This is a genomic window from Nonomuraea sp. NPDC005692 (assembly GCF_040631115.1).
GTDB lineage: Bacteria > Actinomycetota > Actinomycetes > Streptosporangiales > Streptosporangiaceae > Nonomuraea.
Genome location: NZ_JBEXYU010000032.1, coordinates 1 through 57,548 on the forward strand (window position 1 = coordinate 1; position 57,548 = coordinate 57,548).

Annotated in this window: 47 protein-coding genes (1 of these 47 running past the window's edge); 14 read left to right on the top strand and 33 right to left on the bottom strand. The window is 72.8% G+C overall.

What is annotated here, in order from left to right; genetic code table 11:
* Nucleotides 1–345: 345 nt before the first annotated feature.
* From ABZ459_RS41870 to ABZ459_RS41880, 3 genes are all read right to left on the bottom strand, one after another.
* Nucleotides 346–2,352, bottom strand: coding sequence for a M14 family zinc carboxypeptidase (locus tag ABZ459_RS41870; protein ID WP_357983213.1), 2,007 nt, complete (start codon nt 2,350–2,352; stop codon nt 346–348).
* A 102-nt stretch (nt 2,353–2,454) separates the two neighbouring features.
* Nucleotides 2,455–3,384 carry an alpha/beta hydrolase gene (locus ABZ459_RS41875; protein WP_357983216.1) on the bottom strand — a complete coding sequence of 310 codons (930 nt, stop codon included), beginning with the start codon at nt 3,382–3,384 and terminating at the stop codon, nt 2,455–2,457.
* Nucleotides 3,385–3,471: 87 nt separating this feature from the next.
* Complete coding sequence (locus ABZ459_RS41880) at nt 3,472–4,896, bottom strand: helix-turn-helix domain-containing protein (protein ID WP_357983219.1); 1,425 nt, start codon at nt 4,894–4,896, stop codon at nt 3,472–3,474.
* A gap of 89 nt (nt 4,897–4,985) precedes the next feature.
* Here ABZ459_RS41880 and ABZ459_RS41885 point away from each other — a divergent pair, with 89 nt between their 5' ends.
* The 5 genes from ABZ459_RS41885 to ABZ459_RS41905 all read left to right on the top strand — a co-directional run bounded on the left by ABZ459_RS41885 (nt 4,986) and on the right by ABZ459_RS41905 (nt 11,434).
* Nucleotides 4,986–6,062 (top strand): DUF917 domain-containing protein, encoded by a 1,077-nt coding sequence (locus tag ABZ459_RS41885; protein WP_357983222.1) that lies wholly within the window; start codon nt 4,986–4,988, stop codon nt 6,060–6,062.
* Nucleotides 6,059–7,375, top strand: coding sequence for a hydantoinase/oxoprolinase N-terminal domain-containing protein (locus tag ABZ459_RS41890; RefSeq protein WP_357983225.1), 1,317 nt, complete (start codon nt 6,059–6,061; stop codon nt 7,373–7,375). The genes ABZ459_RS41885 and ABZ459_RS41890 overlap by 4 nt, the downstream gene beginning before the upstream one ends.
* A 91-nt stretch (nt 7,376–7,466) precedes the next feature.
* Entirely contained in the window at nt 7,467–8,786 is a 1,320-nt protein-coding gene (locus ABZ459_RS41895) for a cytosine permease (RefSeq protein WP_357983228.1), read from the top strand.
* A gap of 73 nt (nt 8,787–8,859) precedes the next feature.
* On the top strand, nt 8,860–10,377 hold the full coding sequence (locus tag ABZ459_RS41900; protein WP_357983231.1) for a hydantoinase/oxoprolinase family protein: 1,518 nt from the start codon (nt 8,860–8,862) through the stop codon (nt 10,375–10,377).
* Complete coding sequence (locus ABZ459_RS41905) at nt 10,370–11,434, top strand: DUF917 domain-containing protein (protein ID WP_352329660.1); 1,065 nt, start codon at nt 10,370–10,372, stop codon at nt 11,432–11,434. The genes ABZ459_RS41900 and ABZ459_RS41905 overlap by 8 nt, the downstream gene beginning before the upstream one ends.
* On the opposite strand, the gene ABZ459_RS41910 is transcribed toward ABZ459_RS41905, so the two are convergent.
* From ABZ459_RS41910 to ABZ459_RS41930, 5 genes are all read right to left on the bottom strand, one after another.
* Nucleotides 11,404–11,691: a YchJ family metal-binding protein gene (locus ABZ459_RS41910; protein ID WP_352329658.1), complete on the bottom strand. Its 288-nt coding sequence runs from the start codon at nt 11,689–11,691 to the stop codon at nt 11,404–11,406. The genes ABZ459_RS41905 and ABZ459_RS41910 overlap by 31 nt on opposite strands.
* Before the next feature lie 217 nt (nt 11,692–11,908).
* Nucleotides 11,909–12,751, bottom strand: coding sequence for an NAD-dependent protein deacetylase (locus tag ABZ459_RS41915; RefSeq protein WP_357983234.1), 843 nt, complete (start codon nt 12,749–12,751; stop codon nt 11,909–11,911).
* Nucleotides 12,752–12,793: 42 nt separating this feature from the next.
* Nucleotides 12,794–13,174, bottom strand: coding sequence for a VOC family protein (locus tag ABZ459_RS41920; protein WP_357983237.1), 381 nt, complete (start codon nt 13,172–13,174; stop codon nt 12,794–12,796).
* On the bottom strand, nt 13,171–15,036 hold the full coding sequence (locus ABZ459_RS41925) for an ABC transporter ATP-binding protein (RefSeq protein WP_357983240.1): 1,866 nt from the start codon (nt 15,034–15,036) through the stop codon (nt 13,171–13,173). Before ABZ459_RS41925 ends, ABZ459_RS41920 begins: the two co-directional genes overlap by 4 nt.
* Nucleotides 15,033–16,802 carry an ABC transporter ATP-binding protein gene (locus tag ABZ459_RS41930; protein ID WP_357983243.1) on the bottom strand — a complete coding sequence of 590 codons (1,770 nt, stop codon included), beginning with the start codon at nt 16,800–16,802 and terminating at the stop codon, nt 15,033–15,035. The genes ABZ459_RS41925 and ABZ459_RS41930 overlap by 4 nt, the downstream gene beginning before the upstream one ends.
* 228 nt (nt 16,803–17,030) lie before the next feature.
* Between ABZ459_RS41930 and ABZ459_RS41935 the strand changes: the two genes are divergently transcribed.
* From ABZ459_RS41935 to ABZ459_RS41950, 4 genes are all read left to right on the top strand, one after another.
* Entirely contained in the window at nt 17,031–23,096 is a 6,066-nt protein-coding gene (locus ABZ459_RS41935) for a phospholipase A2 (RefSeq protein ID WP_357983246.1), read from the top strand.
* 152 nt (nt 23,097–23,248) lie between these two features.
* Nucleotides 23,249–26,233: a BTAD domain-containing putative transcriptional regulator gene (locus ABZ459_RS41940; RefSeq protein WP_357983249.1), complete on the top strand. Its 2,985-nt coding sequence runs from the start codon at nt 23,249–23,251 to the stop codon at nt 26,231–26,233.
* A gap of 71 nt (nt 26,234–26,304) precedes the next feature.
* Entirely contained in the window at nt 26,305–26,676 is a 372-nt protein-coding gene (locus tag ABZ459_RS41945) for a hypothetical protein (RefSeq protein WP_357983252.1), read from the top strand.
* A gap of 90 nt (nt 26,677–26,766) precedes the next feature.
* Entirely contained in the window at nt 26,767–29,076 is a 2,310-nt protein-coding gene (locus ABZ459_RS41950; protein WP_357983255.1) for an excinuclease ABC subunit UvrA, read from the top strand.
* Nucleotides 29,077–29,124: 48 nt separating this feature from the next.
* Here ABZ459_RS41950 and ABZ459_RS41955 read toward each other — a convergent pair whose 3' ends face one another.
* Both ABZ459_RS41955 and ABZ459_RS41960 read right to left on the bottom strand, forming a co-directional pair.
* Entirely contained in the window at nt 29,125–30,000 is an 876-nt protein-coding gene (locus ABZ459_RS41955) for a hypothetical protein (protein ID WP_357983258.1), read from the bottom strand.
* A gap of 41 nt (nt 30,001–30,041) precedes the next feature.
* Entirely contained in the window at nt 30,042–30,935 is an 894-nt protein-coding gene (locus tag ABZ459_RS41960; RefSeq protein ID WP_357983261.1) for an LD-carboxypeptidase, read from the bottom strand.
* A 101-nt stretch (nt 30,936–31,036) separates the two neighbouring features.
* Between ABZ459_RS41960 and ABZ459_RS41965 the strand changes: the two genes are divergently transcribed.
* A complete protein-coding gene (locus ABZ459_RS41965) occupies nt 31,037–31,921 on the top strand; it encodes a sulfotransferase (RefSeq protein WP_357983264.1) in 885 nt (294 codons plus the stop codon).
* On the opposite strand, the gene ABZ459_RS41970 is transcribed toward ABZ459_RS41965, so the two are convergent.
* From ABZ459_RS41970 to ABZ459_RS41990, 5 genes are all read right to left on the bottom strand, one after another.
* The gene (locus tag ABZ459_RS41970) at nt 31,893–33,782 is read right to left on the bottom strand and encodes an ABC transporter ATP-binding protein (protein ID WP_357983267.1); all 1,890 of its coding nucleotides are present in this window, start codon (nt 33,780–33,782) and stop codon (nt 31,893–31,895) included. The two genes, ABZ459_RS41965 and ABZ459_RS41970, sit on opposite strands and share 29 nt — an antisense overlap.
* A 102-nt stretch (nt 33,783–33,884) precedes the next feature.
* Nucleotides 33,885–34,712 (bottom strand): enoyl-CoA hydratase/isomerase family protein, encoded by an 828-nt coding sequence (locus ABZ459_RS41975; protein ID WP_352363543.1) that lies wholly within the window; start codon nt 34,710–34,712, stop codon nt 33,885–33,887.
* A 145-nt stretch (nt 34,713–34,857) separates the two neighbouring features.
* The gene (locus tag ABZ459_RS41980; protein ID WP_125642298.1) at nt 34,858–35,073 is read right to left on the bottom strand and encodes a helix-turn-helix domain-containing protein; all 216 of its coding nucleotides are present in this window, start codon (nt 35,071–35,073) and stop codon (nt 34,858–34,860) included.
* 113 nt (nt 35,074–35,186) lie between these two features.
* Nucleotides 35,187–36,785 carry an ABC-F family ATP-binding cassette domain-containing protein gene (locus ABZ459_RS41985; protein ID WP_357983270.1) on the bottom strand — a complete coding sequence of 533 codons (1,599 nt, stop codon included), beginning with the start codon at nt 36,783–36,785 and terminating at the stop codon, nt 35,187–35,189.
* A 157-nt stretch (nt 36,786–36,942) separates the two neighbouring features.
* Nucleotides 36,943–37,521: a helix-turn-helix domain-containing protein gene (locus ABZ459_RS41990; protein WP_357983273.1), complete on the bottom strand. Its 579-nt coding sequence runs from the start codon at nt 37,519–37,521 to the stop codon at nt 36,943–36,945.
* Nucleotides 37,522–37,607: 86 nt separating this feature from the next.
* On the opposite strand from ABZ459_RS41990, the gene ABZ459_RS41995 reads away from it, so the two are divergent.
* The gene (locus ABZ459_RS41995) at nt 37,608–38,432 is read left to right on the top strand and encodes an NAD(P)H-binding protein (RefSeq protein ID WP_357983276.1); all 825 of its coding nucleotides are present in this window, start codon (nt 37,608–37,610) and stop codon (nt 38,430–38,432) included.
* A gap of 23 nt (nt 38,433–38,455) precedes the next feature.
* Here ABZ459_RS41995 and ABZ459_RS42000 read toward each other — a convergent pair whose 3' ends face one another.
* Nucleotides 38,456–39,109: an acVLRF1 family peptidyl-tRNA hydrolase gene (locus tag ABZ459_RS42000; RefSeq protein WP_357983279.1), complete on the bottom strand. Its 654-nt coding sequence runs from the start codon at nt 39,107–39,109 to the stop codon at nt 38,456–38,458.
* 119 nt (nt 39,110–39,228) lie between these two features.
* Here ABZ459_RS42000 and ABZ459_RS42005 point away from each other — a divergent pair, with 119 nt between their 5' ends.
* Nucleotides 39,229–40,254 (top strand): EAL domain-containing protein, encoded by a 1,026-nt coding sequence (locus ABZ459_RS42005; RefSeq protein ID WP_357983286.1) that lies wholly within the window; start codon nt 39,229–39,231, stop codon nt 40,252–40,254.
* Between the two features lie 22 nt (nt 40,255–40,276).
* Here the strand turns inward: ABZ459_RS42005 and ABZ459_RS42010 are convergent, their stop codons facing one another.
* The 6 genes from ABZ459_RS42010 to ABZ459_RS42035 all read right to left on the bottom strand — a co-directional run bounded on the left by ABZ459_RS42010 (nt 40,277) and on the right by ABZ459_RS42035 (nt 44,865).
* Nucleotides 40,277–40,882, bottom strand: a complete 606-nt coding sequence (locus tag ABZ459_RS42010) for a response regulator transcription factor (protein ID WP_357983289.1) — start codon at nt 40,880–40,882, stop codon at nt 40,277–40,279.
* Nucleotides 40,879–42,012, bottom strand: coding sequence for a sensor histidine kinase (locus tag ABZ459_RS42015; RefSeq protein ID WP_357983292.1), 1,134 nt, complete (start codon nt 42,010–42,012; stop codon nt 40,879–40,881). Before ABZ459_RS42015 ends, ABZ459_RS42010 begins: the two co-directional genes overlap by 4 nt.
* On the bottom strand, nt 42,009–42,743 hold the full coding sequence (locus tag ABZ459_RS42020) for an ABC transporter permease (RefSeq protein ID WP_357983296.1): 735 nt from the start codon (nt 42,741–42,743) through the stop codon (nt 42,009–42,011). The genes ABZ459_RS42015 and ABZ459_RS42020 overlap by 4 nt, the downstream gene beginning before the upstream one ends.
* On the bottom strand, nt 42,743–43,627 hold the full coding sequence (locus ABZ459_RS42025; RefSeq protein WP_357983299.1) for an ABC transporter ATP-binding protein: 885 nt from the start codon (nt 43,625–43,627) through the stop codon (nt 42,743–42,745). The genes ABZ459_RS42020 and ABZ459_RS42025 overlap by 1 nt, the downstream gene beginning before the upstream one ends.
* Nucleotides 43,628–43,697: 70 nt before the next feature.
* Nucleotides 43,698–44,543, bottom strand: coding sequence for an ATP phosphoribosyltransferase (gene hisG, locus ABZ459_RS42030; RefSeq protein ID WP_357983491.1), 846 nt, complete (start codon nt 44,541–44,543; stop codon nt 43,698–43,700).
* A 58-nt stretch (nt 44,544–44,601) separates the two neighbouring features.
* A complete protein-coding gene (locus ABZ459_RS42035) occupies nt 44,602–44,865 on the bottom strand; it encodes a phosphoribosyl-ATP diphosphatase (protein ID WP_189652386.1) in 264 nt (87 codons plus the stop codon).
* 150 nt (nt 44,866–45,015) lie between these two features.
* On the opposite strand from ABZ459_RS42035, the gene ABZ459_RS42040 reads away from it, so the two are divergent.
* Nucleotides 45,016–46,038, top strand: coding sequence for an aminotransferase class V-fold PLP-dependent enzyme (locus tag ABZ459_RS42040; RefSeq protein WP_357983302.1), 1,023 nt, complete (start codon nt 45,016–45,018; stop codon nt 46,036–46,038).
* An 83-nt stretch (nt 46,039–46,121) separates the two neighbouring features.
* On the opposite strand, the gene ABZ459_RS42045 is transcribed toward ABZ459_RS42040, so the two are convergent.
* From ABZ459_RS42045 to ABZ459_RS42095, 11 genes are all read right to left on the bottom strand, one after another.
* Nucleotides 46,122–48,086, bottom strand: coding sequence for a DEAD/DEAH box helicase (locus ABZ459_RS42045; protein ID WP_357983305.1), 1,965 nt, complete (start codon nt 48,084–48,086; stop codon nt 46,122–46,124).
* Nucleotides 48,087–48,394: 308 nt separating this feature from the next.
* Complete coding sequence (locus ABZ459_RS42050; protein WP_352325530.1) at nt 48,395–48,754, bottom strand: metal-sulfur cluster assembly factor; 360 nt, start codon at nt 48,752–48,754, stop codon at nt 48,395–48,397.
* Nucleotides 48,751–49,188 (bottom strand): Fe-S cluster assembly sulfur transfer protein SufU, encoded by a 438-nt coding sequence (gene sufU / locus ABZ459_RS42055; protein WP_352325531.1) that lies wholly within the window; start codon nt 49,186–49,188, stop codon nt 48,751–48,753. Before sufU ends, ABZ459_RS42050 begins: the two co-directional genes overlap by 4 nt.
* Nucleotides 49,189–49,190: 2 nt before the next feature.
* Nucleotides 49,191–50,447 (bottom strand): cysteine desulfurase, encoded by a 1,257-nt coding sequence (locus ABZ459_RS42060; protein WP_357983309.1) that lies wholly within the window; start codon nt 50,445–50,447, stop codon nt 49,191–49,193.
* Nucleotides 50,444–51,190 (bottom strand): Fe-S cluster assembly ATPase SufC, encoded by a 747-nt coding sequence (gene sufC / locus ABZ459_RS42065; RefSeq protein WP_352325533.1) that lies wholly within the window; start codon nt 51,188–51,190, stop codon nt 50,444–50,446. Before sufC ends, ABZ459_RS42060 begins: the two co-directional genes overlap by 4 nt.
* Before the next feature lie 2 nt (nt 51,191–51,192).
* Entirely contained in the window at nt 51,193–51,510 is a 318-nt protein-coding gene (locus tag ABZ459_RS42070) for a non-heme iron oxygenase ferredoxin subunit (protein WP_352325535.1), read from the bottom strand.
* Entirely contained in the window at nt 51,507–52,628 is a 1,122-nt protein-coding gene (sufD, locus tag ABZ459_RS42075) for a Fe-S cluster assembly protein SufD (RefSeq protein ID WP_357983312.1), read from the bottom strand. Before sufD ends, ABZ459_RS42070 begins: the two co-directional genes overlap by 4 nt.
* The gene (gene sufB / locus ABZ459_RS42080; protein ID WP_357983315.1) at nt 52,628–54,040 is read right to left on the bottom strand and encodes a Fe-S cluster assembly protein SufB; all 1,413 of its coding nucleotides are present in this window, start codon (nt 54,038–54,040) and stop codon (nt 52,628–52,630) included. Before sufB ends, sufD begins: the two co-directional genes overlap by 1 nt.
* A complete protein-coding gene (locus tag ABZ459_RS42085; protein ID WP_352328768.1) occupies nt 54,037–54,735 on the bottom strand; it encodes a metalloregulator ArsR/SmtB family transcription factor in 699 nt (232 codons plus the stop codon). Before ABZ459_RS42085 ends, sufB begins: the two co-directional genes overlap by 4 nt.
* A gap of 91 nt (nt 54,736–54,826) precedes the next feature.
* Entirely contained in the window at nt 54,827–56,062 is a 1,236-nt protein-coding gene (locus tag ABZ459_RS42090; protein WP_357983318.1) for a multidrug effflux MFS transporter, read from the bottom strand.
* A 93-nt stretch (nt 56,063–56,155) separates the two neighbouring features.
* Nucleotides 56,156–56,932, bottom strand: coding sequence for a VOC family protein (locus tag ABZ459_RS42095; protein ID WP_357983321.1), 777 nt, complete (start codon nt 56,930–56,932; stop codon nt 56,156–56,158).
* A gap of 156 nt (nt 56,933–57,088) precedes the next feature.
* Here ABZ459_RS42095 and ABZ459_RS42100 point away from each other — a divergent pair, with 156 nt between their 5' ends.
* Nucleotides 57,089–57,548 carry the 5' portion of an ABC transporter ATP-binding protein gene (locus ABZ459_RS42100; RefSeq protein WP_357983324.1) on the top strand. It continues 449 nt past the right edge of the window, so 460 of the gene's 909 nt are visible here — the first part of the coding sequence; the start codon lies at nt 57,089–57,091; the stop codon falls past the right edge of the window.

Consider the following 57,548-nt stretch of genomic DNA (forward strand, 5'->3'; position numbering starts at 1 on the left):
TCGATCATCAGGGGGGCATGCGCTCGCTTGACTCAGACAAGACATGAAGGTCGTAGCCGGGCACAAACGCCATCGGTCGCTACGTGGAGCGCAATGGGGGCGGACCCGAATGGGTCACTCACCCGCCGATAGGTACAACACTAACCCAAGAAACGGACAAACGCAAACCAAACACCCTAAAACGGGCAAAGATCTACCCCTGTACCGTAAACCCCGGGCAAGCAACCCCAACATGGGCAAAAGCCCAGGTCACTGGCGCGGGGTGTCCGTATGTAAACCCCGGGCAACGCGCGGGCATTCCCGGCCCCCGCGAACGCCATGACCTGGGCACGAACCGCGCGGCGGTCACGGCCTCCGGTAGTCGGCCGCCACCCCCACCAGCGAGATCAGGCCCGCGGCGAACTCCATCGCCTCGGCGTGCCCCTCCTCGAACGGCGGCTGGAAGCCCACGCCCTCCCACGTCCGGGCCGTCGGGTTCCACAGGTCGGCGCCGACCTCGAAGTCCCAGCCGTAGATGCCGTGGTCGTACCAGAGCTCGTCGGCGGAGTTGCCGGCCGCCGAGTAGAGCACGTCGGTCACCGGCCCGGTCTGCTGCGGCCAGATGACCGTGCCGCGCTCGGCGGCGATGGCCTGCTCGATCGTGCGGGCCGAGCGCATGAAGTACGCCTCCTCCTGGGCGCTCGGCCTGGGCAGCGCCACCCGGCCGTCGAGCTTGTACGCCCCGGGCGGCCACATGAAGTACCCGCCGTAGCTGTGCACGTTCATGGCGAACCGGATGTTGCGGTACGTCTCGGCCAGCCACATCACGTTGCGGCTCTCCGGCTCCGAATGTTCGGCCGGGCCGGCGTACGTGCCGCTCTGGCAGTTGGCCGAGGCGCCGAAGTAGCCGTCCGACAGGGAGCCGACGGCGTAGTTGCGGTTGACGTCCACGCCCCAGGTGTTGCGCTGCGCCGGGTCGGACTGCGCGGCCGGGCAGTGGTTGGTCATGTTCTTCCGCTGGCCGTTGAAGTCGTAGAAGCTGTAGTTCGCGCCGTCGGGGTTGACGGTGGGGACGATGAAGATGTCGGTGCGCTGCAGCAGCCTGCGGGTGGCGGGGTCGCGGGCGTAGTTGCGCAGCAGCCGCTCGGCGGCCTCTACGGTGACCAGCGGCGCCACCCATTCCCTGGCGTGCTCCTGGGCGTAGGCCAGCACGCCGGTGCGCGAGCCGTCGCGGTGGACGCCGACGCGCAGCGCCAGCACCCGCATGGGCCTGCGGGAGACGTCGGCGGGCGCCTTGAGCGAGTCGGTGAGCCGGGTGGCGGGGGCCGCGGCCATGACGCCGGCGCCGGGGTCGGTGCGGTAGGCGGCGGCCTTGAGCCCGGTGCCCGCCGTGGCGTTGATCGCGGCGACGACCTGGGCGGCGGTGCTGACCGGCGTGCCGGAGCCGTCGGTGGCCAGGCTCACCGTCACCTGCCTGCCGGCCACGCTCACCTGGATCGGCCGGTCCGGCGCGCCGGGGGCGGCCAACTCGACGGACAGGTCGTTGCCGCCCTCGGAGCCGTAGGCGTCGGAGGTGACCACGATCGCGGCGCCGGGCGGCGTGCCGATCAGCGCCTGGGCGCGGCGGCGGTAGCCGTTGGTGAGATTGGGCAGCGGGATGACGTCGGTGAGGGCCGGGTACCGCCGGTGCAGCGCCTGGATGCGCTCGTTGAGCTGGGCGGGCGGCATGTACTGGGTGACGAAGTCCTTCTGGTAGCCCGGCGCCCGGTGGTCGGGGCGCTCCCCGTCGGGCCATTCCCGGACGCGGGCCTCGGCCTTGCCGCCGGTCGCCGAGGTGACCGTGACGCGCTGCGGCTCGGCCGTCACCGGGGCGGGCGTGCTGAACTGGTGGCCCAGGTAGGCGCCGGCGTCCACGTACGGGACCATCGCGACCTGGCCGGTGGCGCCGCGGCGGCCCGTCCAGGTGGCGGTGAGTTCGGCCGTCTCGCCCGCGCTGCTGCTGGCCTCGACCGACAGGAAGTACCCGTCGCGGGACTTGTACCAGACGGCCCGTTCGATGACGATCTGGTCCTGCGCGGCGGTGGCGGACGGCGCCTGCCGCGCGGCGGGCGGCGTGCCGGACGCCAGGCCCACGCCGATCGCCCTCAGCTCGGCGAGCTTGCCGGCCGTGAGCACGGCGTCCACCTGGACGCTGCCGTCGGCCTGCGGACGGACCCGCTCGGTCAGGTCGGCGCCGGAGGCGACCAGCCGCTCCATCGCGGCCCTGTCGGGCACGGAGAGCGTGACCAGCGACGCCGGCTCGGGATCGGCCGGCCCCGCCACCGCCGGCAGCGACGACGGCCCGGAGGCGAGGAACGTCGAGACGACGATCATCAAGATGACTGCGGACGCCCTCAAGCCACGCATCGGCTCCTCCAGGATCACCGGTATCCCGATCATTGAAAGCCGACTTGACCCAACCGGCAAGACCCAGTTTCACCTTTCTGTGGAGGCGGCGACGTCCCGAATCGCCGCGACGACGAGATCGGGCTGCCGATGGTGCACGTAGTGCTCGGAGGTGCCGGCCACCACCACCCGGCCGCGCGTGGACCGGGCGGCCACGCGTCGGGCCTGGTCGAGGGCGCTGCGCGGCCCGCCGGACGGGATGACGACCACGACCGGCGGCCCGCCCGGCCCCTCCGCCGTCCCGGCGACCTCCCGCGCGCTGTCCAGCGAGGCCCACGCCTCGGCCCTGGCGGCGGCCATGCTGCCCGGCCCGTAGACGACGGGGGCGGCGGCGCGCGCCGCGGGGGTGGCGTCGCCGGGCACCAGGAGGTCCCCGGCCAGCCGGAGCAGGCCGATCCTGGCCAGCGCCTGGTTGGCGGTGAGCTGGGCGGCCATCAGCGGCCGGGACACCCGCATGGCCGCCACGGCCCCCTCGTCGGTGGCGTCGATCAGCACCAGGCCCGCCGTCACGTCCGGGTACCGGGCGGCGAACAGGCGGACGATCTGGCCGCCGTAGGAGTGCCCGGCCAGGACGTACGGGCCGGGCTCGCCCGCGGCGGCCAGCAGCGCGCGCAGTTCCCCGGCCGCCCGGCCCGCCGTGCGCGGCCCCGGGCCCTCCTCGCTCCAGGCGTAGCCGGCCCGGTCGTAGGAGCACACGCGCAGCCCGGCCGACAGCCGCCGCTGGACCACCTCCCAGCTCGCGCTGGACTCGACCAGGCCCGCCTCCAGCACCACCACCGGGCCGCCGGACCCCGTGCAGCGCAGATGCAGGCGGTGGCCGCCGACGTTCACCAGGCGGCCCGGGGGCGGGTAGCGGGTGGCGTCGCCGCGCCGGGCGGCGGTCTCGTAGCCGAGCCCCGCGCAGGCGGCCACCAGCAGCAGCCCCGCGCACCAGGCGGCCGTCCGCCGCGCTCTTCTCATGCCACCGAATCTAGGGAGCCGGCCGCCGGGTTTCCTCGTCCTGGCGGGCGAACGCGGGCTGGGAGCGGGGTCCCGGAGTGCCGTCCTTCAGCGGGAGGAGGCCGCGCGGCAGGCCAGCTGGAGGGCCAGGCGTTGCCGCGGGTCGGCGAGGTCGGCCTGGAGCAGGGTCTCGATGCGGCGCACGTTCCTGCTGACGGCGTTGCGGTGCAGGTGCAGTTCCTCGGCGGCGCGGGCGGGCGAGCCGTTGTGGTCGAGGTAGGCGCGCAGGATGGCCAGGAGGTGGGCGGCCCGCTCGCCGCCGAGGTCGAGGATCGGTTGCAGCAGCTCCCTGACGGCGTGCTGGGCGGCGTCGGAGGCGTACCACTCCTCCAGCATCCGGTCGAGGCCGGCCAGGTCGTAGGTGGCCAGCGGCAGGGTGCTGCGGCGCAGGGCCGTACGCGCCTCGGAGGCGGAGGTGCGCAGGCCGAGCAGGCCCTGGTGGGCGGTGCTGACCCCGCAACGCAGCTCGGCGCCCGCCGGGCGGACCCGGTCGAGCAGGCGGGCGGCGTCGCGCACCGCCTCGCGCAGGCCCGCCCTGCCCTGGTCGCGCCGCTGGCTGCGGACCACGATGAGCGCGTCGCCGGCGAGCGCGGCGTTCCAGGCGGCGCCGCCCAGCTCGCGGGCCGCGCGCACGGCCCGCGAGGCGGCGGTCTCCAGCAGGGCGTAGCGTTCCTGGCCGCCGTCGGCCGGGCCGTCCGCGGCGGCGTCCGGGGTTTTGGCGGGGTCCTTCGCGGGTTCCAGGCGCAGGACGACGTGCCAGTCGTCGATCGGCAGGCCGAGGGCCCTGGCGCGGGGGGCCAGCTCCTGCGCCTGGTTCTCGGGGGCGACCAGCAGCTCGGTGAGCAGCTGGGCGCGGGAGCGTCCGGGCAGCTCGTCGGACGGGCCCGCGGCGGCGGCCAGGGCGGCGAGCCTGAGCACGATCCCGGCGGCCCGGTCGAAGTGCGTGCCGGCGGGCCCGCCCGTCCGGGCGGTGAACGTGCCGCCCTCGGCCCGGACGGGACGGCCGAGAGCGGCACCGGCCGCCTCCGCGATGCGCTCGGGGACGCCGCCCGCCCCCGCCACGGCCTCGGCGGCGCGCGCCGTACGGACCAGGGCCTCGGCGGCGTCGCCCGCGACGGCCCGGTCGATGGCCACCACCAGCTCCGCCAGGTCGCCGTCGGCCGCCAGCAGCGCGACCCCGCCCCGCTCGGCCAGCGCGGCGGCGCTCCGGTCGACCGCGGCCTCCAGGGCCTCCAGGGCCGCCGCGGACTCCGCGGTGAGCACGAGCGCCACGGCGCCGGCCGCGGCCGCGTCGCGCAGCGCGACGTCGAGCCGGTAGCCGGCCGCCTGCCGCGCGGCCGCGCCCGTCAGGACCAGCACCGACCCCGGCGGCTGGCCCGCGATCCGGCCCAGGTCCTCCACCAGGCGCACGCCGGAGGCCGCCGCCGGCACGCCCGGCCCGGCCAGCGGACGCAGCTCTTCCAGCAGGAACATGCCATCAGTGTGCCATCGGCACACGAAGCCCGGCAAAAAGGTGCGGCGGGAACATCCGGCTTGACCTGCGGCTTCGTAACCTCGTCAGCATGGACCTCGACACCGGGCTGCTGCCCGCCTTCGCCCGCGGCTGCGCCGTGCTCGGCTCGGGCGGCGGCGGTCCCGTGACCATCGCCCGCGCCGCGGCGCTGCAGGCGCTGGAGGACCACGGGCCGGTACGCGTCGTGCAGCCCGCCGAGCTGGACCCCGAGCTGCTGGTCATGCCCGTGGGCACCGCGGGCTCCTCGGCCGTGATGTCCGAACGCGTCGGCGGCACCGACGAGCCCGTCTACCTGCGTGACAAGATCGAGGAGCTGTACGGCGCGCCCGTCGGCGCGGTGCTGGCCAGCGAGATCGGCGGCGCCAACGGCTGCCTGGCGGTGGCCTGGGCGGCCCGCGTCGGCCTGCCGCTGGTGGACGCCGACGGGATGAGCCGCGCCTTCCCCCGCATGGACCAGACGGTGATGCAGCTGCGCGGCATCGCGCCCACCCCGGCCGTGCTGTGCGACGAGCGCGGCCGGACCGTCGTCGTCGACCGGGTGACCGGCGGCTGGCTGGAACGGCTGGTACGGGCCTCGCTTGAGGCGTTCGGCGGCCAGGTCGCGACCAGCGAGTACATCATGCGCGGCGACCAGGTGGCCGCCTCCACCGCGCTCGGGTCGGTCAGCCGGGCCGTGCGCCTGGGGACGCGGCTGCCCGACCCGCTGGTCACCGGCAAGGTCGCGGAGACGTCCGGGTCGATCCTGGTCGAAGGGCTCGGGTACGACCAGGGGCGGCTGGTCCGCGTCCAGGCGGGCAGCGAGTTCCTGGCCGTCGTCGAGGACGGCGTGCCGCTGGCCGTGGTGCCCGACGTGATCGCGATGCTGGACACGCGTACGGGCGAGGTCGTCCAGGCCGAGCAGGTCCGGTACGGGCTGCGGGTCAGCGTGGTGCGCGTCCCCTGCGACCCGGTCTGGCACACCCCCGAGGGGCTGCGGCTGGCCGGGCCCGCCGCGTTCGGTCTCACCGGACTTCCCACCCCTCCCCCACCGGCCGTGCCCCCCGTCCCCGCGACGCCGGAAACCCCGGCGGGCACGGCCCTCAGCCCCTCCCCCACCGGGTCCACCGGGCGGGAGGCGGGGGCGTGAGGGCCGGGGTGGACGTCGGGCCGACCAACACCGACGCGGCCGTCGTCGCCGACGACGGCCGGGTGCTGGCCACCGTCAAGATCGCGTCGATCCCCGGCGACCCGGTGGCCGGCGTGCGCGCCGCGCTGGAACGCCTGCCGATGGACGGCGAGCCGGTCCAGGTCGCCGTCGGCCTGCGTGGCGCCGCCACCGCCGTGACCAGGCGGTCCGGGCTGCGCAAGGTGGCCGTGCTGCGCATCGCGGGCGTGTCGGCGACCGCGGTGCGCCCGCTGTCCGGCTGGCCGCCCGACCTGCGCGCCGCGGTGAACGCCGGCACCGCCGTCGTGGACGGCGGCGGCGGCCTCGACCGCGAGGACCGCACGCCCCTCGACCGCGACGCCGTGGCCCGCTTCGCCGCGGGAGTGGCCGGCACCGCGCAGGCCGTCGCCGTCGCGGGCCTGTTCTCGCCCCTGGACGGCGAGCAGGAGCGCGAGGCCGCCGAGATCGTCCGGGCGGAGCTGGGCGAGGACGTGCCGATCGCGCTGTCGGCCGACCTCGGCTCGCTCGGCCTGCTGGAACGCGAGAACGCGACCGTGCTGGACGCCGCCCTGTCGGGGTTCGCGGGCGCGGTCTCCGGCGGGCTGGCCACCGCGCTGGCGGGCCTGTGCCCGGGGGCGGCGGTGTTCGTGACCCGCGGCGACGGCACGCTGATGAGCCTGGAGCACCTGGCCCGCCATCCCGGGCTCAGCCTGGGCAGCGGCCCGGCGAGCGTGCTGCGCGGCGCCGGCGCGCTGACCGGGCTCGGTGACGCGGTGGTCGCCGACGTGGGCGCGACCCGCGTCCGTGTCGGCGTGCTGGCCGGCGGCTATCCGGAGGAGGCCGTGGGCGGCGCGGACATCGGCGGCGTGCCCGTCGGGCTGCGCATCCCCGGGCTGATCAGGGTGCCGCGGCCGGTCGACCCGACGGAGCTGGCCGAGGCCGTGGACCGGCTGCAGCCGGGTGCCGGGCTGCTGCCGCTCGTGGTCGTGGGCGGCGGTGAGCACGCCGTGCCGGAGGGGCTGCATCCCGAGCACGGGCCGGCGGCCGGCGCCATCGGCGCGGCGGTCAGCCCGGTCGGCGGCCAGTACGAGCGCATCGTCCGCCTGCCCGACCGCTCGGCGCTGCCGGCCGCGCTCGAACCCGTCGCCGAGGAGGCCAGGGCGGCGGCCGTCCGCGCCGGGGCCGATCCGCGGCGGGTGCGGGTCATCGGCGTGGAGGAGATCCCGCTCGCCTACCTGCCCGGCCCGTTCGTCCGGCTGCGCGCCCGCGCCGCCGGACCGCCCTCACTCCTGTGACCAGCCCTGAGACCAGCCCTGTGACCAGCCGCTCGTGAGCCCCCCGCTCGTGAGCCCCCGCCACGACCCCCCGACGCGAAGGAAGACCACCATGACCGACTCCGACTACCCCCTGGAGCGGGTGCCGCAGGCCGCCCGCTACTCCTGGTTCAACGTGGCCGTGCAGCGGTTCGGCCAGCTCTCCGACCTGACGCAGTTCCTGCTGGGCGCCACGCTCGGCGCCGGGCTGTCGTTCTGGGGGGCGTTCTGGGCGTTCACGCTCGGCTCGGTGATCCTGGAGGTGGTGTGCATCTTCGTCGGCATCGCCGGGATGCGCGAGGGCCTGTCCACCTCCATGCTGGCCCGCTGGACCGGTTTCGGCCGGTACGGCTCCACGATCATCGGCGTGATCATCGCCCTGAGCCTGTTCGGCTGGTTCGGCGTGCAGACCGCGGTCTTCGCCTCGGGCCTGCACTCGATCATGTCCTGGCTGCCGCTCTGGGGGTGGGCCATGATCGCGGGCATCGGCGTGACGCTGCTGGTCATCCGAGGGTTCAAGGCGATGGGGATGACGGCGTTCATCACCGTGCCGGCGTTCCTCGGCCTGGCCGGCTGGGCGATGTGGGTGGAAATTTCGCGACATGACCTGGGGTCGCTGGTGGCGTCGCCGCCGTTCGGTGAGCCGATCAGCATCGCGACCGGCGCCACCATCGTGGCCGGCTCCTACATCATCGGCGCGGTGACCACGCCCGACATGACCAGGTTCAACCGCAACACCGGCGACGTCGTCAAGCAGACCCTCGTCGGCATCTCCCTCGGCGAGTACGTGCTCGGCCTGGCCGGCGTGCTGCTGGCCTACGCGGTCAAGTCCTCGGACGTGATCGCGATCATCACGGCCTCCTCCGGCGTGATCGGCGTCATCGTCCTCATCTCGGCCACCGTGAAGATCAACAACTGGAACCTGTACTCCGCCGCGCTCGGCCTGCTCAACGCCGTGGAGTCGACGGTCGGGGTGCGGCTGAACCGGGTCGCGGTCACCGTCGGCATCGGCGTGCTGGGCAGCGTGCTGGCCGCCGCCGGGATCCTGGAGCGCTTCACCGACTTCCTGCTGATCCTCGGCGTCATCACGCCCCCCGTGGCCGGGATCATGGTCGCCGAGTACTTCGTGGTGCGCCGCTGGCGCCCGGTGCTGGACGCCTCGCGCGCCACCGGCACGCTGCCCGAGACCGAGCCGACGTGGGTGCCCGCCACGCTGGTCATCTGGGCCGCCGCCGCGCTGGTCGGCTGGCTCAGCGACCACTACCAGTGGATCGGCATCCCGGCCCTGAACTCCCTGATCCTCGCGGGCCTGGGCTACGTCGTCGCGGGCCGGCTCGGCCTGGTCCGCGGCACCCGCGAGGTCCCCGTCGAGCGGCCCGCGCTCACCGTCTGAGAGTCGCGGGCCGCGCTCACCGTCCGAGAGTCGCGCGGCCCGCGCCCACCGTCCGAGAAGAGAGTCCTCCTTCATGCGTATCGGCATCGACGTGGGCGGCACCAACACCGACGCCGCCCTCATCGGCGACGACGGCCAGGTGCTGGCCACCGTCAAGTCCCCCACCACCGCGGACGTCACGGGCGGCGTCGCCGCGGCCCTGGCCGGCCTGGGCGCCACCCGGGTGTCCGCGGTGATGATCGGCACCACCCACTTCGTCAACGCCCTGGTCGAGGCCGCCCGGCTGGAGCCGGTCGCGGCCGTCCGGCTCGGCCTGCCCGCCACGGCCGCCCTGCCGCCGCTGGTGGACTGGCCCGACCGCCTGCGCCGGGCGGTCGAGGGCGCGGTCTACCTGTGCCACGGCGGCTGCGAGTACGACGGCGCCTCCATCTCCCCCCTCGACCCGGACGAGCTGCGCGGCGTCGCCGCCGACATCAGGCGGCGCGGCCTGCGCACGGTCGCGATCTCCTCGGTGTTCTCCCCGGTCAGCGACGCCCACGAGCGCGAGGCCGCGCGGATCCTGGCCGCCGAGCTGGGCCCCGAGGTGCACCTGTCGCTGTCCTGCGAGATCGGCCGGGTCGGCCTGCTGGCCAGGGAGAACGCCACGATCGTGAACGCCGCCCTGCGCCCGCTGGCCGGCCGGACCGTGGCCGCCTTCGGCGAGGCGCTGCGGGTGGCCGGGATCGACGCGCCGCTGTTCCTGTCCCAGAACGACGGCACCCTCATGGACGTGGAGCAGGCGCGCCGCTACCCGGTGGCCACGTTCGCGTCGGGGCCGACGAACTCGATGCGCGGCGCGGCGTACCTGTCGGGGCTGACCGACTGCGCGGTGGTGGACATCGGCGGCACCACGTCCGACGTGGGCATCCTGGTCGGCGGGTTCCCGCGGGAGGCCGCCGGGGAGGCGCTGGTCGCCGAGGTGCGCACCAACTTCCGCATCCCCGACGTGCTGTCGATCGGCATCGGCGGCGGCTCGCTGGTCGCCGAGGACGGCACCACCGGCCCGCGCAGCGTCGGCTACCGGCTGACCGAGGAGGCGCTGGTGTTCGGCGGCGGCACGCTGACCGCCACCGACCTGGCCGTGGCCGCCGGGCTGGCCGACATCGGCGACCGCGACAGGGTCGCCCACGTCGACCCGCAGCGCCCGCTCAAGCTCATCGCCGAGCGCGTCTCAGAGGCGGTCGACCGCATGCGCACCTCGTCCGCGCCGCTGCCCGTCGTGCTGGTCGGCGGCGGCAGCGTGCTCATCCAGGAGCTGCCGGGCTTCGACGACGTGCGCCGCCCGGCGCACTTCGAGGTGGCCAACGCGGTCGGCGCGGCCATCGCCCAGGTCGGCGGCGAGGTGGACCGGGTCTTCTCCGGCCCGCGCGAGCGCATCCTGGAGGAGGCCAAGAGCGAGGCGATCATCCGCGCCGAGCGCGGCGGCGCCCGCGCGGGCAGCGTGCGGATCGTGGACGTGGAGGAGCTGCCGCTCGCCTACCTGCCCGGCGACGCCACCCGGATCAGGGTGAAGGCCGTCGGCGACCTGGACCTGGAGAAGATCGATGCGTGAGATCGGAATCGACCGGCTGGACGACATGGCGCGCGGCGCCGGGATCCTCGGCACCGGCGGCGGCGGCGACCCGTACGTGGGCAAGCTGCTGGCCCGCGAGGCCATCCGCAGGCACGGTCCCGTGCCGCTGGTGGCCATCGACGAGGTGCCCGCGGACGCGACCGTCGTGGCGGTCTCGGGCATGGGGGCGCCGACCGTGCTGCTGGAGAAGCTGCCGGCGGGCACCGAGGAGCTGACCGCGCTGCGCGCCCTGGAGGCGGTGCTCGGCCGTCCGGCCACGCACATCGTGCCCATCGAGGTCGGCGGCGTGAACTCGATGATCCCGATCGCCGCCGCCGCCCAGGCGGGCCTGCCGATCGTGGACGGCGACGCGATGGGCCGCGCCTTCCCCGAGGCGCAGATGGTGCTGCCGACGCTGATCGGCGTGCCGAACACGCCCATGGCGCTGGCCGACGACAAGGGCAACACGCTGGTGCTGGAGACGGTGTCCAACGTGTGGGCCGAGCGCCTGGCCAGGGCGGCGTGCGTGCAGATGGGCTGCCAGGTCTCCTGCGCCGACACCGTCATGCGCGGCGACCAGCTGCGCGACGGTCTGGTGCCGGCCACGCTGACGCTGGCCGAGGACCTGGGCCGGGCCGTGCGGCTGGCCCGCGCCGGGCACGCCGACCCGGTGGCGGCGGCCCTGGACGTGCTGGGCGGCCTGAAGCTGTTCACCGGCAAGGTCGTGGACGTCGAGCGCCGCACCACCGGCGGCTTCGCCCGCGGCCAGGCCCGCCTGGAGGGCACCGGCACGCTGGAGCTCAGCTTCCAGAACGAGCACCTGCTGGCCCGCCGGGACGGCGAGATCGTGGCCACCACGCCCGACCTGATCTGCGTGCTGGACACCGACTCGGGCGAGCCGGTCACCACCGAGGCCATGCGCTACGGCCTGCGCGTCACGGTCATCGCCGTGCCCTGCGACCCGCGCTGGACCTCGCCGGGCGGGCTGGAGCTGGCCGGGCCGCGGTACTTCGGGTACGACTGCGACTACCGGCCGCTCGCCACGACCCCGGCGTAGACCCAGCGGCCGTCGAGCCGGACGAACCTGCTGTGCTCGTCGAGCACCCCCGGCACCCGCCGGTTGACGAAGTGGGCGCGGAACCGCACCGTGCCCTCGGTGTGGACGGGGCTGCCGCCGGTGCTCTCCAGCACCTCCAGCTCCGTCCACGCGACCTTCCTGTCGAGGTCGAGGCGGGCCGGGCGGTCGGCGGGATGCCAGGTGGCCATGAGATAGGCCTCGTCACCCACGGCGAACGCGCTGAACCTGGACCGCATGAGCGACTCCGCGGTGGGGGCCGACCCCTCACCGCGGTGGTATCTCCCGCAGCAGTCCGCATAGGACGCGGGCAGACCACAGGGGCATGGACGAGGAGGCATGCCCCCCATTGTGCCGCCCCCGCGCCACCCCCGTGCCAGCCCCGTGCCGCCCCCGCGTGCCCTCCCATGCCCCCCCTGGGCCGCTCTTGCGGCCCGGCCGGGTGCGGGTGTGGGGTCAGAGGCGGGCGGCCAGCTCGGTCAGGGTCGCCCCGAGCGGGGCGTCGAGCAGGAGCGCCGCGTCGGCGTCGGCGCCGGTCGGGCCCTGGTTGACGATGGCGACGGGCAGCCCGAGCTCGGCCGCCCTGGTGACGAAGCGCAGCCCCGACCTGATCGCCAGCGACGACCCCAGCACGAGCAGCGAACGCGCCCCGCCCACGAGCGCGAAGCACTCCGCCACCCGATCCCTCGGCACGTTCTCGCCGAAGAAGATCACGTCGGGCTTGAGCAGGCCGCCGCAGGAGACGCAGTCGACCACCTGGAACCCGGCGACCTGGGCGTCGGTGAGGGCCGCGTCGCCGTCGGGGTTGACGTGGCCCTCGGCGGCCCAGCGCGGGTTGGCCGCGCTGAGGCGGCGCTCCAGCTCGGCACGCGGGGTGCGTTCGCGGCACGACAGGCACACGACGCGGTCGAGGCCGCCGTGCAGCTCGATCACCCGGCGCGCGCCGGCGGCCTGGTGGAGCCCGTCGACGTTCTGGGTGACGATGCCGGCCAGCAGGCCGCGCCGCTCCAGCTCGGCCACCGCGCGATGGCCGGCGTTGGGGGCGGCCCGGCCGATCTGCCGCCAGCCGACGTGGCTGCGCGCCCAGTAGCGCCGGCGCGCCTCGGCGCTGCCGGTGAAACGCTGGTACGTCATCGGCTCGGCGCGCCGGGACCGCCCGGTCGGGCCCCGGTAGTCGGGAATGCCGGACTCGGTGGACAGTCCGGCCCCGCTGAGCACCACGACACCGCCACCGGCCACCAGCTCGGCCAGCGACGCGATGGCGGGCGCCGCCACGGGTGCCGCTGCGGATGCCGTCACGGGTGCTGTCGCAGTCTCTTGCACACCATCCATGATGCCCGGTCAGAGGTAGTTGCTGAGCTCGACCAGGTTCCCGTCCGGGTCGCGCAGGTAGACGCTCCTGATGGGGCCGAGCGCTCCGGTCCGCTCCACCGGGCCCTCCTCGATCCCGACGCCGTGGCGGGCCAGCTCGTCCATGACCGTCTCGATGGGGTCAGCGGTGATCAGGCACAGGTCGGCGCTGCCCGGCGCGGGCCGGGCCGCCTTCGGCTCGAACTCGCGGCCCGCCTCGTGCAGATTGATCTTGCTCTGCCCGAACGCCAGCGCCCGCCGCCCCTCGCCGAACGTCACCGCCTCCATCCCCAGCACCGTGGTGTAGAAGCGCACCGCGGCCTCAACATCGGCGACGGTCAGCACCAGGTGGTCCAGGCGGTCGATCCTCATGTGCTCCCTCGTTCCTCGATCGGCTCTCCGTTCCATAGTCTCCGCATCTCTGGACACGTGCGCAGCAGCTCCCCCAGCGGCCCGCGTCCCGCGACCCGGCCCCGGTCGAGGACGACCACCTGGTCGGCGCGTTCGAGCGCGGCCCGCCTGGAGGAGACCACCAGCAGCGTGGCGGGGCCGTGCCGGGCGATGCGCTCCCACAACAGGTTCTCGGTCCCGACGTCGAGGGCGGACGACACGTCGTCCACCACGAGCAGGTCCGGGGCGCGGACCAGGGCGCGGGCGGCGGTGGCGCGCTGCACCTGACCGCCGGACAGGCGCACACCCCGGGGACCGACGACGGTCTCCAGGCCGTCCGGCATGGCGGCCAGGTCGTCCTCGAAGGCGGCCAGCTCCAGGGCGCGGGCCAGGTCGGCGTCGCCCGCGGGCAGGCCGAGGAGCAGGTTCTCGCGCAGGGTCTCCGAGAACAGGCGCGGGATCTGGCTCGCGTACGCCGCCCGTCGGGGCACCAGGAACGCGCCGGGGTCGGGCACCGGGCGGCCGTTCCAGGAGATCGTCCCGGCGTCCAGAGGCAGCAGGCCGAGCAGGGCGCGCACCAGCGTGGTCTTGCCCGCGCCGACGGCCCCGGTGACGACGGTGAACGTGCCGCGCCGAAGCGTCAGGTCCACGTCCTGCACCCCGCGCCCACCGGGATGCCGCACACTCAACCCCCGCACCTCCAACACCTCCAGCGTCGGCGCGGCCGGCCCCTCGCCGCTCGGGGGCGGCTCCGCCGGAGGTGCGGGCGGGGTGGCACGGAGGTGGAGGGGGTGGTTGTGGGTGAGGTCGGTGGTGTTCTGGTGGGGGGCGAGGAGGGCGGTCAGGCGCTCGGCCGAGACGTCCGCCCTGGGCAGGCGGTACAGGACGGAGGCGATGGTGCGCGGCAGCGCGGTCAGCCAGCCGACGTAGCTGGTGAACAGCGCGAGGTCGCCCACGGTGAACTCGCCGCGCCGCATCGCCCCGGCGGCCAGCAGCAGCACGACGCCGACGCCCAGCTCGACCGTGGTGCCCGTGGCGGCCTCCAGCAGGTCGGTGGCCAGGCGGCTGCGTACGGCGGCGTCCCGGCGGCGGGCGTTGAGTGTGCGCAGGCGTTCGAGTGCCGCCCGTTCGGCCCCGGCCGTCTTGATCGCGAGCACGCCGCCGAACAGTTCGCCGACGAAGGCGGTCACGCCCGCGCCCAGCTCCCTGGCCCGCTGGTGCCGCCGCCTGATCACCCGTCCCATGAGCCTGCTCAGCACGCCGATCGCGAGCATCGGCACGACCAGCGTCACGGTGACGACGGGATCGATCGAGACCATGACCGCCAGCGCCGCCCCGCCGAACAGCACGCCCCCGGCCAGGGGCACCGACTCGTCGGCGAGCTCGACCAGCTCGGCCACGTCGTCGCGCAGCCGGGCCAGCGACTCGCCCGGGGAGCGCGGCAACCGGGCGGCGACCGGGCCGCGCGCGGTCAGCACCGAGCCCAGCACGTTGGCGCGCAGCAGCGTGGCCGCCGCGTCCCACCAGTAGGAGCCGTAGGACCAGGCGAACACCAGGACGATCCCGCGCACCAGCTCGACGCCCGCGAACGCCGCGCACAACCACAACGACTGCCGCAGCGTCGCCGGGCTGTGCCCGCTGATCTGGTCGAAGAGCTGCCGCAGCACGAGGCCGCCGCCGAGCGGGAGCACGTGGACCGGCAGCCACAGCAGGATCTGCAGCACGTACAGGCGCACGTCGAAGCCGATCAGGCGGCCCGTCACGCCCAGGGCCCGGCGCACGCTCACCGGCTCGTCCCGGCGGCGGCCGGGAGCCGGCCGAACCTGAGCCCGGCGCGCGCTCACCGGCTCACCCCCGCGGCGTCCAGGAGCCGGCCGAACCTGCTGCCGGGGTCGGCGGCCAGATCGGCGCGGCGTCCGTACTCGACGAGCTTGCCGCGTTCCAGCACGGCGATCTTGTCCACGTGCGCCAGGGAGGAGAGCCGGTGCGCGATGAGCACGCCGGTCCGCCCGTCCAGCAGCCGCCGTACGCCGTCCTCGACGTGCCGTTCGGTGGCCGGGTCGAGCCTGCTGGACGCCTCGTCCAGGATGACCAGGCCGGGGTCGGCCAGGAAGGCCCGAGCGAAGGCGAGCAGCTGGGCCTCCCCCGCGGACAGGCCGCCCGGCTCGCCGTCGAGCCCGCCGGGCAGCGCGGCGATCCAGCCCCCGAGCCCCACCCCGGCCAGCACCTCCAGCAAGCGGGCGTCGTCGTGGCGGGGGTCGGTCAGGGCGCCGAACAGCGTGAGGTTGTCGCGGACGCTGCCGGCGAACAGCCGTACGTCCTGGGTGACCACGCCGATCCGGCGGCGCAGCGACTCGGGGTCGGACTCGCGCAGGTCGAGGCCGCCGATCTCGACCGTGCCGCCGGTCGGGTCGTACAGGCGCAGCAGCAGCTTGGCGAGGGTGGTCTTGCCGCTGCCGGTGCGTCCCACCAGGCCCAGGCGTTCGCCGGGGGCCAGGGTGAGGGTGATGCCCGACAGCGCGGTCTCGCCGTCGTCGGGGTAGGCGAAGCTCACGTCGTCCAGCCGCAGGCCGAGCGCGCCGGCGGCGGGCAGCGGCCGGGGCGCGGCGTGGACGGGCAGCGCGGGCCGCTCGGCCAGCAGGGAGCCGATGCGGGCGAACCCGGCCAGCGCCCCCTGGAACTGCCTGAGCTGGTCGATCAGCCGCTCGAACGGCGTGCGGATCATCAGGGTGTACTGGAAGAGCAGCACGGCGGTGCCGACCGTGAGCGCCCCGGCGTCCAGCAGCCAGGCGGCCAGGGCGAGCATCAGCGTGGTCCCGGCCGCGAACGCCACGTTCGTGGCCGCGAGCAGGCCGCCGGCGATGCGCGAGCCGTGCCACTCGGCGCGGAACCAGGCCCCGGCGACCTGGTGGAAGCGGCCGAGCGCGTGCCCGCCCGCGCCGTTGGCCCGCAGGTCCTCGGCCCCGGCCAGCCGCTCTTCGAGGTGGCCGTAGAGCGCGGCGCTCGCCTCCCGCGACCGGGTCGCCGACGGCACGGCGAGCCGCTGTGCGCCGGTCATGGCGAGCCCGATCAGCAGGCAGTACGCCAGCAGCGCCGCGCCCAGCCGCCAGTCGACGGTGAACACGACGGCGAGCACACCGGCCAGCAACAACAGCCCGGCCACGACGTCGAGGACGAAGGCCACGACGAAGTCGGCCACGGCCGCCACGTCGCCGTCGACGCGTTCGATCAGCTCGCCGGGCGAGTGGCGGGCGTGGAAGGCCAGGTCGAGGCCGAGCACGTGCCCGGCCAGGTGTTCGCGCAGGCGGTTGGTGCCGTCCCAGGCCAGGCGGCCGGCGAGCCAGGCGGCGGCCATGCGGGCGGCCTGACCGGCGGCGGCCAGGCCGAGGTAGCCGAGCGCGATCAGGACCAGGTGGCGCAGCCCGGCGCCGGCGACGGCGTCGTCGACGAAGCGGCGGGTGACGTGCGGCGCGGCCAGCGGCAGCGCCGTGGCCGCGGCGGTGGCGGCGCCCAGCGCGAGCGCGGCGCGCGGGGTGGGCCGCAGGTGGCGCAGGGCCTGCCGGCCGGGTCTATCTACATGCGGATGCGTCCTGGTGAGCGGAGATCTCAAGAAGCGTCATGCCCTCTGAATAGGTGGGTGTCCTGTGCTGGGAGGTCATGAACGCTGTCCTCATCGATCCGCTCCTTTGTCCGGCGACCGGTGCCGCCGGGAAGTACAACAGCCGCCCGCGCCGCGCCGCAACAGGTTTTGGCCGCCTACGGGATCTATACGCCGCCTATACAGCCGCTGCTCACGCTGAGCACCGAACGGCCTTACACCCCCCGCGGAGGTTGGACGGTGTTGAAGAAACCCAGGCGGCTGACTCCCTTACCGCCGCTCGTCGTCCTGTTGCTGACGTCCACGGCCCTCGTGCCGCTGCCCGCGCGGGCCGCCCCGCCCGCGCCCGCCAAGGCCCGGGCGGCGGTCGTCTGCCCGGACGAGATGCCCACCGAGATCTCCGCCCGGCTGGCCGCCGCGGTCTGCGGCAAGCGCGTCAGGGCGGTCTCGCTGACCACCGAGACCGACGAGTTCTTCGTCGACCCGGCCGGCACGGTCACCCAGGAGCACCGCTACCGCCCGGTCCGGGTCAGGCGGGGCGAGGCGTGGGTGCCCGCCGACCCGACGCTGGCGGCGAGCCAGGACGGCACGGTCGCGCCGAAGGCCGCCGCGGTCTCCTACAGCTTCTCCGGCGGCGGCGACGGCCCCCTGGTCACCGCCACCGAGCGGGGCACCCGGCTCACCCTCGGCACGCCGCTCGGCGCCCTGCCCGAGCCGGTGCTGGACGGCGCCACCGCCACCTACCCCGACGTGCTGCCGGGCGTGGACCTGGTGCTGACCGCCGACGTGGACGGCTTCGCCGAGAAGCTCGTCGTCAAGACCCGGCAGGCCGCGGCGAACCCGGCGCTGAAGGAGCTGAGGTTCGCCACGTCGGTGAAGAAGGGCGAGGCCAGGACCGACAAGCACGGCAACGTCTCGATCCTCGACGCCGAGGGCGAGCCGGTGTTCGGCTCGGCGGCGCCGGAGATGTGGGACGCCGCCGCCGAGTCGGCCATGACCCGCAACCCGGCCACCCCGGCGCTGGCCGCCCAGCCGGGCCGGCGGGCCAGGATGGGCGTGCGGCTGTCGGGCCGCGAGCTGCGCGTCACCACCGACACCGCGCTGCTGGCCGACCCCGCCACGGTCTACCCGGTGACGATCGACCCGAGCTTCACCTCGGCCAAGTCCGGCTGGACGTACGTGGACTCGGCCTATCCCTCCAGCGCGTACTGGAACTCGACGAACGACGCGACGGCCGGCACCAGCAACGGCGGCGGCTACAAGCGGCGCTCGTTCTTCAACATGGGCCTGTCGGGCCTGGCCGGCAAGCACATCACGGCGGCCACGTTCAACATCAAGGAGACGTGGGCCTGGTCCTGCTCGGCGCGGAACGTCGAGCTGCACAGGACCGCGGCCGTCGGTTCGGGCACGACGTGGAACAACCAGCCCGCCTCGAACCTGAACATCGGCGCCAAGAACGTCGCCTACGGCTGGTCGTCGGCCGGTCAGGGCGGCGCGTCGAGCTGCCCGGCGGCCTGGGTCGGCTGGGACGTCACCAGCGCGGTGCAGAGCGTGGTGAGCGCGAACGGCACGTCGGTCACCTTCATGGTCAAGGCCGGCAGCGAGACCGACAACTACTACTGGAAGCGCTTCGCCAACAACCCCAACATCGCGATCACCTACAACACGCTGCCGGGCACGCCGTCGGCCCTGGCCGTCGCGCCCTGCTCGGTGTGCGCCAGTCCGGCCGTGGTGGGCGCGGCGCAGCCGACGCTGTCGGCCAAGGTGAGCGACGCCGACGGGCAGGCGCAGCGGGCCGACTTCGAGATCTGGACGGCCGACCACGCGACCAAGGTGACCGGCGGCTCGGCCGCGAACGTGGCGAACGGCGCCACCGCCTCCTGGAAGGCCGGCACGGCCCTGGCGAGCACGTCGTACGCCTGGCGGGTGCGCTCGCACGACGGCACCGACTACGGTCCCTGGTCGGCGTGGTTCGCCTTCACGGTGGACGCCGCCCCGCCGCCCGCCCCCGAGGTGTCCTCCGGCGACTACCCGGAGGACGCGTGGGCCAAGGGCGCCGGTCAGGCCGGCCAGTTCACCATCACCCCGGCCTCGGCCGACGCGTCCTCGGTGCTGTGGTCGTTCGACGGCGGCGCCCAGCAGTCCGCCGCCAGCTCAGGCGCGCCGCACACGGTGAGCTGGACGCCGCCCGCCGACGGCCCGCACACCCTCAAGGCGTGGGTCAAGGACAAGGCGGGCAACCTGTCGCCGGCGGCGACGTACGCGTTCAACGTGGGCGGCTCGGCGGTCACCTCGCCCAAGGACGGGCAGTCCACCGCCCGCCGGACGGTCCTGTCGGCCACGGGCAGCGCGGGGCTGAGCGCGGTCGCCTTCTCCTACCGGCGCGGCGAGGCCGACTCCTGGCACCAGGTACCGGCGGCCGACGTGCGCAGGAAGTCCGACGGGTCGGCGGTCGCCTGGCCGGTGGCGATGAGCGCGGGCGCCTCGCCCGAGCTGGTCTGGGACACCACGCACACGCTGGCCGAGGACGGCTCGATCGAGATCAGGGCCGAGTTCGTCACCTCCTCGGGCACGGCCGCCTCCCAGCCGGTGGACCTGGTCGTGGACCGGGACGGCGAGGGCGCCTCCACCCAGCCGGTCGGCCCCGGCTCGGTCAACACGCTGACCGGCGACTTCAGGATGGCCGCCACGGACGCCAACGTGTACGGCATCGGCCTGATGCGCTCGTTCTCCTCGCGTGACCCGCGCAAGGGCTCGGCGCTGCCGGGCGTGGCGGCGATCTTCGGCACCGAGTGGACGCCGACCGGGCTCGCCCAGTCGGGTCAGGGCACGTTCGCCCAGCTCCGGGCCACCTCCTCCACCTCGGTCGAGCTGAGCGGCGAGGGCTCGGCGGTGGCCTTCACCAAGAACGCCGACGGCTCGTACGAGCCGCAGCAGGACGCGGCGGGCCTGAAGCTGACCTTCGACGCCGCGGCCGACCGCTACACGTTGTCGGACACGAATTCCGCCGAGCGCACGGTGTTCGCCAAGGTGGACGCCGCCGCGCCGATCTACCTGGTGCGGGCGGTCTACCCGGCCAGCGGCAAGGGCAGCACGGCGTTCGTGTGGCAGTCGGTGACCGGCTCGGACGGCAAGGCGCTGGCCCGGCCGATCAAGATCATCGCGCCGTCGTACACGCAGGCCGACTGCGACGTGGACACGCTGGCGAGCCTGCCGCAGGGCTGCCGCCTGATCAGGCTGGACTACGCGACGACCACGACCGCGGGCGCGCAGCTCGGCGACGTGGCCGGGCAGGTCAAGGCGATCAGCCTGTGGGAGGGCGGCGCGAGCGCGCCGCTGGGCCTGTCGGAGTACCGCTACGACGACCTGGGCCGCCTGCGCGAGCAGTGGAACCCGGCCACCCCCGGCATCAGGACGCGCTACGACTACGACCTAGGCGGCCGGGTGAACCGCTACACCCCGCCCGGCGAGCTGCCGTGGACGTTCGGCTACGGCAAGGCGGGCAACGCCGACACCGCCGCCGACGGCATGCTGCTCGCCGTCTCCCGCCCGACGCTGCGGCCCGGCACGCCGAGCGAGACGAACGGCACCGCGGTCACGTCGGTGGTCTACGACGTGCCGATCAGCGGGACGGGGGCGCCGTACGGGATGAGCGAGACGGCCACGACCGCCTGGGGGCAGAACGACTCCCCGGTGGACGCGACCGCGATCTTCCCGGCCGACCAGGTGCCGGCCAACCACACCGGGCGCGGCGGCCTGGCCGCCTCCGACTACGGCCGCGCCACGATCACCTACCTGAACGCCTCCGGGCAGACGGTCAACCGGGTGGAGCCCGGCGGCGCGGTCTCCACCAGCCAGTACGACGCCCAGGGCAACACGGTGTCGTCGCTGTCGGCCGGCAACAGGGCGCTCGCCCTCGGTCAGACGCCGGACGCCGGCGCCGAGCTGACCCGGCTCGGCCTGCTCAACGCCTCGCCCGCCGACCGGGCACGGCTGCTGGCCGAGGAGTCCGCCTACAGCTCCGACGGGCAGCGGATGGTCTCCGAGCTGGGCCCGCTGCACCTGGTCACGCTGAACGGCGCCCAGGTCGCGGCCAGGAAGCACACGGTCAACACCTTCGACGAGGGCCGGCCGGCCGACGCCAAGGTGTCGAACCTGGCCACGACGGTCGCGGTGGGCGCGTACGTGCCCGGCGCGGCCTCCGACGCCGACGTGCGGACGAGCCGGACGTACTACGACTGGAACACCGGCAAGAGCGTCAAGACGGTGGAGGACCCCGGCGGCCTGGCGATCACCAGGACCACGACGTACGACTCCGACGGGCGGGTGGTCGCCACCACGATGCCGAAGTCGTCGGGCGACGACGCGGGCACCACGACCAGCGAGTACTACACCGCCGACGGCACCGGCGCTTGCGGCGGCAAGGCAGAGTGGGCCGGGCAGCTGTGCCGGACGAAGTCGAGGACGGGCGTCGGCGACAGCGGCACCCGTCCCGCCGAGCTGGTCACCAAGGTGTACGCCTACGAGCCCGGCGGCCGCGTGTCGTCGGTGACCGAGACGGCCAACGGGGTGACCAGGACCACGACGACCACCTACAATCCGGCGGGCGACATCGTGAGGACCGTCGTGTCCGGCGGGGCCGGGACGGCGGTGCCCGAGGTGAGCACCACCTACGACGCGGCCGGACGGGCGGTCGGGACCACGGCCTCCAACGGCACCTCGATCACCCGCGAGTACGACGCGCTGGGCCGCCAGACGTCCTACACCGACGCCGACGGCGGCGTGACCAGGGTCGAGTACGACGCCCTCGACCGCATCACCAGGAAGACCGACGGCGCGCCCTCGACGGTCACCTACGCCTACGACGACGTGCGCGGCGCGCTGTCCACCATGACCGACTCGGTGGCCGGGACGTTCACCGCCACGTACACCGTCGACGGCTCGATCAGCCACGAGAACCTGCCGGGCGGCCTGTCCTACGACCTCGCCCGGGACCCGTCCGGCGCGCCGGTCTCGCGGGTCTACCGGACCGCGGCGGGGGTGCGGCTGCTGGACGACTCGGTGACCTGGTCGATCCACGGCCAGCAGGTGAGCCACAACGGGCTGTCCGCCCAGAAGATCGGATACGACAAACTGGGCAGGATCGCCTCGGTGGACGACACCGTGAGCGGCCTCTGCTCGCGCCGGGCCTACGGCTACGACGCCAACTCCAACAGGACCGGGCTGACCACGAGCGCCTGCGACGGCTCGGGGGCGGTCACCGAGAACCACGCCTACGACGGCGGCGACCGGCTGGCCGACGCCGGCTACGAGTACGACGCCTACGGCCGCACCACGGCCACGCCGGCCGGGCTGAAGGCGGAGTACTACACCACCGACCTGGTCCGGCGGATGACGTCAGGGGCGGTGCGGCAGTCGTACACGCTGGACCCGGAGCTGCGCCGCAACACCACCACGCTGGAGCAGCTGTCCGGCGGCACGTGGAGCGCGGCCGGCCGGCGGGTCGAGCACTTCGACGCCGACGACGACACACCCGCCTGGGTCGTGGAGGGCGGCGCGGTCACCAGGAACGTGCACTCCATCTCCGGCGGCCTGGCCGCGGTCACCTCGGCGACCGGGGACGTACGGCTCCAGCTGACGAACCTGCACGACGACATCAACGTGGTCCACGCCGACGGCGTGCCGCTGGCGCTGGACTTCGACGAGTTCGGCAACCCGCGCGCCGGCCAGCCCGCGATGCGCTACGGCTGGCACGGCGCGGCCGAGCGGGCCGCCGACACCCCCGACGGCACGATCCTCATGGGCGTGCGGCTCTACCAGCCCAAACTCGGGCGGTTCTTGCAGACCGACCCGGTGGAGGGCGGCAGCGCCAACGCCTACGACTACGCCAACCAGTCACCGACCTCCAACGCCGACCTGGACGGCAAGAAGTGGTACTGGTGCACCAACTTCTGGCACTTCGCCTTCAACCACTGCGGCGTCAGCTACGCCTACTACCACGGGAGCTGGCGTTACGTGCAGTGGAAGAAGACGCCGGCCGGCTGGTGGGTGCGCGGCGTGTACTACGACTACTGCACCAAGTCACCCGACAAGCCGCTCGGCTACGACTTCCGCCAGGCGTGCATGATGCACGACTACGGGTACGCCCTGCGAAATATGGGGTATGTCCATAGCAAGTACCAGGTGGACTACATCTTCTACTACGTCCTGTACTGGGGCGTCTGCTCCCACTACTTCTTCAAGGGGACATGTCGCCGCATCGCGTACGCGTACTTCCTTTCGGTGGTCGCCTTCGGCCACCCGTGACCTAGGATGAGCCACCGGCGGGAGCTACCACGAAAGGCTCCCGCCGGTGCCCTTTTCTCCCGGTCGGCGCAGGGTTGACGGGAGTCGGACGTTGATGCACATTGAAGCAGCTTTGATCTTCCTTGTGCACCAACGTCCTTGCCGGGAGCGCGATGGAGTTCGCCGTACTTGGGCCGCTTCACGTCTCGGGTGACCAAGGGCCGCTGCCGCTCGGCGTCGGCAAGCAGCGCACCCTGCTGGCCGAGCTCCTGTGCCGGGCCGGCCGCCCGGTCTCCCCCGCCACGCTCGTCGAGGCCCTGTGGGAGCAGCGCCCGCCGCGCACCGCCGCCGACAACCTCCGCCTGTACGTGCACCAGCTCCGCCGCACGCTCGGCCAGGACCGCATCACCCGCACCGACGCCGGTTTCGTCCTTGCCGTACACCCCGGCGAGCTGGACGCCGAACGCTTCGAGACCCTGGCCGGCCGGGGCGGCGACGCGCTGTCCGGCGGCGACCACGAACAGGCCGCCGCGCTGCTGCGGCAGGCGCTGGAGTTGTGGCGCGGGCCCGCCTACGCGGGGCTGAACCTCACCGCCGGGCTCCGCGACCACGCCCGCCGCCTGGAGGAGGAGCACCTGGCGGCCCTGGAGCACCGGATCGAGGCGGACCTGGCCCGCGGCCTGCACGCCGTGCTCATCGCGGAGCTGACCGAGCTGGTCGCCGAGCACCCGCTGCGCGAACGCCCGCGCCGCCAGCTCATGCTCGCCCTGGCCAGGTCAGGACGGCAGGCCGAGGCGCTGGCCAGCTACCGCGAGGCCCGCCGGGTGTTCGCCGCCGAGCTGGGCCTCGACCCCGGCGCCGAGCTCAACCGCCTGCACCAGGCCATCCTCACCGGCACCCTCGACCCGGCCCCCGGCGGCGCCGCCGGGCCCGCGGCGCGCTCCCCCGCCCAGCTCCCGACCGACATCGCCGACTTCACCGGACGCGGCGAGCAACTCGCCCAGCTCACCTCCCTGCTCGGCGACGAACCGCCGCAGGGCCCCGGCCAGGTGCGGGTGTGCGTGATCGCGGGCATGGGCGGCGTCGGCAAGACCACGCTGGCCGTGCACGCCGCGCACCGCATCGCCCGCCACTACCCCGACGGCCAGCTCCACACGAACCTGCACGGCGCCGAGGCCAGCCCCGCCGACCCCGGCCAGGTGCTGGCCGCCTTCCTCACCGCGCTCGGCGTGCCGCGCTCCACGCTGCCCGAGAGCGTGGACGAGCGGGCCGCGCTGTTCCGCAGCAGCCTGGCCGAGCGGCGCATGCTGATCGTGCTCGACAACGCCGCCTCCGAGCAGCAGGTGCGCCCGCTGCTGCCCGGCACGTCCGGCTGCGCCGTCATCATCACCAGCAGGGCCAGGCTGAGCGGCCTGTCCGGCGCGGCCCTGATCGAGCTGTCGGTGCTGCACCTGCGGCAGGGCGTGCGCCTGCTGGCCAGGATCGCCGGCTCGGGGCGGGTGGAGGCCGAGCCGGAGGCGGCGGCGGAGATCGTCCGGCTCTCCGACGGGATCCCGCTGGCCGTGCGGGTGGCCGGGGCCCGGCTGGTGGCCCGGCCGCACTGGCCGCTGACCCGGCTGGCCGGGCAGCTCAAGGACGAGCGGCGGCGGCTCGACCAGTTCGCGACCGGCGACCTGGCGGTCCGGGCGAGCCTGGCGCTCAGCTACGTGGGGCTGGAACCGGCCGCGCGGCGGGCCTTCCGGCTGCTCGGCACGCTGGAGGTGCCCGACTTCGCCGGATGGGTGGCGGGCGCGCTGCTGGACCTGCCCGTACCGGTGGGCGAGGAGCTGGTGGAGTCGCTGGTGGACACCCAGCTCGTGCTGATCAGCGGCGTCGATCCGGCCGGGCAGCCGCGCTATCGCTTCCACGACCTGGTCCGCCTGTACGCCCGCGAGCGCGCCGAGCTGGAGGACCGGCCCGAGGCGGTCGCGGCGGCGCTCGGCCGGGCCTTCGGCGGCTGGCTCGCGCTGGCCGAGCAGGCGACCGAACGCGTCCAGGGCAGCTCCTCGGCCATCATCCACGGCTCGGCCCCGCGCTGGAACTCGCCCGACGGCACGCCGTGGGAGATCCGGCAGGACCCGATGGCCTGGTTCGACACCGAGCGCACCGCGCTGGTCGCGGCCATCCGGCAGGCGTGCGCGCTCGGCCTGGCCGAGGTCGCCTGGGACACCGCCTGCTGCGCCGAGCGCTACTTCGACGTCAGCGGCCTGTTCGACGACTGGCGGGCGCTGCACGAGCGGGTGCTGGCCGCCTGCCTGGCCGCCGGCGACCGGCTGGGCGAGGCGGTGATCAGGCGCGGCCTCATGCACGCCACCACCTGGACCGAGAGCGGCGGCGCCATGGCCGCCCAGTACGACGGCGCCGAACGCCTGATCGCCATGTTCACCGAGCTGGACGAGCGGCGCGGCCTGTCCGACGCGTACGTGCTGCGCGCCTGGGGCGAGGCGGCCAGGGGCGACATGGCGCAGGGCCTGCGCTCGGGCCGCATCGCGCTGGAGCTGGCCGAACGCAGCGGCCACCAGGGCGGCGAGGCCAGGGCGCACGTGTGCATGGCCGTCGCCTACGGCACCAGGGACATCAGGATGGCCATCGTCCACCTGCTGCGCGGCCTCGACCTGGCCGCCAAGCTCGGCAACCCCCGCTTCGAGGCCACGACCCTGCAGTTCCTCGGCCTCGCCCACGCCCACGCCAAGGAGTTCGAGGCCGGGTTGGAGTACATGGTGCGGGCGCTGGCCATCTACCGGCAGATCCGCGACCCGCTGCTGGAGGCCATGGGCCTGGTCGCGCTGGCCAAGCTGTACGCCGGCCACCACGACCCGCGGGCCAGGGCGATCGCCGAGGCGGCCGAGCTGCTGAGCCGCTCCCACCGGCTGGCCCACCACCAGGCCGACGCGCTGTGGGTGCTGGGCGGGGTGGACCTGGCCGAGGGCCGGGTGGAGGAGGCCGTCGCGCACCTGGAGGAGTCGGTGCGGCTGTGGCGCGCGCGGGGCTGGCAGGAGTTCCTGGCGGGGGCGCTGGACAGCCTGGCCGAGGCGTACACGGCGGCGGGCGACCCGGCGGCGGCGGCCGCGGCCCGGCTGGAGGCTCAGTCGCTTGCCGGTTCTCCTCAGGCGGGTTGAGTATCCGAACGCTCGTGTCCCCGTCCGCGCCGCGGGCATGCTGGCCGTCAGAACCCGATGTGAGGAGTGAGATGCCGCGTTCCGCCCTGCTGTGGGCCGTGATCCTGATCGCCGGAGGCGTCGCCGCCGTGGCCGTGTGCGTGCTCACCGCGCCCGCGGTCGCGCCCGGCGCGCCGAAGGACGTCCTGGACTCCCCGGCGCTTCTTCCGGCCTTCGCCGCGCTGGCGGTCCTGGCCGGGCTGGCCGCGTGGGCCGTCCCGCATCCGTTGTGGGGGGCCGTGGCCGCCGCGCCGTTCTTCGTGCACTTCGCCGCCGGGGTGGTGGGCGAGCTGCGCGGGGGCGGGCAGGGATTGTGGCCGATCGGGCTGATGTTCCTGGCCGGCCTGACGCTGCTGCCGCTGGCCGCCTCGCTCGTCGCGTCGCTGATCGCCAGATCCCGCTGATCGCCGGATCCCGCGGAGCCCACGGCGACCGTACTGCGTACGGTACGATCGCCTACCCGCTCCCCATTTGATGTGACAAGAAGGGATTCCGTGGCCACCAGCGCCAAGTCCGACGCCGTACGCACCCGATCCGCCGATCACACCGCCGCCGACAGCCACGACGTCATCCAGGTACGCGGCGCCCGCGAGAACAACCTCACCGGCGTCGACCTCGACCTGCCCAAGCGCCGCCTCACCGTGTTCACCGGCGTGTCCGGCTCCGGGAAGTCCTCGCTCGTCTTCGACACGATCGCCGCGGAGTCCCGGCGGCTGATCGACGAGACGTACACCACGTTCGTCCAGAACTTCATGCCGAGCCTGGCCCGTCCCGACGTGGACTCGCTGCGGAACCTCAGCGCGGCGATCATCGTGGACCAGGAGCGGATGGGCGCCAACGCCCGCTCGACCGTGGGCACGGCCACCGACACCTACACGATGCTCCGGATCCTGTTCAGCCGGCTGGGCTCCCCGCAGGTCGGGCCGCCGTTCGCGTTCAGCTTCAACCGCGCCGAGGGCATGTGCCCCGAGTGCGAGGGGCTCGGCAAGGTCGCCGGCGTCGACGTCGACGAGCTGGTGGACCGGGACAAGTCGCTGAACGAGGGCGCCATCAAGGTCCCCGGGTACGCGGTGGACACCTGGTACTGGCAGATCATGGTCGGCTCGGGCCTGTACGACCCCGACACCAAGCTGCGCGACTTCACCCCCGAGCAGTGGGCGGACCTGCTCGACAAGCCGGCCACGAAGATCAAGTACGGCACCAGCAACTTCACCTACGAAGGGCTCGTCACCAAGGTCAAGCGCCAGTACCTGGCCAAGGACCGCGAGTCGATGCAGCCGCAGGCGCGCGCCTTCGCCGACCGGGCGCTCAAGCTGACCGGCTGCACCGCCTGCGGCGGCTCCCGCCTGAACGAGGCCGCCCGCTCCTCCCGCATCGACGGCCGCAACATCGCCGACTGCTCGGCCATGCAGATCAACGACCTGGCCGAGTTCGTCAAGGGCATCGGCGACCCGAGCGTCGGCCCGGTGCTCCACGGGCTGCGCGACACGCTGGACTCGCTGGTCGAGATCGGCCTCGGCTACCTCAGCCTCGACCGCGAGTCCGGCACGCTGTCGGGCGGCGAGGCCCAGCGGGTCAAGATGGTGCGGCACCTCACCTCCAGCCTGACCGACGTCACCTACGTCTTCGACGAGCCGACGGCCGGGCTGCACCCGCACGACATCCAGCGGATGAACAACCTGCTGCTCCAGCTCCGCGACAAGGGCAACACCGTGCTCGTGGTCGAGCACAAGCCCGAGGTGATCGAGATCGCCGACCACATCGTGGACCTCGGTCCCGGCGCGGGCACCGGCGGCGGCCGCATCTGCTACGCCGGCGACCTCGACGGGCTGCCCGGCTCGGGCACCCTGACCGGCCGCTACCTCGGACACCGGGCCGCGCTGCGCGCCGCCGTCCGCCCGGCCAAGGGGCATCTGGAGGTGCGCGGCGCCACGCTGCACAACCTGCGCGGCGTCGACGTGGACATCCCGCTCGGGGTGCTCACCGTCGTCACGGGCGTGGCCGGCTCGGGCAAGAGCTCCCTCATCCACGGGTACGTGTCCGGCCGCGAGGGCGTGGTGGTCGCCGACCAGTCGCCGATCCGCGGGTCGCGGCGCAGCAACCCGGCCACGTACACGGGCGTGCTCGACCCCATCCGCACGGCGTTCGCCAAGGCCAACGGGGTCAAGCCGGCCCTGTTCAGCGCGAACTCCGAGGGCGCCTGCCCGGCCTGCAAGGGCATCGGCCTGATCTACACCGAGCTGGCGATGATGGCCGACGTGGCCTCGGTGTGCGAGGCGTGCGAGGGGCGGCGGTTCACGCCGGAGGTGCTGACGTACCGGCTGCGCGGCAAGAACATCAGCGAGGTGCTGGAGATGCCGGTGGCCGAGGCGCGTGAGTTCTTCCCGAGCGGCCAGGCCAGGACGATCCTCGACCGCCTCGACTCGGTCGGCCTGGGCTACCTCGGGCTCGGCCAGCCGCTCACCACGCTGTCGGGCGGCGAGCGCCAGCGGCTCAAGCTGGCCATCCACATGGCCAAGAACGGCACCACGTACGTGCTGGACGAGCCCACCACCGGCCTGCACCTGGCCGACGTGGACCAGCTCCTGGCCCTGCTGGACCGGCTGGTGGACGACGGCAACACGGTCATCGTCATCGAGCACCACCAGGCGGTGATGGCCCACGCCGACTGGATCATCGACCTGGGTCCCGGCGCCGGCCACGACGGCGGCCAGGTGGTGTTCACCGGCACCCCGGCCGAGCTCGTCGCGGAGGGCGACTCGCTCACCGCCGTGCACCTGCGCGACTACGTGGGACAGGCGTAATCCGACGCCCCCTGGGTCACCGGGCTCAGGGGGCCCGTCCGGCGGGCTTCAGACGGCCAGGCGGGCGAGGATGCGGGCGAACTCCGGCGGCGGCGCCACCACCAGCCTCGTCTGCCCCTGCTGCAACACGATGTCGGCCTTGATCAGCGTCAGCCGCCCCTGGTGCCACCAGTAGACCTGCGCGCTCAGCCCGCCCGTGCGGGCCGCGTGCACCCGCAGCCGCTCGATGGCCCGTACCACCCCGATGCCGTCCACCGGGCGCACCAGCACCGTGTACGGGTCCGGCAGCACCACCAGCACCCCGTCGGCGGGCACCGTGAGGTGGTCGCCGAGCCAGCGCAGGTGCGTGGCGGCCGACGGGTGGCTGCCGGTCAGCCGGGTCACCGGCGTGCCGCCCAGCTCGATGCGCTCGACCTGCAGCCGCTCGGCCCGCCGGACGTTCGCCACGGCCAGGTCGAGCGCCTGGGCCGTCGGGACGGGCCAGCAGCCGGCCTCCTCGGGCCGCACCAGGCGGGAGCCGACGGTCAGCAGCTCCACCAGGTCGGCGTTGAGGTGCCGCCCCACCACCCGGGTCAGGTCGGGGACCTCGTCCACCGCCTCGACCCGGGTGCGCAGCAGGGGCGCGGCCTGGTCGAGGTCGCAGGCGTCGTAACGCTCGTCGGCGGTGGCCAGGGCGTGCGCGAGGTGCTCGGAGACCAGCACCGGCCAGTCCTCCCTGGCCCGGCGCCCGGCCTCGCGGCGCAGCCCGGTCAGCTTCACCACCAGCTCCGCGACGCCGTCGCCGCGCAGGGTCAGCGATGCGCCGTCGCGGGCGAACTCGCACACGAACCCCAGGGACTCCGCGACGAGGCCGAGCAGTGAGTCGAGGTCGACGTCCTCGATCGGCCGGCGGGAGGGCTCCCGGTCACGCCTGAAGAAGCTCACACACCGTCCCCTCTGTCGGATTCGTCCCTTTAGGTGTCTTCCTACCTTGCCTGCTCGCCGTCGCGGAACGGACCAGCCAGGGAGCACGATTCGGTATCAATAGCCCCAAGCTCCCCCAGCCACACGCTCATCTGTGGTGACCCGTGCCCCACCGGCAGCCCGGCCACCACCGGCACCCCGAGCGGCACGAGCCGGTCCGCCAGCACCGGGTACGGATCGCCGCAGTCCACCCACGACCCGAGCGCGATGCCCCGCACGCCGTCGAACGCCCCGGCCTGCAGCAGCTGCGTCAACATCCGGTCGATCCGGTACGGCTCCTCCCCGATGTCCTCCAGCAGCACCAGCTTGCCGTCGAACGAGGGCTGGTACCGGGTGCCGCACATCGAGGCCAGCAGCGACAGGTTGCCCCCGGTGAGCACGCCCTCGGCCCGTCCGGGCACCAGCACCCGGTCGCCCCGCACGGTCGCGCTCTCCCCGGCCAGCGCCGCCCGCAGACTCTCCCACGAACGCGGCTCGGGGCCCTGCTCGGCGGCGATCGTGTCGCAGGCCGTCATCGGCCCGTGCAGCGTGGGCACGCCCAGCTCGATCGCGAAGGCGTTGTGCAGCGCCGTGATGTCGCTCGACCCGACCAGCACCTTGGGCCCGGCCGCGCGCATGGCGTCCCAGTCGAGCAGGTCGAGCAGCCTGGCCGCGCCGTAGCCGCCGCGGCCGCAGAACACCACCGACACGGCCGGGTCGCACCAGGCGGCCTGCAGGTCGGCGGCGCGGGCGGCGTCCTGGCCGGCCAGGTAGTCGAGGTCCTGGCGGTCGAGCGCGTGCGTCCCGGCCACCACCTTCAGTCCGAGGGCCTCCAGCCGCTCGACGCCCCGACCGAACAGGACGGGTGAGGGCGGCCCCGACGGCATGACGATCGCGACGGTGTCACCTTGCTGCATCGGTCAACTCCTGCACGCCTGGGAGCGCCGGGGCCCGGGTAAGCACCGAAACGCTGATTGGCTCGTTCACCTGCCAAACGGTGTCACACTTGTGGTCCAGTATGCGACTTCCGCCCCACATCCTCGTGGTCAACGGCATCAAGGTCCGCAGGCCCGTCTTCCTGCTCGGCGCCCCGCACTCCGGCGCGGACCTGCTGGCCCGCGCCCTGAAACGGTCCCCGGGCTTCCACGTCACGACGGGCCGCGCGAGCGTGACGCACGTGGTGTACGCCTTCGCCCGCAAACCGTCCATCGGCCGCACGTCGGGCGCGGTCCGCGTGCTGCGCGACGCGCTGGCGGAGTCCTGGCAGGTCTCCCCGCGGTCGTGCGGGCAGTGCGCCGAGCCGTGCCGGGAGGCGGGCGGCGTGACCGGCAGCGGGCCGTGCGTGGAGCCGGGCGAGGTGACGCGGTTCGGCGACGGCAGCCCCGACCTGCTCTACAGCGCGCCCGTGCTGCTCCAGGCGTTCCCCGACGCCCGGTTCGTCCAGCTCATCAGGGACGGCAGGGACGCCGTCGCCGGCATGCTCGCCGACCCGGCGTGCCTGGCCTGGTTCAAGCCCGCGATGCTCTCCGACAGCACCGAGTTCCCCAACGCCTTCCTCGGCGTCAACAAGGACGAGCACCTCGACCGGTGGAAGGGCATGCCCGCGGCGGGCAAGGCGGCGCTGCGCTGGCGCAGCGCCGTGCGGCTGAGCGCCGAGCTGCGCCGGGAGCTGCCCGAGCGGCAGCTCCTCACCGTCCGCTACGAGGACCTGGCGCACAAGCCCGCCGACACCCTCGCCGCGCTCACCGAGTTCCTGGAGACGCGCGTGTCCAGGATCGCGCTGTACGGCTCGCGCGTCCCCGAGGTCGGCGCCTGGCGGGCCCGGCTGCGACCGGCCGACCTGGAGCTGGTGGAGAAGGTCGCCCGGCAGGAGCTCACCCGGCTGGGCTATCTCCCGAGCTGAACTGGGTGCGGTAGAGCTCGGCGTAGTGGCCGCCGCGCGCCAGCAGCTCCTCGTGCCGGCCGCGCTCGGCCACGCGCCCGTCGTGCACGACGAGGATCTCGTCGGCCTCCCTGATCGTGGACAGCCGGTGGGCGATGACCAGCGACGTACGGCCGTGCAGGGCCGTCTTGAGCGCGAGCTGCACGGCCGCCTCGGACTCGGAGTCGAGGTGCGCGGTCGCCTCGTCGAGCACGACCACGCGCGGCGCCTTCAGCAGCAGCCTGGCCAGCGCGAGCCGCTGCTTCTCGCCGCCGGACAGCCGGTAGCCGCGGTCGCCGACGACGGTGTCGAGCCCGTCGGGCAGCCCCTCGACGAGGTCGCCGATCTGCGCGGCCCGCAGCGCGTCGCGGATCTCCTCCTCGCTCGCGCCGGGCCTGGCGTAGCGGAGGTTGGCCCCGATCGTGTCGTGGAACAGGTGGGCGTCCTGCATGACGACGCCGACGGTGTCGCGCAGCGAGTCGAGCGTGGCCTCGCGCACGTCGAGCCCGTTGATCCGGACGGCTCCCGCGTTGACGTCGTAGAGCCGGGAGACCAGGGAGGTGATGGTGGTCTTGCCCGCGCCGGAGTGGCCGACCAGCGCGATCATCTCGCCCGGCCGGGCGGTGAAGGAGACGCCCTTCAGCACCTCCTGCGACGGGCCCCCGGAGTCCTGGCGGGCCACCGACTCCAGGGAGGCGAGCGAGACCTCCTCGGCCGCCGGGTAGCGGAAGCGCACGTCGTCGAACTCGATGGTGACCGGGCCCTCGGGCACCGGACGCGCGCCGGGCCGCTCGGCGACCATCGGCTTGAGGTCGAGGATCTCGAAGACGCGGTCGAAGCTGACCAGCGCCGTCATCACGTCGACGTGCACGTTGGACAGGGACGTCAGCGGGCCGTACAGGCGCATCAGCAGGGCGGTCAGGGCCACCAGCGTGCCCAGCTCGAAGGCGCCGCCGACGGCGAGCACGCCGCCGATGCCGTAGACCAGCGCGGTGGCCAGGGCGGCGACCAGGCCGAGCGCGACCCGGAAGACCGTGCCGTACATGCCGACGGTCACGCCGACGTCGCGGACGCGCCCGGCCCGTGCGGCGTAGGTGGCCGCGTCGTCCTCGGGCCGGCCGTAGAGCTTGGCGACCATCGCGCCGGCCACGTTGAAGCGCTCGGTGGTGACCGAGCTCATCTCGGCGTCGAGCTGCATCTGCTCGCGGGTCAGCGCGGACATGCGCCGGCCGACGTACTTGGCGGGCACGATGAAGATCGGCAGCAGCACCAGCGCGACCAGCGTGACCTGCCACGACAGCGCCAGCATCGCGCCCAGCACCAGGACCAGGCTGACCACGTTGGACACCACGGACGACAGCGTGCTGGTCAGCGCCCGCTGGGCGCCGATCACGTCGCTGTTGAGCCTGCTGACCAGCGCGCCGGTCTGCGCCCGCATGAAGAAGGCCACCGGCATGCGCTGCACGTGGTCGAAGACCTCGGTGCGCAGGTCGTAGATGAGCCCCTCGCCGATGCGCGCGGAGAACCAGCGCTGCGCCAGCGTCAGCGCGGCGTCGACGACCGCCAGCGCGGCGATGGCCACGGCCAGGCCGATCACCACATTGGTGCGGCCGGTCAGGATGCCGTCGTCGATGATCGCCTTCATCAGCAGCGGATTGGCGACCACGATCACCGCCCCGGCCACCACGAGCAGCAGGAACGCCGCGATCTTCCTGGTGTGCGGGCGGGCGTGCCGGCCGATGCGCCGGACCGTGCCCGGCGCGATGCGCTGTTTGGTCACCGAGCCGTCACGGCGCAGCGACGTCCAGACCTGAGGGCCGAAGCCCCCTCCCATCATCGCCATACGGGGGATCCCTCCTCCTCCCCCGGATTCAGCGTCGCGAGGGCCTCCGGCGATTCCGCGATCCGCTCACGGCGAACCGGAGCCCCGCCTCCGGCCGCCGTCCTAACGCGGTCCGAACAGGGCTTTGATGCGCTTGGCCTGCTCCCTGCCCTCGGCCGCACTCTGCTCCTCCAGGGTGCGCGCCCGCGCCCCCTGGAGGAGGCGCTTCGTCGCCACCGCCGCGTCCCGGTTCGTCGACAGCAGCTCCGCGATCTTGTTCTGTACGGTCTTGTCCAGGTCGCCCCCGGCGACCACCTGCTCCGCGAGGCCGATGCGCATGGCCTCCTCGGCGTACACGTTCCTGGCGGTCAGGCAGATGTCGATCGCCTTGGCCAGTCCGACCAGCTCGACCAGCGGTTTGGTCCCCGTCAGATCCGGGACCAGGCCCAGTGCGGGCTCTTTCATGCAGAAGGTGACGTCGTCGGCCACGATCCGCAGGTCACAGGCGAGCGCGAGCTGGAACCCCGCGCCGATCGCGTGCCCCTGCACGGCCGCGATGGAGACGATCTCCGGGCGGCGCAGCCACAGGAAACCGTCCTGTGCCTGACGTATGCGCTGCTCGAAGGTCTCGCCGTCGGTTGCGGCGGCCGAGCTGAACGAGCCCTGTCCGGGCACTCCCTCCGGTGTGAACATCCGCAGGTCGATTCCTGCCGAGAAGGACGGTCCCTCACCTTTCACGACGACGACGCGCACCTGTTCGGGAAGGCTCTCCCCGATGCGAGCCAACGCCGACCATGTCGCGAACGTCTGGGCGTTGCGCTTTTCCGGCCGGTCCAGCGTGATCGTCGCTATCTCACCGTCCACCTCATAGCGAAGCCCGATCTCCGCCAGCCTTTCGGCAGAGACGTCCTCCGCGTTCCCCCCGCGCTGTGGTGCCTGTGCTTCCGCCATCGCCTGCTCCCTGTGTCCGGTCGCGCACGGGGTGCGCCACCAAGGCTGACCGTCGCGCCCGAGCTTACAGAATATGATTCTGGCTCGGGCGCGACAGCGGCTGACAAGGGACGGGCGGCTGCGGTCGCACGTTCCGAGGCAGCCGTCAGCGCTTGGACTTGCCTCGAGTCGCCCCGCCGCGCCCGCGCAGAGTCACGCCGGACTCGCTAAGGATGCGGTGGATGAACCCGTAAGACCGACCGGTCGAAGCGGCCAGGGCGCGGATGCTCTCGCCCTGCGCGTAGCGCTTCTTGAGATCGCCGGCCAGTTTTTCCCGGTCGGCCCCGGTGACCCGGGTGCCCTTCTTCAGTGTCTCGGCCACGAGTACCTCCTGTAGTGCCGGACTTCCGCAGCGTTACTCCGCCATGATCAGTCATTTCAGCGGGATCGGCTACCTACTCCACGGGAAAAGATCCGTACCCACTCAAATTAAGATCAGGCAAGTGCCACAAGATCGGAAAATTCGTCGCTCCACGCGTCTTCAGTTCCGTCAGGCAGCAAGATCACCCTATCCGGTGACAAGGCGTCAACGGCACCCTCGTCATGGGTGACGAGGACGATTGCTCCTGAATACGACCTCAGAGCGTTGAGAACCTGCTCGCGGCTGACCGGATCGAGGTTGTTCGTGGGCTCGTCGAGCAGCAGGACGTTGGCGCTCGACAGCACCAGGATGGCCAGCGCGAGCCGGGTCTTCTCGCCGCCGGACAGGACACCGGCGGGCTTGTCGACGTCGTCGCCGGAGAACAGGAAGGAGCCGAGGACCTTGCGCAACTCGGTGTCGGTGAACTCGCCGCCCGCCGAGCGCATGTTCTCCAGGAGCGTGCGGCCGGGGTCGAGGGTCTCGTGCTCCTGGGCGTAGTAGCCGACCTTCAGGCCGTGGCCGGGCCGCAGCTCACCGGTGTCGGGAGACTCGATGCCGCCGAGTATGCGCAGCAGCGTGGTCTTGCCGGCGCCGTTGAGGCCGAGGATGACGACCCTGTGACCTCGGTCGATGGCCACGTTGACGTCGGTGAACACCTCCAGGGAGCCGTAGGACTTCGACAGGCCCTCGGCCGTGAGCGGCGTGCGGCCGCACGGCAGGGGCTCGGGGAAGCGCAGGCGGGCGACCTTGTCGCTCTGGCGCTCCTCCTCGGTGCCGGCCAGCAGCCGGTGGGCGCGGCGCATCATGTCCTGGGCCGCCTTGGCCTTGGTGGCCTTGGCGCGCATCTTGTCGGCCTGGGCCAGCAGCGCGCCCGCCTGCTTCTCGGCGTTGGCGCGCTCGCGCTTCCTGCGCTTCTCGTCGGTCTCGCGCTGGGCCAGGTAGGCCGTCCAGCCGACGTTGTAGTGGTCGATCACCGAACGGTTGGCGTCGAGGTGGAGGACCTTGTTGACCGTGGCTTCAAGAAGGCCGACGTCGTGACTGATGATCACCAAGCCACCTTGATGAGATCGCAAAAAATCACGAAGCCACCCGATTGAGTCCGCATCTAGGTGGTTTGTCGGCTCGTCGAGAAGGAGAGTTTCCGCTCCGCTGAAAAGAATTCGCGCCAATTCCACGCGGCGCCGCTGACCGCCGGAAAGCGTTTGCAACGTCTGGCCGAGGACCCGGTCGGGCAGACCGAGGCTGGAGGCGATGGAGGCGGCCTCGGACTCGGCCGCGTAGCCGCCGAGCACGTGCATCTGGTCTTCGAGCCTGCCGTACTGCTTGACGGCCTTCTCGCGGGTGCGCTCGTCGGCGGAGGACATGCCGACCTCGGCCTCGCGCAGCTTGCGCAGGACCTCGTCGAGGCCGCGCGCGGACAGGATGCGGTCGCGGGCCAGCACCTGAAGGTCACCCGTACGGGGGTCCTGGGGCAGGTAGCCGATGCTGCCGGAGGAGGTGACCGCGCCCGCGGCGGGCAGCGCCTCCCCCGCGAGCACCTTGGTGAGGGTGGTCTTGCCTGCGCCGTTGCGGCCGACCAGACCTATCTTGTCGCCGGGGTTGACCCGGAAGGAGGCGTTCTCGATGAGCAGGCGCGCGCCCGCGCGCAGCTCGATGTCATTGGCGATGATCATGTTGGCGGACACTCCCGAGCTAGGAAACGAGGATTGGGCGTGCGACCGCCGGTCAATCGGGAGTATGCATACAGATCAGTGTAGGGCCCCCGTGCCAGGCGCTACCTCTGCTTATAGGGGCTCCAGGTGCCCTCCGGTACGCGTGGGACAGGGGCCGTCAGCCCGGCAGCGACGTCGCGGCCCCGGCGGCCATCCCGTCGAGCATGAGGTGCAGGTACTTCTCCGGACGGGCGGCCACGGGGGCGGGCAGCCCGTCGGGGTGGCAGGTGAAGACGTTGAGCAGGCTGACGACGTCCTCCCAGGTCACGTCGGGACGCATGCCGCCCTCGGCCTGGGCCCGGCGGACGAGCCCCTGGAGCAGCCCCAGCCAGCGCTCCTTGCTCTCGGCGAACTCCGCCGTGCCCGCGATCTCCTCCTGCGGCAGGTGGGCCAGCGCGGCGGCCAGCGCGACGCGGCCGGGGGCGGCGGCCCACAGCACGAAGCCCCGCAGCGCGCTCCAGGCGTCCCGCTCGCCGTCGACGGCGTGCTCCAGGGCCTCGGCCAGCGACTGGACGTAATGCTCGCCCAGCGCGGCGATGAGCGCGTCGCGGTCGGGGAAACGGCGGTAGAGGGTGCCGACGCCGACGCCGGCCTGCCGGGCGATGAGCTCCATGGGCGCGTTGACGCCGCGCTCGGCCATCACCCGGGCGGCCGCGTCGAGGATCTTGACCAGGTTCCTTCTGGCGTCCGCGCGCACGTCCCGACCTCCTAAGTGGACGAATTGTTTCCGCTTAGTGTACCGTCCGAGCAAGCGGACGAAGAGATTCCACTTAGGAGACCATCATGATCGTGATCACCGGCGCGACCGGTTCCATCGGCCGGGCCCTGGTCGCCCAGCTCGCCGGCCGGGACGTGCTCGCGGTCTCGCGTACGCCCGCCGACCTGGGCGCACGGCACGCCGTCGGCGACTTCACCCGGCCGGAGACGATCGGCGGGCTGCTGTCCCCCGGCGACCGGCTGTTCCTCAACAGCTCGCCGTTCCCCGGGTTCGCCGAGCGCCTCAACGAGGTCATCGACCTGGCCGCCGAGGCGGGCGTGGCGCAGATCGTCGAGGTCTCCGTACGCGACGCCGCCCCCGGCGCCGCGCTCAGCGCCGGACCCCACGGCGAGGTCGACGAGCACCTGCGGGCCTCCGGCGTGCCGCACGCCGTCCTGCAGCCGACCGGGTTCATGCAGAACCTGCTCGGCGAGGTGCGCGGCGACCGCTTCCACGGCTCCTGGGGCACCGGCGGGATGAACTACATCGACGCCAGGGACATCGCCGCGGTGGCCGCCGCCCTGCTGACCCGACCGGTGGGCGAATCGGGCTCGTACCTGCTGACCGGGCCCGAGTCGCCCACCCACGAGGAGATCGCGGCGACGATGACCGGCGTGCTCGGGCGTCCCGTCTCCTACGTGGACCTGCCGGTGCCCGAGATGGCCGCGCGGCTGGCCGGGCAGGGGATCCCGGAGCCGTTCGCCACCGAGCTGGCCACCACGCAGGCGACGCTGAGCCGGACCGGCTGGGCGGAGATCACCACGACCGTCGAGGAGGTCACCGGCCGCCCGCCGCGCACCCTGGCCGCCTTCGTCGCCGACCACGCCGACGCCTTCCTCCCGGCGTCCTGACCGCTTGGTCGAACCCTCGGGGCTCAGGACGGGTCGATCACCCGGATCCGGACGGCCCGGAACCGGGCGGGCGCGTCGCGCAGGACCGCGAGCCTCGGGTCGGGCACCACCAGGAACGGCTCGCTCTCCAACGCGAACACCGGCGCGAGCCGCCGGTCGCCGCGCAGCGCGTCGACCGCCCGCCGGTCGCCGCCGAGCACCACCGCCTCCAGCTCCCCGAGCGCCGGCAGGAGCACCCGCACCGCCGTCTCCGCCGCGCTGTCGAACGCCTGGGCCGCCTGCTTCTGCCGCCTCCTTGCGAAGCGCTGCTGCGACCACCCGCCGGCCGCCGTACGGCCCTGCACCAGCCGGGAGCCGACCTTGGAGTCCAGCAGGTCGGCGCCGTGGAACACCCCGGCCGCGTAACCGCCGAGCCGCACCAGCAGCACGCCCACCCGCCGCGCGGCCTGCGCGTGCGCGACCAGCCTGGTGACGTGCGGCGGGCCGGGGGTCATGGGCGGGAACGGCACGTGCAGCTCGGCCAGCGCGCCGTCGGCGGCGGTCAGGCGCACCACGCGGTCGTCGCCGGCGGCCTCGAAGGGCCCGTGGCGGCCGGCGAACCCGTCGATCCAGGGGTGCACGCGCTCGGGCGGCACCGTGACCCAGCGGCCGCCGCCTCTGGCCGGACGCGCGCTCATGCGGGAAGGGTAACCGAACGACATTCCCTTCACGAGAAGGGGGGAACTATAGCGGAAATGTCGGTGAACTTCGTTTCGGGGGGCTTCTGCCGTAACTGTGCCGGTCGGATCATCTGAACGTGTCCTCCCTGCTCACCAGCCCCGTAGTGGATCTCGACAACGGGGCCGTCATCGCGCAGCCCGCCGTCGTCGACCCGGCGGGCGTTCTGCGGGCGGCTCCGCTGCCCATGGTGCTGCCACTGCCCCTGCACGTGGTGCTCTCGGGCGCCGGGGCGCTGGCGCCGCTCCACGAGGCCCTGCGGCGGGCGGGCAGGCATCCTCGTGAGGCGATCCTGATGCTCACCGGAACGTGCCAGGAGCGCGACCGCCGCCTGCTGAAGGTCGGCCTCGACGGGCTGCGCACGATCGGCTACCTGCTGGGCTTCGCCGACGTGGGCGCGGGCGGCCCGGCGCTGGACGTCGTCACCGACTCCGCGCCGTACCTGCTGGCGCTGGACGAGGAGCTGGTGACCAGGTTGCCGGGCGACCACCGGGCGGCGGCGGTGGCGCGCGCGGTGGTGACGCTGGCCCGCGGGATCGGCGCGCACGTGCTGGCCCCGGGCGTGGAGCGCGAGGGGCAGGTGGCGGTGGCCCGCGGCCTGGGCGTGCGCCTGGCCCACGGCCCGCTGCTGGCGCCCGGCCCCGACGGCAAGATCCGGGTGCCGCTCCCGGTGGCCGACGAGTCGCCGGACACGCTGATGCTCGGCCCGCGCGTGCAGGAACTGCTGATCCCGGCGGTGACGCTGCCGGCCGGGGCCAAGGCGGAGGAGGTCGTGGCGGCGTTCGGGCACGAGCCCACGATCACCAGCGTGATCCTGGTGGACGAGTACCAGCGCCCCAAAGGCAGCCTCGACCGCAGCCGCTTCCTGCTGTCCTTCGCCGCCCGGTACGGGCACGCCCTGCACGGCGCCAAGCCGGCCCAGCGCCTGGCCGACCCGCCGCGCACGGTCCCGAGGACGACCCCCGCCATCGCCGCCATGCAGGCCGCCGGCCGGGACGCGGCCCGCATCTACGACGACCTGGTGGTCACCGACGAGCTCAACCGCTGCCTGGGCATCGTCCGGGTGTCGGACCTGATCCGCCAGATCGCCGCCATGCGGACGTGAGCCCCCGCCGGCCCTGCCGCGGCTAGACCCAGCCCTGCGCCCTGGCCCGCCGCACGGCCTCGATGCGGTTGCGCGCGTGCGTCTTCTGGATGGCCGAGGACAGGTAGTTGCGCACGGTGCCCTCCGACAGGTGCAGGCGCCGGGCGATGTCCCCGATCGTGGAGCCGTCGGCGGCGGCGGCCAGCACGTCGCGCTCGCGCGCCGACAGCGGGTTCGGCCCCGCGCTCAGCGCCGCCGCGGCCAGCCCCGGGTCGATGACCCGCTCCCCCGCCTGCACCCGGCGGATGGCCGCCGCGAGGTCCTTGGCCGGGCTGTCCTTGACCAGGAACGCCACCGCCCCCGCCTCCATCGCGGTACGCAGGTAGCCGGGCCGCCCGAACGTGGTCAGGATCATCACCCGGCAGCCCGGCACCCGGGCGGCGATCTCGGCGGCGGCGGTGAGGCCGTCCTTGCCGGGCATCTCGATGTCCAGCAGCGCGATGTCGGGGGTCGCGGCCAGCGCGACGGCGACGGCCTCGTTTCCGTCGGCGGCCTCGCCGACCACCTCGATGTCGGGCTCCAGGCCGAGCAGTGAGGCCAGCGCGCCGCGGATCATGCCCTGGTCCTCGGCCAGCATCACCCGGATCACGCGGCCGTCCCCACCTTGGCCGGCACGAGCACCCGCAGCCGGAACCCGCCCTTGGGCGCGCCGCCGGCCTCCATGGTGCCGCCCGCGCCCGTCACCCGTTCGCGCAGGCCGCTGAGCCCGCTGCCGGTGCCCTGCGGCTCGCCGCCGCGTCCGTCGTCCATGATCTCAAGGGTGGCGTGTTCGCCGTCGTACGTCACCTGGATCTCGCAACGGGCGGCCCGCGCGTGCCGGACGACGTTGGTGACGCCCTCGCGCACCGCCCAGCCGAACAGTCCGTCGAGCAGGTCGGGCAGCGGCGTGCCTGACACCCGCACCTCGGCCAGCACGCCCGCCGCCCGCAGCACCGACCGGGCGCCGTCGAGCTCCTCCGACAGGCTGCGCTGCCGGTAGCCGGTGACCGCCTCGCGCACCTCCACCAGCGCCTGCCTGGCGACGGACTCGATGTCGGCGATCTCCTGCCGCACCTGCGGCGACTCCTCGGCCAGCCGCCCGGCCAGCTCGCTCTTGAGCACGATCAGCGACAGGCTGTGGCCGAGCAGGTCGTGCAGGTCGCGGGCGATGCGCAGGCGCTCCTCCGTGGCCGCCAGCCTGGCCACCTCGCCCTGCGCCTCGTGCAGCCTCAACGTCAGCACCCTGCTGTTGCGGATGCTGATGAACAACACGCCCAGCGTGACGACCTGCAGCCCCAGGACGACGACGCCGGCGAACTCGTCGCCGGTCAGCACCCCGGCCGCCACCACCACCGCCAGGTTCACGCCCACCCCGGCCAGCGCCCAGGCGGGCGGGAGGGTGAACCCGTAGAGCACGACCGTGTAGACGGGCAGGGTGAGCCAGGCGCCGCCGAAGGCGAACGCGCTGACCACCGCGATCACCGCGGTCACCCCGAGCAGGGGGAAGGTGGCGCGCGAGCGCTCGTGGAAGCTCTTGGCGCTGATCACCGTGGCGGCGAAGCAGCCGACGAACGCGACCAGCGCCACGGCCCCCCAGACCGCGCGGGCGCCCGTGACGCCGCCCGCGACGATCTCGGCGATCGGGAAGACGAGGTAGACCATGCCGACGGACATCCCGAGCAGCCGCCGCCTGGGCGACGGCCGCCCGTCGCCGAAGTGCAGCTTGTCGGCGAAACTCATGCCCGAACAGTAGCCCGGCGGTAGAGGTAGGCGGCAGCCCCGCCCAGGACGACCGCCCATCCGCCGACCACCAGCACGTCGGTCAGCGCGACGCCGTTCCCGGCGACGATGCTCCAGCCGAGGCTCGCGTAGTGGTAGGAGGGCATGACGTCGGCCACGGTCCGCATGGTGTCGCCGAACACCTCGGGCGGGAACCACAGGCCGCCCGCGATGGCCAGGACGAACATGCAGATCATCGCGGCCGGCTGTGCGGCGTCGGCGGTCAGCAGCGACCCGATCGCCAGGCCCAGCGCGATGAACGGGATCGTCCCCAGCCACATGGCCAGCAGCAGCGGCACCCACCGGCCGACCGGCATCGACACGCCCTGCTGGACGATCCCGACGACGGCCACCAGCAGCAGCGAGGGCAGCACGAGCAGCATGGCGGTGCCGAGCTTGGTGGCGATGATCATCCAGTTCGGCAGCGGGGTGATCTGGAGCTGGCGCAGCCAGCCGGACTGCCGTTCGGTCGCCCACGGCACCGCCGAGCTCATCATCGACGAGGCCAGCGCCCCGTAGGCGGCCATGGAGACCATCAGCACGACGCTGTAGCTCACTCCGGCGCCGTCGGTCTGCTTGCCGTAGATGTTGGCGTTGATCAGGTACAGCACGACCGGGAAGATGACCACGAAGATGATGTAGCGCCGGTTGCGCAGCATGCGCATCGCCTCGGTCTTGGCGTAGAACAACATCAGGACTCCCTGGTGAGCGCGAGGAAGGCGTCTTCGAGGTCGGCGCCGGTGAGCTGGAGACCCCGTACGTCGAGCTCGGTGCCCCGGAACAGGGCGGCCACGGTCGCGTCGGGGTCGGAGGTGTGCAGCGTGGCGGTGCCGGCGGCGACCTCGACGGCGGTGACGCCGGGCAGCCGGTCGAGCCCGGCCGCGGGCTGGTCGCCCAGGGTGAAGCGGACGACCTGCCCGCCCACGCCCGCCTTGATCTCGGCGGCGGTGCCGTCGGCGGCCAGCCGGCCGCGGGCGATGACGATCACCCGGTCGGAGTGCTCGTCGGCCTCCTCCAGGTAGTGGGTGGCGAACAGCACGGTCCTGCCGCCGGCGGCGTAGTCGTGCATGCTGGCCCAGAACCGCAGCCTGGACTCCACGTCCATGGCCGCGGTCGGCTCGTCGAGCAGCAGGATCTTCGGCGCGCCTGCGATGGCCAGGGCGAACCTGACGCGCTGCGTCTGGCCGCCGGACAGCTTGTTCGCGCGCCGCTTGACCAGGTCCGACAGGTCGGCCAGCTGGAGGATCTCGGCCAGCGGCAGCGGGTCGGGGTAGAGCCGGCGGACGAGGTCGATGAGTTCCTTGACCGACAGCTCGGGGATGAGGGCGCCGTTCTGGAGCATCGCGCCCAGCTCGCCGGAGCGCACCGCGTGGTCGGGCGTGCGGCCGTGGATGGTGATCGTGCCGCTGCTGGGACGCAGCAGGCCGAGCAGCATGTTGATCGAGGTTGACTTGCCCGCGCCGTTGGGCCCGAGCAGGGCCACGGTCTTGCCCGGCTCGATGGCGAGCGAGAGGTCGTCGACGGCAAGCACGTCCCCGTAGCGCTTGCTGACCTGGTCGAACACGATGGCGTTCATGTCAGCAAACGCTACGGGCGCGGCTTTTCCCCCGTTAGTGTGATCCTTCCGGGGTTGGCCGTGACATTTGTCAGAGGCGGCAGGCGTAGATGTCGGTGACCAGGATGGCCCGCGCGCCGATGTCCCAGAGCTGGTCCATCACCTGCTGGTGGCCCTTGCGCCGGACCATGGCCCGGACGGCGACCCAGCCCTCGCGGTGGAGCGGCGAGACCGTGGGCCCCTCCATGCCGGGCGTGAGGGCGATGGCCTCCTCGATGCGCTCGGCGCGGATGTCGTAGTCCATCATGACGAAGTCGCGGGCGTGCACGACGCCCTGGAGACGGCGGACGAGCTGGCCCATGCCCGGCGTCTCCGGCGCGCTCTGCCGCTTGATCAGCACACCCTCCGAGCGCATGATCGGCTCGCCGAACACCTCCAGGCCGACGTTGCGCAGCGTGGTGCCGGTCTCCACGACGTCGGCGACCGCGTCGGCCACGCCGAGCCGGATCGCGGTCTCGACGGCGCCGTCGAGCTTGATCACGCGGGCGTCGACGCCCTGGTCGGACAGGTACTTGTCGAGCAGCCCCGCGTAGGAGGTGGCGATGCGCTGCCCGTCGAGGTCTTTGACCGACGACATCGTGCCCGCCCTGGCGGCCAGGCGGAAGGTGGAGCCGCCGAAGCCGAGCGGCATGATCTCCTCGACCGGCGCGCCGGAGTCGATCAGCATGTCTCGGCCGGTGATGCCGAGGTCGAGGGTGCCCTCCCCGACGTAGACGGCGATGTCGCGGGGACGCAGGAAGAACAGCTCGCAGCCGTTGTCCTCGTCGACGACGACGAGCTCCTTGCTGTCCCTGCGGGACCGGTAGCCGGCCTCCTTGAGCATGTTCTGGGCGGCTTCGCTGAGCGCGCCCTTGTTCGGTACGGCCAGACGCAGCATGTTCGGGTCTTCTTCCTCACTCATGGTCGATGGGACGCCGGGGCGGGCGCGAGGCGCCCTAGAGATGCTTGTACACCTCGTCGAGCCCGATGCCCTTGGCGATCATGAGCACCTGCACGTGGTAGAGGAGCTGGGAGATCTCCTCCGCCGCCCTGTCGTTCGACTCGTGCTCGGCGGCCATCCAGCTCTCGGCGGCCTCCTCGACGACCTTCTTGCCGATGGCATGCACGCCGGCGTCGAGCGCGGCCACGGTGCCCGAGCCCGCGGGCCTGGTACGCGCCTTGTCTGACAGCTCGGCGAACAGCTCTTCGAAGGTCTTCATGGTCTCTCTCGTCGGTCGGGTGGCGTGCCTGACAAGCCTAGTCTGCGCGCGGCGGTGACGACGCCCGGAGTCCGCCACGCGAGACGGCCGCTTCCTGCCCGTCGTACGGGCGCCGCTTGATCTCCAGAAGGCCGTTCTAGGCTGGTGGTCATGGACATCGCGACCGTGGGCAAGCTCTGGGACGCCGATCCCGGCTGGCTCAACACCCCTTCGTACGGCCTTCCGCCCCGTCCGGCGTTCGAGGAGTTGCAGGCCGTGCTCACCGAGTGGCGGCACGGCAGCGGCGACTGGACGCCCTGGGACGCCTCGGTCGGCCGGGCCCGCACGGCCTTCGCCCACCTGGTCGGCGCCGACCCGGCCGACGTGACGGTCGGCTCGACGGTGTCGCAGATCATGTCCACGGTGGCGACCGCGCTGCCGCCGGGGGCACGGGTGCTGGTGCCGGAGATCGAGTTCACCAGCAACCTGTTCCCGTGGGCGGTGGCGGCCGAGGTCGAGACCGTGCCCGCCGAGCGCCTGGCCGACGCCGTCACGAGCCGGATCGACGCCGTCGCCTTCAGCCTCGTGCAGTCGGCCACCGGCTACGTGACGCCCCTGCACGACGTCGTCGCCGCCGCCCGCGCCCACGACGCGCTGGTCATCGCCGACGGCTCCCAGTCGTGCGGGTGGCTGCCGGTGTCGGTGGCCGACGGGATCGACGTGCTGGCGTGCGCGGCGTACAAGTGGCTCATGGCGCCGCGCGGGGCCGCGTTCGGGTACCTGTCGCCCCGGGTGCGCTCCCTCATGCGCCCGCTGGCGGCCAACTGGTACGCCGGCGACGATCCGGGCGGCTCCTACTACGGGCCGCCGCTGCGGCTGGCCGCCGACGCCCGCGCCTTCGACCTGTCGCCGGCCTGGTTCTGCTACCTCGGCGCGGCGCCCGCGCTCGAACTGCTCAACGAGATCGGTCCCCAGCGCGTCCACGAGCACAACGTGGGGCTGGCCAACCGGTTCAGGGCCGGGCTGGGGCTGGAACCGTCCGACTCGGCGATCGTGTCGGTGGAGGCGCCGGGCGAGCGGCTGGCCGCGGCCGGCATCCGCGCCGCGGTGCGCGCCGGCCGGGTCCGCGCGGGTTTCCACGTCTACAACACCACGGACGACGTCGACCGCGCTCTTGAGGTCCTGACCTCGTAGAACGTCCGGGAACGACGAAGCCCGCCGCCCCTCCCCCGTGGGAGGTGCGACGGGCCCGGTCGTTCAGGCAGGGTCAGGCGGGATCAGCGCTCGAAGCGGCGGCCGCCGTTGTTGCGGCGGAACCCGCCGTTGCCGCGCTCCTCGGAACGGAAGCCGCCGCCGGAGCGGAAGCCGTCGCGGGGGGCGCGCTCGTCGGAGCGGGCGGGCCGGTCACGGTCGCCCGAGAACGGGCGGCCACGGTCGGCGCCGAAGCGGCCGCGGTCGTCGGAGCGGAAACCGGCGCCGCCGCCGCGCTGGCCGTCACGGAACCCGCCGCCACGCGGTCCCTCGGACCGGTAGCCGCGGTCGTCCTGACGGAACGGGCGGTCGTCGGAACGGAAGCCACCACGGTCGTCCTGACGGGCAGGACGGTCGTCGGAACGGAAGCCACCACGGTCGTCCTGACGGGCAGGACGGTCGTCGGAACGGAAACCGCCGCGGTCGTCCTGACGAGCGGGACGGTCGTCGGAGCGGAAACCGCCGCGCGGCCGGTCGCCGCGCCTGCGGTCGTCGCCGAACGTGCGCGGCTCGCCGGAGCGCTGCCCGCCGCCGAACGGCCGCTCGCCCTCGGCGTGCCGGCGCGGACGACGGTCCTCGCCACCGGACTCCTCGTGGCGGCGCGGACGGCGGTCGTCGCCGCCGGCGAAGGTGCCCTCCTCGTGCCGGCGCGGACGGCGCTCGCCGTCGAACTCGCGGCGCGGACGACGCCCGCCCCGGCGCTCGGCGCCGCCGTGACCGCCCTCGCGGCGCGGGCGCAGCGGCTTGCGCACGTCGGGCTCCCACACGGGGATGGCCTCGCCGCTCGGGATCCTGGCCCCGGTCACCTCGGCCAGCCGGGGGTGCCCCGGGGTGGCCTTGAGCCGGAACGGGTGGATGCCGGCGCGCCTGGTCAGGGCGTCGGTCGAGCGGCGCTCGTTGGGCAGCACCAGGGTGACGACGGTGCCCTTCTCGCCCGCGCGGGCGGTACGGCCGCCGCGGTGCAGGTAGCTCTTGTGGTCCTGCGGCGGGTCGACGTGCAGCACCAGGCTGATGTTGTCGACGTGGATGCCGCGGGCCGCGACGTCGGTGCAGACCAGCACGTTGATCGAGCCCTCGCGGAACTCGGCCAGGATGCGGGTGCGCTGGTTCTGGCGCTTGCCGCCGTGCAGGCCGCCGGCCTTGATGCCGACCCGGGCGAGCTGCTTGCACAGCCGGTCGACGCCGTGCTGGGTGCGGACGAAGATGATCGTACGGCCCTCGCGGTTGGCGATCTCGGCCGTGACGTCGAACTTGTCGTCACGCGTGACCTGCATCACGTGGTGCTCCATGGTGTCGACCGGGGAGGTCGCCGGGGCCACGGAGTGGGTGATCGGGTCCTTGAGGAAGCGGCGCACCAGCTTGTCGACGTCGCCGTCGAGGGTGGCCGAGAACAGCAGCCGCTGCCCGTCGGTCGGGGTCTGGGCCAGCAGCTCGGTGACGACGGGGAAGAAGCCGAGGTCGCACATGTGGTCGGCCTCGTCGAGGACGGAGACCTCGACCTGCGCCAGCGAGCACTCGCCCTGCCGGATCAGGTCGCCCAGGCGGCCCGGGGTGGCGATCACAATGTCGACGCCGCGGCGCAGTGCCTCGATCTGCTTGCCCATGGACATGCCGCCCACGACGACCTTCATCCGCAGCCCGAGGCCGCGTCCGAGCGGTTCGAGCGCGTCGTGCACCTGAAGGGCCAGCTCACGGGTGGGCACAAGGATCATCGCGCGCGGGTGGCCGGCGGCGGGCCGCACCCCCGCGATGCGAGCCATGGTCGGCAAACCGAAGGCCAGGGTCTTGCCCGAGCCGGTCTGGCCACGGCCCAGGACGTCATGGCCGGCGAGCACGTCGGGGATCGTCGCACTCTGGATGGGGAACGGGCTGTCGATGCCCTGCTTGGCCAGACCGCTGATGAGCGGCTTGGGAAGGCCGAGCAGTTCGAACTCCGACGGGCCCGTCTCGGGGGCGGTCTCGTCGAGCGCGGGCATGACAGAGTCAAGCATGGTCACGAAATTCGTGCCTTTCAGTCGAAGTGGCGCGTCACTTCTGCGAAAGGACGAGCCGGGACATACGGCCTGATGCCGTACACGTTGCATTACGCCCGCCATCGAGGCGGGACTTCACAGGGGGGATACACCGGGGCACCGGCCGCAGGCGGCGCGATGACGCGAGATGAGGCGTCTGGTGTATACCTGGTGCCAACGCCGGGGATGTTATCGGATATTCCCTGGCTGGGTACGGACCTTCCGAAACCCTTCCTTGGCACACTGAAACGGCTGACGCCCAACGCCAGCCGTAACAGCTAGAAAGATCAGACGTTGAAGCCTAGCATACGGAGCTGCTCACGCCCCTCGTCGGTGATTTTGTCCGGGCCCCACGGCGGCAGCCAGACCCAGTTGATCTTCACGTCGGAGACCATGCCCTCCAGGGCGGAGTGGGCCTGGTCCTCGATGACGTCGGTCAGCGGGCAGGCCGCGCTGGTCAGCGTCATGTCGATGGTGGCCACCGGCTGACCGGCGTCGGACGGGTCGAGGTTGAGCCCGTAGATCAGCCCCAGGTCGACGACGTTGATGCCGAGCTCGGGGTCGACGACGTCTTTGAGCGCCTCCATGACCTCTTCGACGGTGGTGTCACCGTCGAAGCCGGTCGGAGTCTCCACAGGCTTGCTCATTGGGCACTCCTCACCACAGCGTCCTTGTAGGCCATCCACGACAGCAGCGCGCACTTGACGCGCGCCGGGAACTTGGCCACGCCCGCGAACGCCACCGCGTCCCCGAGCACTTCCTCGTCGGCCTCGACCTGCCCCCGGCCCTGCATGAGCCGGGTGAACTCGTCGACCACCGACAGCGACTCCTCGACCGTCGAGCCGGTGGCCAGCTCGTGCAGTACGGAGGCGGCCGCCTGGCTGATCGAGCAGCCCTGGCCGTCGTAGGAGACGTCTTCGATCTTACCGGCGTCGCCCACCCTGACCCGCAGCGTGATCTCGTCGCCGCACGTCGGGTTCACGTGGTGAACCTCGGCGTCGTACGGCTCGCGCAGCCCCCGCCCCTGCGGGTGCTTGTAGTGTTCCAGGATCAGCTCCTGGTACATCGACTCGCCGATCATGGCTATGCGAACACCTTCTGAACGTGATGGAGGCCGCGCACCAGGGCGTCGATCTCGCCCGTGGTGTTGTACAGGTAGAACGACGCCCGCGTGGTCGCCGGTATTCCGAAGCGCAGGTGCAGCGGGCGCGCGCAGTGGTGCCCGACGCGGACGGCGACCCCGAACTGGTCGTCCAGGATCTGCCCCACATCGTGGGGGTGTATGCCTTCCAGCGTGAACGACAGCGTGCTGCCGCGCTGGTCGAGGGAGTCGGGCCCGATCAGGCGCAGCGACGGCACCTCGCGCAGGGCGTCGAGGGCGTAGGCCGTCAGCGAGCGCTCGTGCGCCTCGATGGCGTCCATGCCGACCGCGGTGAGGTAGTCGACCGCCGCGCCCAGGCCGATGGCCTCGACGATGGGCGGCGTGCCGGCCTCGAACTTGTGCGGGATCGGCGCGTACGTCGAGCGGTCCATCCAGACCGCCTCGATCATCTCGCCGCCGCCCAGGAACGGCGGCATGGCCTCCAGCAGCTCGGTACGGCCCCACAGCACGCCGATGCCCGAAGGGCCGACCATCTTGTGACCGGTGAAGGCCACGAAGTCGGCGCCCAGCGCGGCCATGTCCACCGGGTGGTGCGGCACGGACTGGGAGGCGTCGAGCATGATCAGCGCGCCGACCTCGTGCGCCCGCGCGGCCACCGCGGTGACCGGGTTGACCGTGCCGAGCACGTTCGACTGGTGGGCGATCGAGACGATCTTCGTCCGCTCGGTGACGACGGCCGGGTCGAAGTCGAGCCGCCCGTCGTCGGTGACGCCGAACCACTTCAGCGTCGCACCGGTGCGCTGCGCGAGCATCTGCCACGGCACGATGTTGGAGTGGTGCTCCATCTCGGAGATGACGATCTCGTCGCCGGGGCCGAGGGTGAAGCGGGGGTCGGTGTTGGCGGGGTTGCCGAAGGAGTAGGCCACGAGGTTGAGGGCCTCGGAGGCGTTCTTGGTGAAGATCACCTCATCGCGCGAGCCCGCCCCGACGAACGCCGCCACCTTGTCGCGCGCGCTCTCGTACGCCTCGGTCGACTCCGAGCCGAGCACGTGCATGGCCCGTCCGACGTTGCTGTAGTGCAGCGCCAGGTGGTCGCGCATGGTGTCGATGACCTGGTTGGGCTTCTGCGAGGAGTTGCCCGAGTCGAGGTAGACGAGCGGGCGCCCGTCGGGCAGCTCGCGGGAGAAGACCGGGAAGTCCTTCCTGATCTTCTCCACGTCAAAGCTGGTGGAAGTCATGCAGATGCCTTCGTGTACTGCTCGTAGCCCTCGGCCTCGAGCTTGTCGGCCAGCTCCGGCCCGCCCTCCTCGACGATCCGGCCGCCGGCGAAGACGTGCACGAAGTCGGGCTTCACGTAGCGCAGGATGCGGGTGTAGTGGGTGATCAGCAGCACGCCGGTCTCACCCGTGGAGCGGAAGCGGTTGATGCCCTCGGAGACCACCCGCAGCGCGTCGACGTCGAGGCCGGAGTCGGTCTCGTCGAGCACCGCGATCTTCGGCTTGAGCAGCTCGAGCTGGAGGATCTCGTGGCGCTTCTTCTCACCGCCGGAGAAGCCCTCGTTGAGGTTGCGCTGGGCGAAGGCGGCGTCGATGGACAGCGCGTCCATGCCGGCCTTGAGGTCTTTGGCGAACTCGCGCAGCTTGGGCGCCTCGCCGCGGACCGAGGTGACGGCCGAGCGCAGGAAGTTCGACACCGACACGCCGGGGACCTCGACCGGGTACTGCATGGCGAGGAACAGGCCGGCGCGGGCGCGCTCGTCGACCGACAGCTCCAGCAGGTCGACGCCGTCGAGCAGCACCTGGCCGCCGGTGATCGTGTACTTGGGGTGACCGGCGATCGCGTAGGCGAGGGTGGACTTGCCCGAGCCGTTGGGGCCCATGATGGCGTGCGTCTCGCCGGACTTCACCGTCAGGTTGACGCCGCGCAGGATTTCCTTGTCCTCGACGGCGACCTTGAGGTCACGGATCTCTAGGGTGGACACGTTTATGACTCCTTCGAGAGCGAGACGAGGACGTCGTCGCCGTCGATCTTGACTGTGTAGACGTTCACGGGCTTGGTGGCGGGCGGGCCGGTGGGCTTGCCGGAGCGCACGTCGAAGCACGAGCCGTGCAGCCAGCACTCCAGGGTGCCGTCGTAGACCTCGCCCTCGCTGAGCTTCACCTCGGCGTGGGAGCAGACGTCGTGCAGGGCGAAGACGTCGGCGCCCTTGCGCACCAGCGCCACCGGGGTCTCCCCGACCTCGACGCCGATGACGCCGCCGTCGGGGATGTCGGCGACCTGGCAGACCTTCTCGAAACTCATCGCGCGAGCTCCGCCTCCACCGCGGCCAGCACGCGGTCGCGGATCTCCTCGATCTGGATCTTCTCGATGAGCTGGCCGAGGAAGCCCCTGATGACCAGGCGGCGGGCCTCGTCGTAGGGGATGCCGCGGGCCTGGAGGTAGAAGATGTGCTCGTCGTCGAGGCGGCCCGAGGCCGAGGCGTGCCCGGCTCCGGCAACCTCGCCGGTGAGGATCTCCAGGTTGGGGACCGAGTCGGCGCGGGCGCCGTCGGTGAGGATGAGGTTGCGGTTGAGCTCGTAGGTGTCGGTGCCCTCGGCCTCGACCCTGATGATCACGTCGCCGATCCAGACGGCGTGCGCGTCCTGCCCCTGCAGAGCGCCGCGGTAGTCGACGTTGCTCTTGCAGTTGGGCTGGGAGTGGTCGACCAGGAGGCGGTGCTCCAGGTGCTGGCCGGCGTCGACGAAGTAGACGCCGGACATGTCGGCGTCGCCGCCGGGCGCGGTGTAGGCCACGCTGGGCGAGAGCCGGACCAGGTCGCCGCCGAGTGTCACCACGAAGCTGCGGAAGGTCGCGTCCTTGGCGAGCTGGGCGTGGTGGTGGGAGACGTGGACGGCGTCGTCGTCCCAGTCCTGGAGGCTGACGACCCTGAGGTTGGCACCGTCGCCGACGACGAACTCGATGTTGTCGGCGTAGACGGCGCTGCCCTTGTGGTCGAGCACGACCACGGCCTCGGCCATCGGCTCCACCTTGACCACGATGTGGCCGTAGGCGGCGCCGTCGCCCTCACCGGTCAGGGTGAGCACGGTCGGCTTCGACGTGACGGCCTCGCGCGGCACCGTGATCACGGTCGCCTTCTCGAAGCTGTTCCACGCCTGCGCGCTGACCCGGTCGGTGGGCGTGAACGCCTTGCCGACGCGGGCGTCGTCGCGCCCGACCGTCTCGACGACGACCTCGGGCGCGGCCTCGACGTCGAGGCGCACGTGGCCCACGGGGTCGGCCTTGCCGTTGTGCAGGCCCTTCAGGCGGGACAGCGGCGTGAAGCGCCACGACTCCTCGCGCCCGGTCGGGACCTCGAAGTCGTCCAGGTCGTAGGACGCCTTCTCGTGCAGGGTCGACAGGGGCTTCTCATTCAGGCCCATCAGCCGACGGCTCCTTCCATCTGCAGCTCGATCAGCCGGTTGAGCTCGAGCGCGTATTCCATGGGCAGCTCGCGGGCGATCGGCTCGACGAAGCCGCGCACGATCATCGCCATGGCCTCGTCCTCGCCGAGCCCGCGGCTCATGAGGTAGAAGAGCTGGTCCTCGCTGACCTTGGAGACCGTGGCCTCGTGGCCCATCGAGACGTCGTCCTCGCGCACGTCGACGTACGGGTAGGTGTCGGAGCGGCTGATCTGGTCGACCAGGAGCGCGTCGCACTTGACGGTGCTGGCGCTGCCGTGGGCGCCCTCCTCGATCTGCACGAGACCGCGGTAGGAGGTGCGGCCGCCGCCGCGCGCCACCGACTTGGAGATGACGCTGGAGCTGGTGTTGGGCGCCAGGTGCACCATCTTGGAGCCGGCGTCCTGGTGCTGGCCCTCGCCGGCGAAGGCGACGCTCAGCGTCTCGCCCTTGGCGTGCTCGCCCATCAGGTAGACGGCCGGGTACTTCATCGTGACCTTGGAGCCGATGTTGCCGTCGATCCACTCCATGGTCGCGCCCTCGTAGGCGACGGCGCGCTTGGTGACCAGGTTGTAGACGTTGTTCGACCAGTTCTGGATGGTCGTGTAACGGCAGCGGGCGTTCTTCTTCACGATGATCTCGACGACCGCGCTGTGCAGCGAGTCGGAGGAGTAGATCGGCGCGGTGCAGCCCTCGACGTAGTGGACGTAGGAGTTCTCGTCCACGACGATCAGGGTCCGCTCGAACTGGCCCATGTTCTCGGTGTTGATCCGGAAGTAGGCCTGCAGCGGGATCTCGACCTCGACGTTCGGCGGCACGTAGATGAACGAGCCACCGGACCACACGGCGGTGTTGAGCGCGGCGAACTTGTTGTCGCCGACCGGGATCACCGAGCCGAAGTACTCCTTGAAGAGCTCCTCGTGCTCCTTCAGGCCCGTGTCGGTGTCGACGAAGATGACGCCCTTCTCCTCAAGGTCCTCACGGATCTTGTGGTAGACGACCTCCGACTCGTACTGGGCCGCGACGCCGGCGATGAGGCGCTGCTTCTCCGCCTCGGGGATGCCGAGCTTGTCGTAGGTGTTCTTGATGTCGGCGGGCAGCTCGTCCCAGGAAGCGGCCTGCTTCTCGGTCGAGCGCACGAAGTACTTGATGTTGTCGAAGTCGATGCCGGTGAGGTCGGAGCCCCAGGTGGGCAGCGGCTTCTTGGCGAACAGGCGGAGGCCCTTCAGGCGAAGGTCGAGCATCCACTCCGGCTCGTTCTTGAGCGCGGAGATGTTGCGGACGACCTCCTCGGACAGGCCACGCTTGGCAACCGCGCCCGCGGCATCCGGGTCGGCCCAGCCGAACTTGTAATTCCCGAGGCCTTCCAGCTCCGGGCGGTCGGTGACAGTCACCTTCCGGTCTCCTTGCTCTTGTCTCTGTGTGCGGATTCAGCCAGCGACTTGGGGCTCACGTGGGTCGTGCAGACCCCGTCGCCGTGCGCGATCGTGGCCAGGCGCTGCACCGGGGTGCCGAGCAGTTGCGCGAACGCCTCCGTCTCGGCCTCGCAGAGCTGCGGGAACTCCGCGGCCGCGTGAGCCACCGGGCAGTGGTGCTGGCAGAGCTGGTCGCCGCCCGACTTGGCCTTGCTGGCCGAGGCGGCGTACCCCTCTGCCGACAGCGCCTGCGCCAGCACCTGTACGCGCTGGTCCGCCGGCACCGTCCGCATGACCGGCTCCAGCCGCGTCAGCAGGCTCGACACCTGCGAGCGGGCGAAGTCGGTCACGGCTTCTCGTCCCATGCGCTCGGCCAGGAAACGGAGTGCGCTCCCGGCGAGGTCGTCATAGGCGTGCTCGAAAGCACTGCGCCCCGCGTCGGTGATGGCGAACAGCTTGGCGGGCCGTCCGCGCCCGCGCTGACCGCGCGGCCTGACCGTGCGAGGCTCTATCATTCCCTCGGCCAGCAACGCGTCGAGGTGCCTGCGCACCGCGGCGGGCGTCAGCCCCAGCCGCTCGCCGAGCGAGGCGGCCGTCACGGGACCATGCTCAAGGATCAGCCTGGCGACGCGCGCGCGGGTGCTGCGCTCGCTACCGGGCTCGATCGTGGGCATGTTTTTCACAACATCAGTGTGCCGTAATTCCTTCCCGCTGCACAAACGAATCCGAGCAGGCCACCAATGGAATTGCTCACGCAGGTAAGGCTTACCTAACCTTTCGGCGCCCCAGAATCGCGAACGCGAGCGTGGAGCAGATGATGAGGCCGAGCATCACGCCGGCCATCGGCACGGCCGTGCCCTCGCCCGCCAGGCCGACCAGCGGGGCCGCCAGGGCGCCCAGCGCGAACTGCAGCACGCCGAGCAGCGCCGAGGCGCTGCCGGCGATCTGGGCGGGCTGCCCGGCCAGCGCGAGCGCGCCGGTGCCGGGCAGGACGAGCCCCTGACCCAGCATGATCACGAACAGGCCCGCCACGATGCCGGCCAGGCCGAGCCCGGTGAGCGCGGCGGTCAGCAGCAGCGCGGCGCCCACCAGGCCGGTGACCAGCCCGACGACGACCAGGCGGGCGGGCTCCACGCGGCCCGACAGGCGGCCGCCGAGCTGGGCCATCGCGGTCAGGCCGAGCGCGTTGAGCCCGAAGATGAGCGAGTACTGCTGCGGGGTGGCGCCGTACACCTGCTGGAGCACGAACGGCGAGCCGGAGATGTAGCCGAACATCGCCGCGAAGGCCAGCCCGGCGGTGAGCGCGCAGCCCATGAACGAGCGGTCGCGCAGGAGCTGCCAGAAGGTGCGCACGGTGTGCCCCAGGCCGCCGCTCTCACGCCGGTCGGCGGGCAGCGTCTCGCGCACCCCCGGCAGCACGGCCAGCAGCAGCACGAGCCCGGCGACGCTGAGCGCCACGAACACGCCGCGCCAGGAGGTGAAGGCGAGCAGCTGGGCCCCGGCGATGGGGGCGAGGATCGGCGCCAGGCCGCTGACCAGCATGAGCGTGGCGAAGATGCGGGCGATGGCGGCGCCGTCGTACAGGTCGCGGACGACCGCGCGGACGATGACCAGCGCCGCCCCGCCCAGGATGCCCTGGAGCAGCCGCAGGACGATCAGCACGGGCACCGACGGCGCGAACGCGCACAGCAGCGAGGCCACCATGAACCCCGACACGCCCACGATGAGCGGGACGCGCCGCCCGCGCACGTCGCTGACCGGGCCGGCGACGACCTGGCCGACGGAGACGCCGATGAGACAGGCGGTGAGGGTGAGCTGGACCTGCGCGGGAGCGCTCAGCATCTCCTCGGTGATGGCGGGCAGGGCGGGCAGGTACATGTCGATGGACAGCGGGCCGATCGCCGACAGCGCGCCCAGGATGACCAGCAGCAGCCCCCGCCTCCCGCCCTTGGTCTCGCTCTTGCTCCCAATGGCGGTGGACGCGGCTTCTGCCACGGACATGCGTGAACCCCTTCCCCTCGCAGGCCGATGACCCACGAGGGCCGAGGGATCAAACCGGGATACGGTCCTCCTAATTCCCGGTTATCAGATATTTCACGATGTTTCGTTGAGCTGGATGACCCCGAACGCCGCGCCCTGCGGGTCGATGAGCTGCGCGAACCGGCCGGGCGGCGCCTCGGTCACGCCGGTGAGCACGTCCGCGCCCGCGTCGGCGGCGGCGTGCAGGGCCGCGTCGAGGTCGGCGACCGCGAAATAGGTCAGCCAGAACGACGGCAGCTCCGCCGGGGCCTCCGCGGGCATCGGGATCATCCCCGCGACGGCCGCCTCCCCCGCCACCCACTCGGTGTACGCCATGCCGCCCAGGTCGGACGTGCGCGACGTCCAGCCGAAGACCGCCGAGTAGAAACGCTCGGCGGCGGGCGCGTCCCGCGTGCACAGCTCGTTCCAGCAGAACGAGCCGGGCTCGTTGACCAGCTCCGCCCCCGCGTGGGCGGCCGCCTGCCAGGCGGCGGCGTAGGAGCCGTCGGGGGCCCGCAGGGCGACCATGGTGCCCTCGTCGAAGATCGCCATGGGCTCGGCCACGACGGTGCCGCCGGCGTCCCTGACCCGGCCGGCCAGCGCGGCGGCGTCGTCGGTGGCGACGTAGGTGTTCCAGAGCGAGGTGGAACCGCCGCCGCGGACGGGGCCGATCCCGGCGACCTTGCTGCCCTCGTGCACGAACATCCCGTAGCCGCCGGCCGCCGGGTCGTCGACCATGTCGGCCCGCCAGCCGAACAGGTCCCCGTAGAACCGGGCCGAGCCGGGGACGTCGGTGCTGGCCAGGTCCACCCAGCACGGGACTCCTGGGTCGTATCCACTGCGTCGCGACATGTGGTGCTCATCGCCGCGCTTCCCCCCGTTCTCACGCCTTTCCGGGGAACGGTCCGGTCAAGGGCCGTCCATTTCCGGGCAGGGCCGTCCGACGGGCGTTCGCCGGGCGCGTACCTGGGGGCCGGACCGCCCGGCGCAGTCCCTAAACTCGTGGCCATGGATTCCCCAGCCGTCGAGATCGTCGACCTGGTCAAACGCTACGGCGGCCGGACCGCCCTCGACGGCCTCACCCTGCGGGCCGGCCGCGGCGCGGTCACCGCCGTCCTCGGGCCCAACGGCGCGGGCAAGACGTCCACGGTCGAGATCTGCGAGGGGTTCCGCAAGGCCGACTCCGGCACCGTGCGGGTGCTCGGCCTGGCGCCCACGCTGCCCGAGCTGCGCCCGCGCGTCGGGGTGATGCTCCAGGCCGGCGGGGTGCCGCCGGCGATGCGCTGCGCGGAGTGGCTGCGCCTGGTCGCGCGTTTCTACGCCCGTCCCCACGACCCCGAGGTGCTGCTGACCCGGCTCGGGCTGGCCGAGCACGCGCGCACGCCCTACCGGCGGCTGTCGGGCGGGCAGCAGCAGCGGCTGTCGATGGCCGCGGCCGTGATCGGCAGGCCGGAGCTGGTGTTCCTCG

Coding starts and splice junctions, on each gene's coding strand:
- ABZ459_RS41870 (WP_357983213.1), bottom strand. CDS start 2,352: ATGATCGTCGTCTCGACGTTCCTCGCCTCCGGGCCGTCGTCGCTGCCG.
- ABZ459_RS41875 (WP_357983216.1), bottom strand. CDS start 3,384: ATGAGAAGAGCGCGGCGGACGGCCGCCTGGTGCGCGGGGCTGCTGCTG.
- ABZ459_RS41880 (WP_357983219.1), bottom strand. CDS start 4,896: ATGTTCCTGCTGGAAGAGCTGCGTCCGCTGGCCGGGCCGGGCGTGCCG.
- ABZ459_RS41885 (WP_357983222.1), top strand. CDS start 4,986: ATGGACCTCGACACCGGGCTGCTGCCCGCCTTCGCCCGCGGCTGCGCC.
- ABZ459_RS41895 (WP_357983228.1), top strand. CDS start 7,467: ATGACCGACTCCGACTACCCCCTGGAGCGGGTGCCGCAGGCCGCCCGC.
- ABZ459_RS41900 (WP_357983231.1), top strand. CDS start 8,860: ATGCGTATCGGCATCGACGTGGGCGGCACCAACACCGACGCCGCCCTC.
- ABZ459_RS41905 (WP_352329660.1), top strand. CDS start 10,370: ATGCGTGAGATCGGAATCGACCGGCTGGACGACATGGCGCGCGGCGCC.
- ABZ459_RS41910 (WP_352329658.1), bottom strand. CDS start 11,691: ATGCGGTCCAGGTTCAGCGCGTTCGCCGTGGGTGACGAGGCCTATCTC.
- ABZ459_RS41920 (WP_357983237.1), bottom strand. CDS start 13,174: ATGAGGATCGACCGCCTGGACCACCTGGTGCTGACCGTCGCCGATGTT.
- ABZ459_RS41940 (WP_357983249.1), top strand. CDS start 23,249: ATGGAGTTCGCCGTACTTGGGCCGCTTCACGTCTCGGGTGACCAAGGG.
- ABZ459_RS41945 (WP_357983252.1), top strand. CDS start 26,305: ATGCCGCGTTCCGCCCTGCTGTGGGCCGTGATCCTGATCGCCGGAGGC.
- ABZ459_RS41960 (WP_357983261.1), bottom strand. CDS start 30,935: ATGCAGCAAGGTGACACCGTCGCGATCGTCATGCCGTCGGGGCCGCCC.
- ABZ459_RS41965 (WP_357983264.1), top strand. CDS start 31,037: ATGCGACTTCCGCCCCACATCCTCGTGGTCAACGGCATCAAGGTCCGC.
- ABZ459_RS41970 (WP_357983267.1), bottom strand. CDS start 33,782: ATGGCGATGATGGGAGGGGGCTTCGGCCCTCAGGTCTGGACGTCGCTG.
- ABZ459_RS41975 (WP_352363543.1), bottom strand. CDS start 34,712: ATGGCGGAAGCACAGGCACCACAGCGCGGGGGGAACGCGGAGGACGTC.
- ABZ459_RS41985 (WP_357983270.1), bottom strand. CDS start 36,785: ATGATCATCGCCAATGACATCGAGCTGCGCGCGGGCGCGCGCCTGCTC.
- ABZ459_RS41995 (WP_357983276.1), top strand. CDS start 37,608: ATGATCGTGATCACCGGCGCGACCGGTTCCATCGGCCGGGCCCTGGTC.
- ABZ459_RS42000 (WP_357983279.1), bottom strand. CDS start 39,109: ATGAGCGCGCGTCCGGCCAGAGGCGGCGGCCGCTGGGTCACGGTGCCG.
- ABZ459_RS42015 (WP_357983292.1), bottom strand. CDS start 42,012: ATGAGTTTCGCCGACAAGCTGCACTTCGGCGACGGGCGGCCGTCGCCC.
- ABZ459_RS42020 (WP_357983296.1), bottom strand. CDS start 42,743: ATGTTGTTCTACGCCAAGACCGAGGCGATGCGCATGCTGCGCAACCGG.
- ABZ459_RS42025 (WP_357983299.1), bottom strand. CDS start 43,627: ATGAACGCCATCGTGTTCGACCAGGTCAGCAAGCGCTACGGGGACGTG.
- hisG (WP_357983491.1), bottom strand. CDS start 44,543: ATGCTGCGTCTGGCCGTACCGAACAAGGGCGCGCTCAGCGAAGCCGCC.
- ABZ459_RS42035 (WP_189652386.1), bottom strand. CDS start 44,865: ATGAAGACCTTCGAAGAGCTGTTCGCCGAGCTGTCAGACAAGGCGCGT.
- ABZ459_RS42040 (WP_357983302.1), top strand. CDS start 45,016: ATGGACATCGCGACCGTGGGCAAGCTCTGGGACGCCGATCCCGGCTGG.
- ABZ459_RS42045 (WP_357983305.1), bottom strand. CDS start 48,086: ATGCTTGACTCTGTCATGCCCGCGCTCGACGAGACCGCCCCCGAGACG.
- ABZ459_RS42050 (WP_352325530.1), bottom strand. CDS start 48,754: ATGAGCAAGCCTGTGGAGACTCCGACCGGCTTCGACGGTGACACCACC.
- sufU (WP_352325531.1), bottom strand. CDS start 49,188: ATGATCGGCGAGTCGATGTACCAGGAGCTGATCCTGGAACACTACAAG.
- ABZ459_RS42060 (WP_357983309.1), bottom strand. CDS start 50,447: ATGACTTCCACCAGCTTTGACGTGGAGAAGATCAGGAAGGACTTCCCG.
- ABZ459_RS42070 (WP_352325535.1), bottom strand. CDS start 51,510: ATGAGTTTCGAGAAGGTCTGCCAGGTCGCCGACATCCCCGACGGCGGC.
- sufD (WP_357983312.1), bottom strand. CDS start 52,628: ATGGGCCTGAATGAGAAGCCCCTGTCGACCCTGCACGAGAAGGCGTCC.
- ABZ459_RS42085 (WP_352328768.1), bottom strand. CDS start 54,735: ATGCCCACGATCGAGCCCGGTAGCGAGCGCAGCACCCGCGCGCGCGTC.
- ABZ459_RS42090 (WP_357983318.1), bottom strand. CDS start 56,062: ATGTCCGTGGCAGAAGCCGCGTCCACCGCCATTGGGAGCAAGAGCGAG.
- ABZ459_RS42095 (WP_357983321.1), bottom strand. CDS start 56,932: ATGTCGCGACGCAGTGGATACGACCCAGGAGTCCCGTGCTGGGTGGAC.